Source organism: Streptomyces hygroscopicus, from assembly GCF_026168105.1.
Taxonomy (GTDB): domain Bacteria; phylum Actinomycetota; class Actinomycetes; order Streptomycetales; family Streptomycetaceae; genus Streptomyces; species Streptomyces hygroscopicus_D.
In genome coordinates, this window is sequence record NZ_LBMW01000001.1 from 54,880 (window position 1) to 111,640 (window position 56,761).

Genomic DNA, 56,761 nt, shown 5'->3' on the forward strand with positions numbered 1-56,761 from the left:
TGCTGCGGCGGCGACGCTGCGAGGAACTCGCCGGACGCCATCCCGGCGTCCGTACAAAAATGCTTCCCCGGCTCGACGAGATCGAGGACGGTCTGTTGGGCTGCCGCGCCCGCGCCGAACACGAGGCATGGCTCGGTGAGGTCGAGGGCATCGACCTCACCCTCACCTTCCTCCGGCAGAAACGCGAGGAGACCGAGCGCCTGGGCCGCATCGCGCCGGTCGACCTCGGCATTCCCCGTCATCACGGCACCGCGATGACCTGAGTGCCCGTGGGATCGTTCCCAGCACTCGGCGAGATCGAGGGTATCGACCTCACCCTGACCTTTCTGCGCGACAAGCGTGCCGAGGCGCACCGCATTCAACAGCGAGAGCCGACCCACCTCGGCCTACAGCCGTCGGCCCCCGGAACGGATCATGACACCAACACCAGCGGGACCTTCGCCGACGTCAATCTGGAGACGCGCCGCCCCGACCGGGCGGTACCGCCGCGGTCGGGGCGGTTGTGCATCTGCTGGCCACCGGCATCGAGGAAGGCCGGGACCTGTCCTCGATGAGCGGCGTCCTGGCCGACAGTTCCTATCGTCTGCTGCCGGCCTGACGGCCCGGCCTCACTTCAGGTGCCTGGCGAAAAACCGGTTCCCGTCGTCCCCCTCGAACTGTGGGACGCCGGTGTGCCCGCCCATATTGGCGTGCAGCGTCTTCTCCTTGGCGCCGAAGGCGTCGAACAGGTCCAGGGCCAGCTGCCGGTCATTTCCTTCGTCGTCCCACTGCAGCAGGACCTGCAGCGGAATGGTGATCTGCCGGGCCTCCTCGAACAGGGTGCGGGGCACGAAACTCCCGGCGAACAGAAGGGCGGCCGAGATGCGCGGCTCGACCACCGCCAGCCGGATGCCGATGGCGATCACCCCTCCGGCGTACCCGACGGGGCCGCCGATCTCGGGCAGCGAAAGGAGGGCGTCCAGGGCGGCCCGCCATTCCGGGACCGCCTTTTCGACCAGTGGGAGGACGAGCCGGTCGACGATCTCGTCGACCGGCTCGCCGGCCTCCAGCGCCCGGCGCAGGTCGGCGCGGGCCTCCTCGGCGGCGGCGGAACGGGGCCGGTCACCGCTCCCGGGGAGCTCGATGGTGGCCGCGGCGAAGCCCTCCGCCGCGGAGTGCCGGGCCCGGGCCACCAGCCGGGGGTACATCTTGTGCAGTCCGCCGGGGTGGCCGAGCAGGATCAGCGGGGCCGGTGCGGATGCGGATCCGGGCGTCCACAGGATGCCGGGGATCTCGCCGAGGGTGAATTCGCGCTCGAGGACACCGTCGTCGAGGCGCTGTTCAGAAGTGAATCGCATGGTCGTGCCTTTCGGGAGGGCTCTAGAACGGCGCTCCCGGACGACCTATCGCCCGACCGTGACCCCGGAGGAGAGCACCCATGTCGATACGTTCACGGGTACCACCTCCTCGTTCTCTCGCACGGCCTCCGGAAAAGTAGCAGTGGTCGCCGTGGTCCGCCAACAGGTTTTTGCGGAAGCTCCTTGGCCCGCCGGGAAAGCGGTCACGCTCAGCCAGCAGGATCCAACGGACTCACAGCCGCTCGCTTGACAAGTGCAGAGAAGGTTCCTGCAGGTAGTGGGCGTTGCTTGGGACCGAGCGAGCCGGGCGGAGGCCAGGGACTTCAGCCGCTGGATCAAGCTGACGGTCAAGCCAAGGCGAGCGAAGACTTCGACTCGGCGGTCGGTACAGCCGGCCGACGCCCCGAATCCTGTGACGGGGAAGCCGTCAGGCGGGCCCGGCTACGCCGCCGGAGTCCGTGCCTCGGAGCTGATCGGCATCCGGCAGCGCGATGTCGACCCCGGGCAGCAGTTGATCAGTGTGGTGCGCGAGGTGCGTCCATGAGCACGCCGGTGTCAGACGTTCACTCCTGCGACCAGATCCGGACCAACGGGCGCGGTTCGTCGACAGCCGCGACAACCTCGTCGACCGCATCGCCGAGGCCCAACGGGAAGGCTGGCTCGGCGAAGCCGAAGAACTCCAGGTCAGTCTCGCGGGCGCGGAACACAAGCTCGCCCAGCTCGACAAGATGGCCCGTCGAGCCGGCGGCGTCCACCTTGGCATCCCCGAGTTCCGCGACATCGCCAGCCGCACCGCGGAGCACCTGGGCGCCCGCCGATCCCCTCCGACCTCAAGTAGGGCCCTGTCACCGGCACCTGACAGCATGACCGCTCATGAATGCTGAACCGTCAGATCACTCCTGGCTCCGAGACTTCCACGGAGGCTTCCTGCTCGAGGGATACACCCTGACGCTCGTGCGTGGACTCTCGCCGCAAAGGTTCCTCGACCGCCTCGGCGCAGACCCGCAGGGAGACGTCGCCGACTTCGATGCGTTCGTTGCCCGAGACCGCGACTTCCAGGATGATCAGGATGAATGGGGCGACTACATGTTCGTCGGCGCCACCCTCGTCCAGGGCAAAAACGCCGACTGGGTCCTGGCCTTGGAGATCAACGGCGGCATCGAGATCCGGACCGACGCCATGATGCGCGCCACCCTCGGCACCAGGGGCGTCTCGCATTTCCGCAGCCCTAACGCCATGAGCCTGTTCTCCTGGTGGGAGGACGGCGAGCTGCGCACCCGGTTCGAAGGCCCACTCCACCGCGACGGCAGCACCCCCGACGAGCTCGTCGACCTCATGCACCAAGTGGGGTTCGACTTCGAGGACGGCAGCTGCGATCTTGAGGACTACATCGCACTTGCCGAAGAGCTCACCGGAGTCCAGGTGACCCCGGACATGCTGGAAAACAGCACCTACTCCACCGGCATCGTCGAGATTCCCACGGACGACTGGACGAGTGTCGTCATCGACGTCACCGATGCCCACGGCACGCGCGCCTACGTCGAACTCCCCAATCCCACCTGCGAACAGCACTAACAAGCGCAGGACCCTGCGTTGGTTCAGAGACGCCTGCGTCCGCTGTTCCATGCTGCGACCCGACCCCGCCCAAAGGCCCCGCCTCGTCGAGATCGTCGACAACCTCAGCACGCATCGTGGAAGCCCAACGCGAGGGCTGACTCGGCGAAGTCGAAGGACCTCCAAGTCAGCCTCGCCGGCGCCGAAGTCAAACTTGCCCAGATCGACCAGCGGTCCACCATCGCCCTCGGCATGCCCGAGCTCAGCCGAGTCACCGGACGCACCGTCACCACCAGCCGAAACCCCAGAGACTTCCATGGAAGTGATCAGCGACGACGACCAGTACTCGTGGAGACTGTTGAAATGGCGTCTGCAATCTTCGGCTTCGTGGGAGTCCTACTCGGTTCCCTGACCACGTCCGTCTTGACGATCTACAAGGAGGCAGCCGCTCGGTCCGTCGCCCGAACCTGCGGGTGAGACCGGGTACTTGCTCGGCGAAGGTCATGCGCCCAGCAGGATTCCTCCTCGCAGACGAACCTCCGCACCCGCAACGAACCCACGTCGAACTTGCCCGCCGTCGGCAAGTCACGAGGAAATCGCAGGCAGGAGCCGTGTGTTCGCCTCGACCAGCACCCGCGCGCCGGACAGGCCGCCCGTCCTGCGGTCGTACGGCCTCGACCCGGACGACCGTGTCGATCACCTCGACCGATTCCACCAACACGCCCTCGACCGAGGAAAACAGCAGCTCGTTCAACTGCGGCAGCACTTCGTTCACGGCGAAGGACTGTCGACCACACCACCATCCAGCCAGGCGATTTTCGGGCGAACTCTAGTGGTTGCAGGCGGTCGGTGCGCGCCCGGCTGGCTGGCCGCGCATGAACCTGGTCCACCATTCAGGTCCCCTTGGAATGGATCATCTAGGGAACCGGGAGGCGCTCTACCGGCGGACCGCCGAGATCAGTCCGCCGGGCCGCTCCTCGCGCTCCGGCGGGGTGCTGATCGGGCGGCCGTAGGCGGCAGCGCGCTCACGCAGGGTGTGGCTGCCGGCCTCCCAGCCGTGCCCGGCCAGCCAGCCCACCGGGTCGTCGGGCATCTCCGAGACCCACATGGACGCCGCCGATCCCGGCACGGCGTCCGCGCCGAAGCGCTCGATCACGCCGCGCGAGCCCAACGTCAGCCCCATCCAACTGCCTGCCGCCGACTGCGCGCCGATCCGGGCCAGCAGCAGCTCCACCGCGTCCTCGGGCAGATAGATCAGCAGTCCTTCGGCGATCCACACGGTCGGCACGGCCGGGTCGTGCCCTGCGGCGGTCAGCGCGCCTGGCCAGTCCTCACGCAGATCCACCGCGACGGTGATCCGCTCGCAGCGTGCGACGGCCCGCTCCTGGCGCAGCACCGAAGCCTTGAAGTCCAGTGGCGCGGCGGTGTCGACCTCGAACAGCCGGGTGCCCTCGGGCCAGTCCATCCGGAAGGCCCGGCTGTCCATGCCGGCGCCGAGCAGCACGACCTGCCGGACCCCGGACGCGGAGGCCTGCTGCAACAGGTCGTCGAGGAACTTCGTCCTGATGACGATGGAGAACGACACGGCCAGCCGGCGGCGTCGCGCGGCCTCGTCATCGGGCGGCGGCGAGGAGGGCCACAGGCCGTCGGCGGTGGCGAAGGCCCGTGCCAGTGGGTCGCGGAACAGTGCCTTCTCCCGCTCGGTCTCCAGCGCCCTCACCCTGGCCACCCCCACCGCCGTGGCCCACACTCCCGACGGCTGCACCCGCTCCTGCTCATCAGTCACCGCGCCAGCCTAGGTGATCAATTACAAGGGGCCTGATGAGGGGAGCCAGCTTCATTCGCGACCAGCCAGTCATGCGCGCACTGACCGCCTACGACCACTAAAACCACCATTACTGACCTTGAATGCGTGATGTCGTCATGGTGGTTTGCGCAGGCCGGTGCCGGTGAGGCAGCCGTCCAGGACGTCGTGTCTGTACTGGAGTTGGTGTAGGGCGCGCCGGACTGCGGTGATCAGGTCATCGGGGTCGGGCGCGTACTGAGTCGTGATCACCAGAGCCGTGACAGCCCGCTACGACAAGCACAGATACGTCTACCTCGGCACCGTCACCGCCGCTGTGACCGAAGCAGCGGATTTTTCCAACGGCGGCTCGACCTGCGGCCGGAGCACAGCCGAGGAACAGCGTTGCCCCAGCCTGCGATGGTCACTAAAGTCGGTCGGGTGACTGCCGGGTCGGCCATGGGCCATGCACGAGTGAGGTTCCCGGCCTCGGCGTGAGCGCGAGGCGGGCAAGAGGCCCGCCCCCTTCTCCGCGTCTTTGCTCCCGGCGCCCGTATGCGGCGCTTCACCACAGCGGATCCCAAGACCGGAGACACACCACTGATGTCCTATGACCAGCAGTACCCGCATGAATCCGAGCTGTCGGCGGCCGGTGTCCAGTTGAACCACACCGCCATCTACGCAAGCGACCGGCACCTATCTGCCGAGTTCATCGCCGCGATCCTGGGCCTGAAGGTCGGTGCCTCTTTTGGGCCGTTCCTGCCCGTCGACCTCGGCAACGGCGTGACGCTCGACTACTACGAGAAGAGGGACGAGCCGATCCAGTCACAGCACTACGCCTTCCTCGTGCCCGACGAGCAGTTCGACGCCATGATCGCCCGCCTGGAGGTGGTCGGGGTTACCTACTACGCCGACCCCAGCCACACCGAAGCCGGCCAGATCAACCGTCTATTCGGTGGTCGTGGCGCCTACTTCGACGACCCGGACGGCCACAACATGGAGATCATGACTCGGCCTTACGTCCGCCCCTAGAGCGGCGCATATCGGCTGTGCTCAAGAAACAGCCTGGTTGAGGTCTTTGACCCAGATCATCGAGGCGCGCAGATGGAGGCCGGCGAGGTAGCTGTCCGGGGTCTTGTCGTAGCGGCTGGCGATGCCTCGCCGGGCCTTGAGCTTGTTGATCAGGCGCTCGACGGTGTCCCTCTCTTTGTTGTCCGCGTATTGGCTGACGGGTCGGCCGCCCCTGGAGCCTTTCCTCTTCCGGTTGGCGGTCTGGTCCTTCCTCTCGGGGATGACCGCCTTGATGTGGCGTTTGCGCAGGTGGGCCCGGTTGCCGCGGGTCGAGTAAGCCCTGTCCCCGGCGACCGCGTCCGGCCGGGTGCGGGGGCGGCCGACGGGGCCGCGGACCCGGACCCTGTTGAGCACGGGCATGAACTGCGGGCTGTCCGCGGTCTGGCCGGCGGTCAGCACGAACGCCAGTGGGCGGCACTTGCGGTCGGCGGCGAGGTGGACCTTGCTGGTCTGCCCGCCCCTGGAGCGTCCCAGGCGGGCGGCCTTCAGCCGCAGTTCTCGCCGACGCCGGATGCGCCGTCGTTCTTCCCGCTCGGGATCTGCCTCGGCGTCCTGCCCACTTTGTTCTTCCGAGCCGCCGCCCTTGACCTGCACTTCTCCTCCTCGGCCGTGGCCTTCTCCAGGGCGGTGACAACGTCCTGGTCCAGGTGCATCCCGGCCGCGTCGTGGTGAGCACGCATGGTGGTGGAGTCGACGCTGACCAGGGACAGGTCCACCTCGCCCCGCTCCGCGGCTTCCGCGATCACGCCCTCCAGCCCGGCCGCGAACACGCCCGCGTCACGCCACTGCTGGAAGCGGTTGTGCACGGTCGACCAAGCGGTGAACTCCCCGGGCATCTCCCGCCACTGCCCGCCGGTCCTGAACCGCCAGATCACGCCCTCGCACTGCTGCCGCAGCCGCTCGGGGTACGGGCCGTACTCGCCGATCGGCGGGTACGGCTCGATGAACTCCCGCTCATCGTCACTCAGTTGCACTCGCGTCACGCAACACGAGCTACCGGTCCTGGCCCCGCCACGAGGGCTCTTCCCGCAGATTGATCGGAACCCGATACGCGCTCTAGGCGCGTTGACGATGTGCGACAACTCCCCCACGCTCCTTCACCAGCCGGACACCAAGCTCGGAGCGCCGCACGGCCCGCCCGGGACTTGTCCGGGCGGTCACGCGTCCGGTTGGGGTGATCGCGGCGGAAGGATCTGATGAGTGCAGTGGAGATGACCGCCCGGAGGCGGTCGCGTGGCAGCCCGCCGCGCCCCAACTGGTGTACCTACGCGCGAGCCTGGAACCCACCTCGGCACGCGCCGCCGCGCGCACAGCTTCCGTAAGCGAAGGTCAAAGGACAAGGCCTCCGCTGAATCCCGCCGTGCAGAAGGCCAGCGTTACGGAAGCGACCAGGACCTGGCCCCACATGGTCACCCGGTACCCCAACCGGTGCAGACCGATGGCCGTCACCAGTATCACGCCCGCGAAGACTGCCATGTAGGTAAATACGGGCGTCATGGACGCATGCGGATCCGGCTCGAACATGTTGAAGTTCGCCTCGCCAAGGCCCGCCATCAGGACCACAATTCCGCTGACCGCGTCAAGAACCCACAGCAGTATCGCAACCAACCAGTCCTCGCCGGCACCGCGACGCAAAGATGAACGATCACTCATGACGGCGATTTTCTCCGTTCAGAACAGGTGTGGCCTGAGTACGCATACTCAGACCGCACCGATCACCTGAGCCGGGACCAAACACAAATCGCCGGACCCCACGCTCAGTTACTGGGGCTACTGCGCTGAGCGCTTGTAGGTACCCGGAGTGATGCCGTACGTACGCTTGAACCAGCGGGTGAAATGGGCCTGATCCGAGAAACCTGACGCCGCCGCGGCATCCGTCGGCGACAGGCCGCTCGTCAGCAGACGCCGCGCCCGGCGAAGACGCAAAGGGCGCTGATAATCACTCGGTGCCATGCCGTACTCCGCTCGGAAGGCCCGGAGCCGTGAGCAGGGCGCGCAAGACCTGGGGCGACCAGGTTCAAAACCTCATGAACCGGCTGTCCTCGCTCGACGGGTTCTGACCGCCGCCGCACCACCGCCGGACTACGCCGTCGCATCACCCAACGGCGGGACGTGCACGGCATATCCATGGGGCAGAGCTGGACGGGCCTGAGCGCGGAAGCCGCCAGCAAGCGCTTCGACATCACGCTGAAAGAGTTTCGGAGGGCCCAGATCGAGGCGAAAGCCATCGCCTCCCTCCTCCGTGATGCGCACACGCAGTTTACGAGCCTGCGCGGCAAGCTCGAATCGACCCGCAAGGACGCTGTCGAAGCGGACATGAAGGTGTCCGACCAGGGACTGGTTTCCTTCGACACCGAGAAGCAGAGCCAGGCCGAGCCCACCGCCTGGGTCCACGACCCCGACTTTCAGGACAGCGTCCGCAAGTCCGTCAGCTCCTGGCAGCAGCTCATCGAACAGCGCGTGAAGGACGTGGGCGACGCCGACCAGAACGTCCAGACCGCGTTACAGGCCGTGGTGGTCGACGGAGACATCAACGACGGCACCCTCACCGGATTCAACGGCCAGGCCCAGGGCGAGATCGACAAGTACACGGCCCAGAAGTCCGTCGGCACGAAAACCGACGGATGGGACTCCGAGGGGAAGCTCAAGCTGACCGGGCCCGGTGCCGGCTTCTCCGTCACCACCGACCCCAAGTACGGCAAGGAGGGATCGGTCAAGGCGTACGCCGACCTCTTCCATGCGACCGCGACAGGGACGCTGACCAACGGAGACCGGAAACTCGCCGGGATAGCCGACGGCTATGGAGGAGCCAGGGCCACCGCGAACTACGGATTCAACAGCAAGGGCGTCGTCGGCAAGGCCGAGGCCTCCGCGGGACTACGGGCATTGACCGAAGGCCGGGCCGAGTACGGCCCCTACGCCGGTGTCTACGGGAGGGCCGACGGATTCGCCGGTGCCGAGGCGGGGGTCAACGCCAAGGCGACCAAAGACGAACTCACCGTCGGCGCGAAGGCGTTCGCCGGGGCGAAGGGCAGTGTCGCCGGAGGTGGGGAAGTCGCCGGCATCGGTTTCGGCGCGACGGCCGAGAGGTGGGCTGGTCCCGGGGCGGAGGCCTGGTGGGGCTACAAGAAAGACGACGACGGGAAGTTCCATCTCGATGGTAAGGCCGGCGTCTCCCCCAGGTCGGAGCTACGACTCGCGCAGGCTGTGCACTGACGGTAGGCCAGCCGCTCACTGACCAACCACGCAGCCGGATCCCGCGGTCCGTCGGCATCGGCCGGAACGGCCCGGCCTTCCGCTCCCAGCCCGTCCGCCGGTCGCGGTCGGGATCATAGTGATCGGAAACCACACAGCCGGTCCCCAGGACACCGCCGGCCACGCGCTCCATGTCGACCTCGCCCGGCTCGGCGTCCGCCATCTCACAGGGGAGTGCTGTACTTCGCCGCTGCGCAGCAGGAGGCCCGACCGAGTACAAGGAACGTCGGCCGATGGCCGTCGAAGATATTGTGACCAGCGCGTATTCGGTTTGAGATCAAGAACCCCATAGCCTTCCGGTCGGGGTCTGGCACAGGCCGACCTCGCCATGGCCGGACACCCGGGCGTGGCGCACCGTGAAACATTTTGGAGCCCGTGCGATGCGTCTCCTGCCGTCTACCGCCAAGTGGCTAGCCGCTGCGGCAGTCCCCCTGACTCTCGTGGGCTGTTCGTCAAGTGGTGCCGCGAACTCCGCGTCGAGTGCAACGCCATCCGCCGCACCCTCGACGAAGGCCGGCGCGGACCCCGACGCCAGGCTACTGACGGGTTCCCAGCTCAAGGCGGTGTTGGCACCGGCATCATTCTTCCCCTCCGGGTTCGCGATTGACTCCAGTGGGTCGCGTGATAGCGGACCTGGCTATGTCACGCAGGCCGTTGCTGACGTGCCCAAGCCGGACTGCACCAAGCTGCTGGGTACGTCCTGGAGCGGCGAGATCACCGGGATCACCGGGGTGTCGTTCGCACAGAACGACTACGTCAACAAGGACTCGTCCGCGACGATCAGCCAGGAGATCGACGTGTACCGGGGAACGACCGCCCGGACCATGATGGAGGCGCTGGGCAAAATATCCCTTGCGTGCCCATCCGTCGCCGACTCGCAGACCAGCAGCAAGGCGAAAGTCACCGAACACGCCACCGCCGGGCTGGGCAATGGTGCATACACCATCACCCTGACCGACTCGACCTGGCAGAACGGCCAGACGCTGGTGGCCGCACGAGTGGGAACCGCCGTCGTGACGGTGCTCTCCAGCGACGGCACCGACAACGGGGCCGCCACCGCGAAGAGACTCACCCGACAGGTCGTCGGGGCGCTCAAGGGCAAGGCGTAACTCTGCAAATCTCGTCGGCTTGCGCCCACGCAGGTTCGGACCCTGCCGCCCTTGTCCAGGGGGCGAAGGCACTTCACGCAGGTCAGACGAAATGATCCGCTGCCAGGCAAGTTTGGCAGGTAGAGCCCCCGGAAGCGTCTCGGTCGAAGCACTTCCTGGACTCCCGTGCAACTGGTGGCGGCGCCCCTATCGACCGTGGCAACGCCGCTGCCGAGCACAGCTGACTGGGGCCGAGCTGGAGGCCAGCAGCAACGGGGCGCTGAGCGGGCGGTGCCGCCGCGTGGCCGTCTGCGAGTGCTGAACCTTGTACGGACCCGTACAGGGCCGTCCCACTTCGTTTCGCACGAAACGAAGTGGGACGGCCATACGTCACACACATGCTGAACATGCCGGACAAACCCTCGGATATCTGTCAGGTATGTGGGTTCGAGGGGCACTTGCCAGACATGCCTTCTCTGAACTAAGTGATCAACGACCAGCATGGCCGGCGGCACTGTGGAGAGGCGCCGCAAGCCACCGGCGGGAGTGTCGATACGGCCCGATACCCTCCCGGCCATGAGGGACATCGCGAAGACCGTGGACATCCCGGAGTACCTGGACACCGAGTTGGTCGCGGGCGAACAGCTCGCCCGCGAACCGGCCTTCTGGCTTGCCCACCTGCTGGTGACGATGGGTGACCTCTCCGCCGATGCGGATGAGTACGACGTCCATCCGGCGGCCTTCGAGGCGATGCTGCAGCGCCTCAGTGATGCCGAGCAGCCGTGGCCCGTGTTCCGCGTGCCCTTCGGCGGCGGACATATGGCCTTCGCCGCCTACGCCAACTTCGAGGACGAGAACACCGTCGAATTCGCCGTACGCCACCCGGCATGGGGCCGCCTCGGGCATCTGGGGCAGTGCGGCCCCGAGTCGGCTGGCCCTGGCCTGTCCTGGGCGGAGTTGACCGCCATCGCCGCGAGCGTGCCGGAGAATGCGTCGGACACCGAGGGCCTCGTCGATCCGGCACAGCGCCTGCTGCTCCTGCTGCCCATGCTCGGGGACGCGGCCACGCCAGAGGAGGCGTGGGGTGTCGTGGCGCGGGCCCTCTCCCGTTGTGGAATACCCAAGGACGTGGCGCCCCGGTTCGCGCGGGAACTGCTCGGTACCGACGCGGATGACTGGCTTGTGGAACCTTCCTGGACTGTGGCCGAGGGCAATCCGGTGCCCGTCTGCTCCTCCCGCTACAGCCCGCGCCAGGTCCCGATCGCCCTTGGGATCACCCTCAATCAGGCCCAGGCGCTGGCCGACGCGCTCCGCGGCGACGGCCGGCACTGATCGGAAAGTGAGCGTGTCCGGGCCTGTTGCTATCGTCCGCGGCGTGATGGACGACGACATCCTGGACGCGATCCGGCATGACCCTGACCTCGCTGACCTGCTGTGGCAGGTCAGCGAGTTCGATCTCTCGCGTGGTGACCACGGAGAGCCAGTGCGACTGTCGTCCGGACTGGCTCTGGAAGGAGTTGCCGGTGACTTCACCGGCGGGACGTTCTTCCTGTGCGGTGATCCCAGGACGGCCCGCCCCGTGCTGTACGCCAGTTCCGAAGGACAGGCCGGGCTGATCGGCCTGAACCTCGCCGAAGCCCTGGAAATCATGATCGGACTGCCATCCTGGAGGGACTGCCTGAAGTTCTCCGGCATTGGTGACCTGGCCGTCATGCGGACGACTGCCGATCACCTGCGCCGCGACGAGCTCCGAAACGAACCGGAGGTCGACACTCAGCGCGCTCACCTGGCGGACACACTGGACTTGCAGCCGGCGGCCGTGCCGGTCCTGCTGGCTCGCCTCCAAGCTGCGGTTTCCGCCACCGCACCTGCCTTCGTGCTCACCGTCGAGACGGGTGAAGAGTACGAGACGCTGTTCGGGCCCTGGCTACCGAGCCGCAATCCCGCCTGGCGATGAGTCTCTTACTGCTGGTGCCACCTGTCGTACTGGTCGGAGGGGTCACAGGGCGTTGTTTGCACGAGGGTGCCGTTTCGCACGCTGGGCGTCGACAGGCAGAGCCCGCTCGACACGTTCTGCCAAACGTCGTACCAGCCTGAGGGCGGCCCGTTGGGGTTGTCCGCGAAGAAGACGCGCCACTGCTGGGTGGTTGCAGCGGCATTGCAGAACTCCATTGTGACCGTCCCCGACCCGGAGGCCGGCGCGGTGATGCATCGTCCCGTGTGCTGGTTGGTGAAGGTGAACAGGCCGGTCTGGGTGTTGTACCCCTCGAGCCATTTTTGCTCGGAACCACCGCTGCACGACCACATCTGGAGTTTCGAGTCGTTCTCGGTGGCATTGTCGAGACAGTGGCTCGAGTTCCAGACGTTGATCGGGCTGAAGCCTGCGGCCTGCGCGGGTGCGCTGATCACTGGGATGGTCAGCATCGCTAACGCCGCTATGACGAGCGCGAGCAGGCTGCGTCTCGGGGACATGGATCTCCTTCGGGTTTTTCACTGGAGACTGGTGGAGTGCCCGAACGCCATCCGATAGGCACAGTGGAAGGCGTCCGAGCGCTGCGAGCCATGAGGGTGCCTGCTGGAGATGTCGGCGAAATCCTCCAGTCAAGGGCAAGAGTCTCCTACTCAGCCCGTTACGGACAACGCTTTCGACACTCAATGTCCGAATTTCACAGGAGTTGATTGCCCAGAGCCAACCATCACTGGAGCCGGCGGTCGTGGTGAGGCTCTGGGCTACCACCGGGTCACCACAGCCAAGCTGGACTCCGCGGCTGGGGGCAGCTGGAGCCGATACGCCTCTGGAGACCACTGGCGGTCACCACCAGGCTGGACCCCGCGGAGAACTGATGACAGTTCAAGACACGAGCCCGCCGGCAGGCCGCCACACAGTCTTGTCGTTGGCTGATGCGCGCCCACCATACGCTCAAGGCATCAATCGACGCCTTCGCTGACACCGTGAGCGAGCTTGGGCCTGTCCTCGACGTCGGCTGCGGACCCGGAACGGTGACCGCCTACCTTGCCGAACGCGGACTCGGGAGCGGAACAGGGTCCGTGCCCGGCAAGGATGGTGTCCCCCGGCAACCTACCGACACCGCCGACATTCTTGGGGATCTCATCGGCCGGGAACTGACTCTTGTACGACTCCGGTCTTTGACGCCCAGCACCTTTTCGAGCTCCTTTTCCCGCCGCGGCGTGCTGCTCAGCAGAAATCTTGTCCAGCACTCTGAGGCAAGTAAATGCTGGAACAGGCAAAGCCAGGCCGATCAGCTCGGCGAAATCCCACCTGCTTCTCTACCGGGCACCGAAACCCTCCCGCCCCGGTCCGGGACGACCACCCGGCCGCAAGAACACCCGGCCCACCCCCGACACGACGTGCACACAGTCCGCAAACCAGATACCGAGAAACAGCGAACGAAGAAGTCAGTGACCCCACGGCCACGCCGCACAGGTTGAAGATCAAGTCAGGGTGTGCCCAGGTACCGGTGAACGACGGGCGCGAGGAAGTCCACGCGCGGTCCGGAAAGAGCCTTGAGGTCAGTCGGGTCGTACAGGAAATCGATCTCGTCGAATTCGGGGGCGCTGCCTGCTGCGTGTTCAGTAGCCGCCACCGTCGCGTACCGCTCGTGCAGAACGGCTCGGGGCTGGGGCGGGGCTTTGTAGAGGATGCCGATGTTCCCGTTCTTGCCGCGGCTGGCGGCCCAGAGCTCCAGGTCGTCGGGAACGGCGTCGACCCCGGTCTCCTCGGCAAGTTCCCGGGCGGCGTTCTTCCGCAGCGTTGCACTGCTGAGCTGTTCGCCGTCGTCGGGTGCGTCGACCGAGCCGCCGGGCAGCTGCCAGCGGCCGGGGGCGATGGTCGAGGACGACATGCGTCCGGCGAGGAGAGCTCCGTCCTCGGTGGGCTGCAGGATGGCGACGAAGAGGGCCGGCAAAGAGGCGGCGCCAGGGACCCAGCGCAGGGCGTAGTGGCGGTAGGTCACCCTGGTCCAGTGAAGGACCAGGGTGTCCGGGTCTTTCTGCTCAGCTCTGGCGCATGCGACGACCGGCCCGTCGAACAGTGCGGGATTCGCCTTGACCGCTTCTTCCCACAGCTCGTCCCTGGCCTGCTGGTGTGCGGCCGACAGCTGCGGCGGGGGCGCCTCGACGAGGCGCAGGTCGCGTGCGTCGAAGAAGTGCACGGAGCTGTGCAGTGCGGGCCGGGTCATCGGCTCATCTTGCCACCGGTGTCATTCCATCGTCTGGCAGTCGAGCCTTTCGGATCACTGATCGAATATGTGTACCTGTTCGGTGGGTGGGGGTGTCTTCGTTCAGAACTGGTCGGCAGCCGGGGCTCGTGGTCTGCGGTGCTGCGCACGAAAGTCTCGAGATCCTGAGCCGGGAATGGATCATTCCGAGGGTTCGGTGCCACGTGGCCTGGTTGTGCACGTGTGTTTGCAAGGGGGTCAGGGGCGTAGCCCGCCGAGGAGTCGGGCGACGGTGCGGCGACGCGGTTCGGGCGCCCATCCGGCAGCCAGTGCGCCGTGGCAGGCGGCGGTGAGCAGTGCGACGACTTCATCGAGTCGCACGTCAGCGCGGACAGCCCCTGTCTCCTGGGCTCGCGCAAGGAGGGCTTCGAGAGCTTCTTCAAGGCCCGCGACCTGGCGTTCGACGCCCACGTCCGTGCCACCGGCGGCGAGAAGGTGGACCACTGTGCGGGCGCCCGCCGCGCGCTCGACGACGTCGGCGAAGAACGTGAGCAGAGCAGTCGGGTCGCCCTCGGCGGCAAGCGCCGCGGCGTGCTGGCGGACGACGGCGTGGTCGAGATCCCGTTCGCCCCGCCCGGTGTGCCGCGACGGTTTGTGTGGCGCGAGTACCAGAACCCCGCGGCGATGGCCCTGGTCGCGGCGCAGTGACCCATCTGCCCCGGCCTCGTGACAACGCTTGCTGCACACGCGGGGATGGTCCCAGCGGTAACGCTCCGGGTCTTTCACGCCCCCAGAACGGCAGACGGCCAAGGCTCGTCCACCCGGCTCGTCGGCTCGCGGCCTACGCTGGGCTTGTGGGCGTGTGGATGTCGTGGGGGTGGGAGACGGACGGGATGGTGGGAAGCGATTTCGCGACCGTCGACGAGGCCGCAGCGGCCTTGGCTCAGAGTGTGGAGCAGGCCGCGTCCCGGTTCGGCAGGGCACGGCAGCAGGAGGTCGTGCAGTCGTGTGTGCTCCCGATGAGCGAGCGCATGCGGACCGAGGGGGCCCAGGCTCTCGCCCAGGGCCGCAGGTGGTCGAGCGACTGCGAAGGCCTGCACGTGCGGATGCACCCTGTGGAGCGGGAGTGCGACCCCACCCCCTAGAATCGAACAAGTGCGCGAACTGCTGGCTGATCTCGGCCGAGGGGGCCGGGGGCGAAGCTACGGCCGTCATGCTCCCCTCCGCCCTCACTGCGTCCGGCATTCCTCCATCTGCCGGTTTCTCGGGCGATCGAACCGAGGCCGCGAGAGATCTCAGGAGGTGCCCCTCGACGGCGAGTCAGCGTACGCGCATGCCGGGGAGGCGGTCCTCAGCGCCCGCTCAAGGACGTCAGGCGTGCGGCAGCCTGGGCTCGTGCCGCTTCCAGTACTGCGAGCAGGACGGCCTTGCTGGAGGCGCGGTTGCGTACGTCGCACAGGATGACGGGGGTCGAGGCGTCGAGGTCCAGGGCCGCCCGCACCTGTTCGGTCGTGCAGTCTTGCTGCCCGTCGAAGCAGTTGACCCCGACGGCAAAGGGAATGTCCCGCGCCTCGAAGAAGTCGATCGAGGCGAAGGAGGCGTCCAGTCGGCGGGTGTCCGCGAGGACGACGGCTGCCAGGGTGCCCGTGGCCAGGTCGTTCCACATGAACCAGAACCGGTCCTGACCGGGTGTGCCGAACAGGTAGAGCACCAGCTCCGGTGCGATGGTGATCCGGCCGAAGTCCATGGCGACGGTCGTCGACGCCTTCCCTTCCACCCCGGCCAGGTCGTCTACCCCGAGGCTCACCTCGGTCATGCGCTCCTCGGTCTCCAGCGGGGGTACCTCGCTCACCGAGCCCACCATGGTGGTCTTGCCAACGCCGAAGCCCCCAGCGATGAGGATCTTCAGCGCGGTCGGTATGACCGGATCAGAGCTGACGGATACCATCCATCACCCTTTCAATGAGGTCCACCGTCGGCTGTTCGTCCTGCCCAGGTGGCGATTGCACGATGATGAGCGAGGCGCTGAGCAGATCCCCACAGAGGATCTTCACCACGCTCACCGGCAGGTCCAGATGCGCAGCGATCTCCGCGAGGGCCACCGCGCGATCCCGGCAGAGGTCGAGGATCTGGGCGGACTCCGGCTCCAGATGCTCGTGACCGACCTCATGAACGGATCGCGAGACGACCAGCGTGATCAGTGTGAAGGTGTGCTGACTGTGGCGGGTGCGCCCGCCCGTGATGGCATACGGTCGTAAGTGACGTCCGGCCTCCGCACCGTCGAGCCATCGCGGTTCACGCATCCTGAATAGGACCGCCGACTGGGGTCTGTACTCGGGGTGCGGCAGTCATGTATTGGCCGACCTGTTTGACGAGCGTGCCCATTTCGTAGGCCATCATCCCGGCGTCCACTTCCTCGGTGGCGATCGCGGCCAGCCGGGCGCCGCTGCCCGCGGCCGTGACGAACAGAAACGCTCTTTCCATCTGGATGACTGTCTGCTGGACGTCACCGCCGTTGAAATGGCGTGCCGCGCCCCCGGCCAGGCTGTGCATGCCCGAACTCACTGCGGACAGGTGCTCCGCGTCGTCCCGGCTCAGCGTCTGCGACTTGCCGATGAGGAGGCCGTCTCCGGACAGCACGACGGCGCAGCGGATCTCAGGGATTCGGTCCACCAGGCCGTCGAGGAGCCAGTCCAGCTGCGGACCGGGGTGTACATGTTCAGTCATTGTGTACCGTTCCCTCACAGTTGGTTGCCGCCGCGGTCCCTGAAGTCCGGCGACTGGCCGTCTGCGTCGGCCGGCCCCGGTGTGTCGGACATCTGGGCCCGCTTCAGCCCCTGCTGAATGGCTCTCATCGCGCGTGCCGACGCATCTGGGGAGATGACGTCGTTGTCCTCCTTGCCCTCGGGCCGGCCCTGGTCCTGTGCCTCCCTGCGCAGCTGCTGCGCGAGGCTGGCTCCCCGGGTCCGTTGGGGCAGGGCCCGAGGAGTCGTCAACGGGAGTGCCGCATCTGGTCCAGGCGCTTGCCCGGAGGGCGCCGGGTTACCGGCGCCGGGCTCGTGGCCGCGTGGTGGCCCGGCCTGCGGTCCGGCGTGTCCAGCCCGAGATCGGGGAGATGCGGGCTGGAAGCCCGGCGCAGCCGCGTGCGCAGCTGTGTGCCGCGGCGGAGCCGCCGGCGTCTGACTGGCTGGGGTCCAAGCGTCCGGCTGGGGAGACGGTTGGGGATGTTCCGAAGCAGGCGGCAACAGGCCTGCTCCTCCGTACTCGGGGAAGCCGCTGTAGTCCGGCAGGCGGGAGTGGGTGAACACCTCTGCGCCGGAGCGCACCGGAGCGGCCTCACGGACGGCCGCTCCTGCGGCCGCGTCGGTGAGTACCTTGCCCTCGACGCGGGGGGTGTCTTGCCGGGCTTCGGTTTCCAGTGCGGGGTGGGCTGCTGCGGCCTGCGACGTGAGCTGATCGAGGACTGGCGACGCGTGCTCCTCCAGCAGGGCTGAGGGCAGCAGGACGACGACGAGTGTGCCGCCGTAGACGGAATCGCGCAGCTCCACCTTGATCTTGTGTCGTTCGGCGAGCCGGGCGACCACGAAGTGGCCAAGGCGCGGGTCTTCGCCCAGGGAGATCATGTCCAGTTTGGGCGGGTGGGCGAGCAGTTCGTTGGCGTGCGCCATCTTGTCGGTGGGCATGCCCAGACCGTGGTCCTCGACATGGATGGCCAGACCCTTGGCCACCTTCGTCGCGCTCACGGACACCTGGGTGTCCGGGGGCGAGAAGCTCGTGCCGTTCTCGATCAGCTCGGCGAGCAGATGCGTGACGTCCGCTACGGCCCGGCCTGCGACGGCGACGCGCCGGTCCGCGGGCAGGTTCTTCACCTTGACGCGGGTGTACTGCTCGGTCTCTGCGACGGCACTGCGCATCACGTCGGTGATCGCCAGGGGTGCGGTCATCCGGCGGCTGGGCGGGGATCCGCTGAGGATCACCAGGTTCTCGGCGTGGCGCCTCACACGGGTGGCGATGTGGTCGACCTTGAAGATGTCCTTCAGGAGGTCGGAGTCCTCGTGTTTGCGTTCCAGGTCGTCCAGGAGTGAAATGAGGCGGTGGATCAGGATCTGGGTGCGGCGAATGAGCTGGGCGAGGACCTTCTCTGTTCCCTCGCGGCCCCGGGACTGGCGCATCGCGGTGTCGGCCGCGACGCGGCCCAGCTGGTCGATGGCACCGGCCAGCCGTCCCAGCTCGTCCGTGGCCATGTGGCCCTGAGGCTGTGGTGCGCGTGCGGCCGTGTCCAGCCGCTCGCCTTGTTCTATTCGGGCCAGCAGCTGGGGCAGTGTGCGGGTCAGCTCCTCGGCCTGAGACTGCAGTTCGCAGACGCGGCCCAGCGTGACGCGGCGGGCGCGCAACGCCAGCACCGCGCCGCCGGCCAGCGCGGCCAGCGTTGCTGCGGTGCCCAGCAGCGTGCCCAGCAGCAGGTTGTCGGCCCGGCCCGATGCGTCGTCTGCCAGCCCTTGAAGGGAGTCCGCGCCCACCTGCTGTAATGCGCCGAGCACTCCGGTGGCGGCGTCCGGCCACGTCGACGCCGTCGGCGGTAGCGCGGTGCTCTTGGCCGCGGCGACGGAGTCGCCGACCGTGCCCAGCGTCGTCCACTGCGTGCCGTCGTTGATTTGCGTATAGGCGGCGGCTGCGCTTGCGGGGAGATCGCGGGTGGTCAGATCCGAGCGGAACTCGCGTTGGAGCGCCAGGTACTCCGCGAACTGGGTGCGGACCGTCGCGGGCATCGTGCGGGAGGGCATTGCGCCCGAGAGCAGGGCGTCCTGGCGCGAGAGCATCTCCGTGATCTGCAGCAGGGACGCGGTGGCGACACCGCCCTGTGCTTGGGGTCCATCGTCGCCGCGCACGGCGGCGGTCACCAGGGAGACACTCTGGGCGATCGTGTCCGTGAAGTATTGGAAGGCGTCGGGGGCGGACAGGATGCGTCCGTCGATCCCGTCGCGGCGGCCGGCGAGCGCAGCCAGCGCGTCGTCGAGCGACTTCGCCGGGCGGTGCAGGGCCGAGGTGTCCGGGCCCGGGGAGCGGCGGTAGGCCGTGAGGGCGGCGTCCGTCCTCTTGCGGGCGGTGTCGAGATCCGTGCGGGCGACGCTGGTGTGGCTTGCCTGCCAGACGGCGGTCTGTCGGCGCTCGTTCTGCAGGGCAGACAGCAGGGCCTGGGCCGGATGGGCGATGGACGCGTCGTGGTCGGCGTCGGCTTGCAGCTGGATGCGCTCGTCGACGAGGCCGGCCGCCGTGTACCCCCACAGTCCGGTGAGACAGACCGCAGGCACGACGAAGGGCAGGACGAACGAGAATCGCAGAGATCTGCGCGGAGCGGATCGATGTCGTGTCCGCCGATCGCGGTTGCCTGGCATCTGATTCCTCGTACGGCAGCGGAAGCACTGGTTCGGTCGGGGCGGTGCAGGTGCCGCATTTTTGGCCCGGCGCGGCGGCTTGACTCACCGTCATCAAGGTCGGCGATCAGGCTGCACCGTATCAGGATCATCGCGCAGCGTCAGCACCTGCCTGCTGCAACTGCCCTTAGAAGCAGAGGAGTTGGCTGGCCGTCGCCCGGATGAATTGCTGCCGTTACCCGAGGGTGGGAAAGCAGCTCACAGCAGGGCGAGCAGCTTGGGCGTGTAGAGAGCTTCTGCGGTCTGGATTCCGGCCACCATGTCGAAGTAGATCGCGGTCAGTTCGGCGTCCGTCTGCACGGCCCGCAGCAGGGAGAGCCGCTGTTCGTGCGGGGTGAGTCGGGCCACGCCGAGTGTGGACTCGTAACCGGGTCCGAGCGCCTCGTCGCGTTCCTTCTCGAACTTAGCCAGGGCGGCGTCGAGATGGCCCGGGTCCCCGCCGAGCCGCCCGGCCAGGTGGGTCACCAGGCTGTCTGCCTGAAGGAAGGCGTCACTGATCCCACGTGCGGTGATCGAGTCCTTGTGGTGGCCCGCGTCGCCCACCAGGGCCCATCCCGGGCCGGTCGCCCGCCGGAAGAAGTTCTGCTGATCACCGGTGCCGTACAGCCGCTCGGCCGGCTCCTTGCCGGCGAGATGCTCGTAGAGTCCGGGTGCGGTTGCGCGGATCTGCCGGCGGTAGGCGCGGTGCGCGTCGGTGCGGACCTCCGCGAAGCGGGACTGCGGGAAGTAGGCGAGCACGAGGGTCGCAGTGTCGTTCGTCGCCACGGCCGCCACCCAGCTGCCGGTGCTCTCATGCAGCTCGAGCGTCGCGGGGACGTCCGTCCAGTATGTGTAGTAGGCACAGGTCAGTCGGGGGTCTTCCACCGTGTGGGGCGCCTGCACCAGGTGGGCGACGGTGGAGCGCATCCCGTCGGCGCCGATCACCAGAGGTGCGCGTTCGGTGAAGGTTCGGCCGTCGTGTTTGCCTTCCACACCGACGACGCGTCCGCTTCCGTCGCGCAGCAGCCCGGTCACCCGGCAGCGGTCCCGTACGTCGACGCCGGCGGCGGCCGCCGCCTCCACGAGGACGGCGTCCAGGAGGTGTCGGCGCGGGGCGAAGGCGGCGCGCTGTCCTTCCACACCCCGGGCACACCCTTCGAGGCGGATGTCCGCGACCTCGTAGACCACCTGGTCCAGGGGCGGACACCCGGAGGCGCGTACCGCGTCCAGCAGTCCCCAGCGCGCGAGGGCAGCTACTCCGGGCTGGTGGATCAGGTGGGTGGAAAGTGTGTCGCTCCCAGAGGGTGTCTTGTCGAGCAGGAGTACCCGGTGTCCCGCACGGGCCAGCAGCATGGCCGTGGGTGCACCGGCGCAGCGCGCGCCGACCACGATGGCGTCGAACATGGGGTTTGCCTCACAACAGACGTCGGTGACTACAGGTGTTGTGGTGCCGTGACCCGGACGCACGTCGGTCAGCGGGAGCGTCCGAGTCTCTCTCGCAGGGCCCGTCTGTCGATCTTGCCATTGTTGTTCAGCGGCAGTTGATCGAGGACGGTGATCCGGCGGGGCAGCATGTACGGCGGCAGCCGCTCGTGCAGTGCCGAGTACAGGCCGTCTGACGTGCAGTCGGTGCCGCCGACCGCGGCATGAAGTTCTGGTTCGCCGTCGGCGGCGGGTACGGCGAGGACGATCGCCTCCCGCACTCCCGGCTGCTGCCGCAGCACCGCCTCGATCTCCCCGAGTTCGATCCGGTGCCCGCGAATCTTCACCTGGTGGTCGGTGCGCCCGAGGTGGATCAGGTGCCCGTCGCACAGGGCGACCCGGTCCCCGGTGCGATACCAGTGCCGGTCGGTCAGCGGCTCGCTGCCGCCGGGCCGCCCGTCGGGTGTGAGGAAGCGGCCCGTGTTGTTCGCCGGGTCGAGGTAGCCCGGGAATCGCAGGGGTCCGCGAACGCACAGTTCACCGCGGTCGGACGGCTGGCCGTCCTCGTCGAGCAGCAGCAGGTCGCAGACTGGGTATGCAGTGCCGATGGGGGCGCTTCCGTTGGGCGTGTGGGGCCACTGGTTCGGGTCGTCGGGGAACCGGTACGCGGTGCACGAGATGGTGAGTTCGGTGGGCCCGTAGAGGACTTCCAGCCGGCTTCCGGGCGCGGCGGCCCGCCACTCCCGGGCCGCGTCCAGGGTGAGCGGTTCGCCACCGAAGATGCTCCACCGCAGGGTGGGCATGCTGCCTGGCTTCAGGGTCGCGAGGCGGGAGGCGAAGGAGATCAGCGACGGCACCGAGAACCAGTGCGTGAGCCGCAGGTTGTTGATCGTCTTCACCGGCGACAGCAACTGGCTGCGCTGGGGCACCACGAGGGTGCCGCCACCCGCCCAGGCAACGAACAGGTCGTGCACCGAGCCGTCGAAGGTCAGCTCGAAGGACTGCGACAGCCGGCTGCCCGGCGCGATCTCGTACCGCGAGGCAACCTGGTCGAGGTAGGCGGAGATGTTGCGGTGCTGAACCGGTACTCCCTTGGGGGTGCCGGTCGATCCGGAGGTGAAGATGATGTACGCGAGGTCGTCCGGATCGTGCTTACCGTGCGGGAGATCGGGCTCGGGTCCCTCCGCGAGACGCGACAGCTCCTGCGGGCCCACCAACACGACGGGCACCCCCAGGTCGGTGTCCGCCCCGGAGGCGTCAGCCAGCACGAGGTCCACCTCGGCGGCCTTCATGATGTCGGCCGTTCGTGCCGAAGGGTGCTCGGGGTTGAGCGGGACGACGGCCGCGCCGGCCCGCAGGACGGCGAGGTAGCCCGCGTATGCGGTCACCGAACGACTTGCGAGCAGGCCCACGCGGCGAGGCCGGGTGCCTCCGGCCTCGGCGACCAGACGGGAGGCGAGCCGCTCCGCCAGGTCGCGCAGCCGGGCATAGGTGAGCCGGCCCTCGCCCACTACCTCCAGTGCCACGGCATCGTCGCCGTAGGCGTCGGCGGAGCGGGCGAACCAGTCGTAGACGGTCCGAGGCTGGATCATCGGGCGGCTGCCCCCAGAGCGTGCGTCCACCGGCGCAGTTCGCCGACGGTGCGCAGCTTGCCGAACTCCTCCGGGTCGACCTCCTGGCTGGACCGCTTGGTCAGCTCTACCACGATGCGCAGTTTGGCCAGCGAGTCTATGCCGATGTCGGTGAGGGTGGAGGTGTCGTCGAAGCCGGTTCGTGCGTGCTCGCGCAGTACCCAGGACGCCAGGTCGTCACCGTCATCCCGTTGTTCGCCGGTCCAGTACCGCTTGGTCTGCCAGGGGTAGGCAGGAAGCGGTACGTAGTGGCCCGCGCCCCCGAACACAGCAATCCAGTCCACGTCTTCGCCTCGGCGGTAGCGGTCGGCGACAGCAGACAGCGGCCTGCCGCCGAGTCCCGGGGGACCGGTGAGACTTGCCACCAGTTCCTCGTGGCTCGATCCGATGACCGCGAGCCGGTGGGCGTGGTGCTGGCGACGGGTGGCCGCGCTGAAGCAGATGTCGCGCACGCGGTACGCGGATCCCGCGCCGTCGGGCGAGAGATAGTCGGCGTAGGAGCGGGCGAGCGCCGCCAGGGCGGCAGGGCTGCGCGCGGAGAGGGCCAGGACGTGGGGTGTACGGGTCGCGGTCGGCGGGGCTGGCGTGTCGACCGGCTCGGGGCGGCGGATGACCACATGCGCGTTGAGCGCCGAGGAGCCCTGCCCGGAGATACCGGCGACGGTGGGCCTGCCCGCTTCCGGCAGGTCGGTGAGCGTGTGGGGCACCTTCACCGGCAGCTCGTCCCAGGGGACTGCCGGGTTCGGCATGGTCAGGTGCAGGCTGGCGGGGACCTGGCCGTGTTCGAGGCAGAGTACGGCCTTGATCAGCCCAGCCATTCCGCCGGCGGCCTCCGGGTGCCCGATGTTCGTCTTGACCGAGCCGACGAGCAGCGGATGGTCTGCGGGGCGGCCCTCGCCCAGGACCCGTCCGAGCGCCGTCAGTTCCATGGAGTCGAGTGCGGGTGCCCCGGAGCCGTGCGCCTCGACGTAGTCGACCTCTGCGGGATCGATGGCGGCGTCCTCGTAGGCCCAGCGCAGCACCTCGATCTGGCCTTCCAGGGAGGGGTTGAGCACGGAGTCACTCGTGCGGCCGTCGTTGCCGACGGCGCTGCCCCGGATGACGGCCCGGACGCGGTCGCCGTCGGCCAGTGCGTCCGTCAGCCGTTTGAGGACGACGACCGCCACCGCGTCGCTGGGGGCGTGGCCGTCGGCGTTTGCGTCGCCGAACTTGCTGCGGCCGTCGGCGGCCATGCCACCCGCCTGGGTCATCACCAGGGCCTCGTCGGGGCGGAGCTTGATGTTCACGCCCGCGGCCAGGGCCAGGGGACTCTCCCGGGCGCGCAGGCTCTGCACGGCCTGGTGGACGGCGACCAGGGAGGATGAGCACGCTGTATCCACGACAAGGCTGGGCCCGCGGAAGTCGAAGGTGTGGGAGATCCGGGCGGGCAGTAGTGAGCGGAAGTTGTTCAGCTGCGAGGCAGTGGCGCCCTCCGGTCCCTGCCGCAGGGACAGCTCGAGGTAGTCCGCGCGGGCGTTGCCCACGAACACGCCGGTGCGGGTTCCGGCCAGCAGGTCGGGACGCAGCCCCGCGTCCTCGAGCGCCTCCCAGGTGGTCATGAGCAACAGCCGCTGCTGCGGGTCGAGTTCCGCCGCCTCGGTGGCGGACATGCCAAAGAAATCGGCGTCGAACTCGGCGATCCGCTCCAAATGCCCGGCACGGGGGCTGGCTATGGGGAGCGCGTCCGTGTCGTAGCGTTCACGGGGGGTCTCGCTGGTGGCGTCGACGCCGTCCTTCAGGAGGGCCCACAGCTCGTCGGTGGTCGACGCGCCGGGGAGCCGGCAGGACATGCCGATCACCGCCACCGACCGGGCGTCCGCGTCCGACCTGTTCATGACGTCCACTCCTTCGATGCTTCGCCACGTCCGTACGAGATGGGGCGGTTGCCCTTGCCGCACGATCTTGAGAGGGCCGGCGCGGCTTCGCGGCGTTCCTGAGGTCGGCGTCGCGGGCGTGCGCGGCCTCCTTTCGGTCGCCGTACCGCCCGTCCCCCGGTTCCGGGCGGAAAGGACGGTTGCCTTCCGGCCCCGTCACGTCGCTGTGCCGGGTTCATCCGCCTGACAGGGGACTTCCCTGAACGGGTCGGCGAGCCCCTCATCCACGAAGGGAGGCCGAGCCGCCGGGAGCGGCGTGGATCTTGGCGTGAATGCGCGGGCGGCGCCCTGAGCGAATCGGCTCTGCCGCTGCCGCTCGCGGCGGGCAGATCGCAGGTCGAACCGTACTTGCCCCACCCCGCTGTGCCCTCTCTCGCAGGTGCATCGCACGACGTCGTTGGAAACGGACCACATCGGCAGAACGCGCCCCACCCGACGCACGCCAGCAATTCGAACCACCGTTCGGTTACTCGACGGAATGCCAGGCTCAACGCAGCAGCATCTAAAACCAGACCGCCGCACGATTGTCGTACGCATTGCGGTCTCCGCTCGAATGCCACCCGAGGATTGGCGGGAAGTGATCGCCGGAGGTTGAAACCTTCAAATTATTGGACAGGCTCTCGGGTTGGTCCCCACGAGGGGCCCACGGGCGATCAGCGAAGTCCGCGACCCTTCGGCGCGTTGAACACGAGACAAGTGATACGGAAATTAGCAGGCGTGGCGACCCACGGAAGCCGGGATTCTGATTTCATCTGACGTCATGTATCCCCTGTCATCTGAGCAGGCCCGGCTTGCGGGCGAGCAGCGCCGACGGCGACTGCAGATTCTCGGCCTCAACACCGTCGAGGCGGAGGACACTTTCGACCGGGTTGCGCGACTGGCGGCCAGCTTCACCCAGTCCCCGTTGGCCATGGTCAACTTCATCAACGACGAGCGACAGATGTTCCGCGGCATGTACGTGCCCACCTCCCCTCCCGATGACACGGCGAGCCCAGACCACGGCGGCATACCATTCGACCTGAGCAACCTCACCCGCGAGGCGCCCGGCGACTACGGCTTCTGCCCCCACGCGGTGGCACAGGGGTCCCAACTGGCCCTGGACGACGTCTTCGACTACCCGCGCTTCAAGGGCAACCCCCTCGTCAATGACCTGGGCGTGCGCTCCTACCTGGGCACCCCGCTGCGCGACAACACAGGCATGATCCTGGGTACGGTCTGCGTCGCCGACTTCAAGCCCCGGGCCTGGGACCGCACCCTGCGCGAGAGGATGCAGGAGCTCACCGAGACCCTGCTGTCCGACTTCAAGCTGCGCGACAGCCTGCTGGCTCAGCAGCAGGAGCTCTTCGCCGTCTTCGACGGCGCACCCTTCCCCATCATGCTCACCGAGGGCCCCAACCACCTGCTGCGCTACGCCAACGGCAAGCAGGGCTCGGCTTTCGGGATGGTTCCACAGTTCAGTCCGGGCCGGACGGTGCTGGGCGGACTGGAGTCCATCGGCGTCTTCAACGCCATGGACGACGCCTTCCGCACCGGCCGGCCCACCACGTTGCCCCGGGTATCGATCGCCACGTACGACTACCCCTCGCCGCAGGAGTTCAACTTCCTGTGCACGCCGGTACGTACGTCGCCCGGGGCGGCAATCAGCGGCGTCCTCACCGTGGCCATGAGCATCACCGGGCAGGCTTACCATAGCGCGGACCAGCAGGCTTTCGCGGCCAACGTCCAGGAGCGGTTCGAAAATCTGGGCGCCAGCGCCATGCCGGGCAGCCGGACGGAGAGCCGCGGATATCGTCCTTGATCTCCCCCGTAACCCGTCCGGCCGAGGCTCTGGTGCCCGCCCCCATACGTCGGTGCTCTTGGCGTTGCGCGCATGGCGCCGGCCGGCAACCGGTCTGCGGTGGTGACGTCCGGCTTGCCCGTTACGGATAGAGGGCTCGGACGCGCCACGGGAACAGGACGCACAGACGTGGAGCGGCCGTTATGACCCGATACTGGTGTCCTGGTGGGACGGCGTCATCGACACCGTCCCGCCCCAGCCCGGTCGCGTGGGGCGGTGGATGGCCAGGCACCGCGACCAGGGAGGGCCGCTGGCGAACAATCCGGGCCCTCACATGTACGCGCCCGCGAACCTGCGGGGCACGTTCAGCAGGAGGGGACTGTCAAGCGACGACGGCGGTCTCTCGGCACCTCACGCCGCCCAGGCCCGATGTGGACGAGCTCGCCACACGCTTCGCCGCGTACGCGGAGCTGACCGCCGAGGTTGCCGCCATCTACTGTGGCGGCGCCCGCCCACTCCCTGGGAGATGCGCAACCGCGTCCTACTGGTCCACCGGTGCGCCCTGCGGTACCCAGCCGCGCTTGCCGGCGCCCTGAAAAAGGCATACGCCGCAGCGCCGCTGCGCACCCATGACCTGTGCGACGCGGCGCAGGTGCCTACCCCGCCCCTGGCCCTCACGCATGCGCTGCACCGGCGCGTGCGGGGTCTGCCCTGAAGCTCGTTCATTGAACTGTTGTGTCACCCGCCACCCGGCAACGCCCCGAAGAGAGCAGTAAGCAGCCGTCCAGGATCGGCATGCGATCGGCCGGAGCGGGATGCGACAGCGGGGCCGGGCCGGACGAGACGGCGCCTCGTGACCTACTGCCGGCGTGCACGATCCAGTCACCGTCACAGGGCCCACCGCCGTCGCTGGTGTGAGCCGGGCCAACGACTACGGGCCGGCACCCCCGCGGGGTACCGACCCGGTCGAACCCAGGGCCTCCTGGTCAGGCGCCGCTTCCCCGGGACACAGATTCCCTTACAGAACGGCGGCGGCCGTCTGGTCGGCCAAGACGGACCCGTCCTTGCCGAAGTAGAAGACGGCGACCTTGACCTTGTCTCCCTTGGCGAAGTGCGTACCACTGGCCGTGTGCAAGGTCACCGTCGCGGTGTGATTGCCGTAGTCGCACACGAGCCTGTCCTTCTTGATGACGCCCGCAGCGCTGCCGGCGTCGGGGCTCATAGAGTCGATCGCCGTCGCGTTGGCCACGAGCTCCTGGCCCAGACCGGGGTCACAGGAGTAGATGACCTGCACCTGCACATCCGGTTTGTGGAACGACACGGTGCCGACGGCCACCTCGTTGGCCTTGGCCGCTGCCGAATGAGCGGTCACCAGAACACCCGCACCGACCACAAGGGCAGTGACCACGCTCCCGGCAAGACGCCGCCGCACACTGGTCGACTTCATCAACTTTCTTCCTTCCCCCCTGCGCGGTCACCCATGGTCTGAGACGTGGAGAAATCTCCAACAGGGCGGATGACCACAACAGTTGATCGAATTGAGAAACACTGAATCCTACGCGATCTCCGGCCGAGGTGGGTCACGAGCGGACTGCTGCCAAGACCCGGGCCAGAAGGTCGGGCGGGAGAGCGAACGGGTTGGCGGGACTGCGGCAGGAGTAGCGGCCGTCAAGAGAGCCGCTTCGGGCTGCAGCGGCCAGTCCGGCCCAGGGCAGCGCTGCGCCCGTCAAGTGCCCCTCGTGCTGGGCCAGGACCTCGGCCCGCTCCCCAACAGGGTGGTACGGAAGATAGTCGGCGCCAGGGTCGTCCTAGAACGTGAGGTAGACCACGTGGAGGCGGTGAGCGGAACCAACCTCCGGGCGAGGCGGGGCGACAGCGTGGAGGCATCGGCCTCGCATCAGACGACCGACGATCCAACTGCCTGGCGCTCGGACGGCTGCTCGGGTCCGGGACAGCCGGGCTCGGGCTCAGCTAAGGGCTGTCCCGTAATCCCCGGCGGGCGCACGACGACAGCTACGGCACCTCGCTGCGTTGTCGGATCGACCGAATACGCCCAGTACGAGGACGACCCTCCGCCTTGCGATGCACCGCATCTGACGCCGCGCGCTGATCCACCAGTGATTACGGGACAGCCCTTAGGCAGTCTGACGGGGAGTCGTCGGCAACCTACTGCCGAAAACAGAGGGGCGGCGCGACGCCTCAGCAGTACCCTTTGGACGCCCTGGCACCGCCGTACGGACGAAGACATACTCGCCGAAGCTGGGCGACGGGCCGAGCACTTTGGAGCGACCAGCACCCGACGGCAGCTGCCCGCACCGAGGATCTGCCGGCCGGGCTTCTTCGTGAACACCTGTATCTCGTCGCAGAGTTCGGGACAACGAGAAGGCGTACCCACACCCGGCGATCACTGAACGGGTGCCCTGCCGAACGTCGATAATCAAGTCGGGCATTACGGATCAAGCGGAGGAACGGTCCGAGGCACCGGCCACCGCGAAGGTACTGGCGCAGCGAGGCGAGTGTTCGTGGACGGCTGGCAGCTCTGAGGCTGGTCTGAGTAGATGGGTGTGCACGCTGAGGTAGTTGCTCGTCAAAGCACCGAAAATCGTCCAGGGCTGGGCTATGCAGCGGGATTTGGACCGAGGTATCGAGCGCTGCCGAAGCCCAGGATCGGGACGCTGATCCACGGAAGCAGCCACAAACCGACACCGAACGTGGTGCCCTTGCCGAACAACCTCGCCACATCAATCGACACAACGATGTGCACGATGATGTTGACTCCCGGGATGAGGTACAAAATCAGCCACCAACCCGGCCGTTTCGCCACCTTGAGCCACAGGTACAAGTTGTAGATCGGTATGATCGCACCCCAGCCGGGCCGGCCGGCCTTTGCCAACACCCTCCACAACGCCGCGGTCTCGAATACCAGCAGGAGGAGGGCGACGGCCAGCATGACAATGTGCACAGGGGCGGAGCCGGACTCAGTCATCCGAGCAGCTTCCCACTTGGGCTCTCGAAGCGCTGAGTGTGTGGCTCTTTTGTGATCATGCTGAGACCTGGTGTCTCCAGCCGCCAGTTACTGAGCTGTGATACGCGGATAAAGCGGCCGGTGGGACACCGAGTCGATCGCCGAGGGCGTCGAGATCCTGAAGCCGGGCGTCGCCCGCGACCGGCTGGGCGAGTCCCAGGCTCAGGCCGCCATCGCGGCAAATGAGGGCAGGGACGGGGTTGGTGCAGCGTGACGTTGGCGGATCTGGGCCACGCAGCGGATGTTCTCGAGGGGGCTGTCGGCGAGACAGCGGGACAGGAGCATCTGCACGGCCGGGCGGGCAGGTCCGCAGGTGCTGGCAGCGGGCGCGTTGCCGGTTGGCCGGGGGGTGAAGTGCCGGTGTCGATCAGTCGGCGGGTGCGGAGGGCGAGTTGGCGGCACGCCGCCTCACGGTGCCGATGCGGCCGATCTGCCGCCTCACGGTCTCACGCTGACGTACGCCCCACCCGACCCAAGGTCCACGTGCAGATCTATTCCACGATTGGCCCAGCTATTCACTCTTCAAATGGACCACATGTCCGGATCACCAGCTGCACAGGCTCGACACCAATGCGGCTGAGACCACAAGCGACATCTGTAAGGGATCCCGAGGTCGACACTGGTTGCCTGCTTTGGGTTTCCGGCCCGTACCTCCCGGTCGGCCGGACTGAGTGAGAGGACAATGATCTGCTGTGAAGGCGTGCGGAGTGTCCGGGGCCGAGAAGGAAGTCGCCCTGCTGGAGTTGCCCGAACCGTCATCTCCCGGGCCCGGTCAGATCCTGGTGGCGGTTGAGGCGGCCGGGGTCGGCCCGTGGGACCAACTGCTGAACGGCGCTGGCTGGGACGTGGGGCTGCGGCCCCCGGCGGCGCTGGGAGTGGAGGGCGCGGGCAAGGTGCTGGCCGTCGGCGCGGGTGTCACCGGGTTTGCCGTAGGCGACCGGGTGCTCTCGCACGAGGCGCCGCTGCCCGGGGGGAGCGGCTTCTGGGCCGAACGCGTTCTGATCAACGCGGATCACGCTGCAGCCTGCCCACCCGGGTTGGACGCCGTGCACGCGGCGGCGCTGCCGGTCAACGGACTCACCGCGTTGCAGGCCCTGGAGAGGCTGGACCTCAGCCGAGGACAGCGGCTCCTGATCACCAACGGAGGCGGGGCCACTGGAGCCCTGGCCATCCAGCTCGCCGCGGCCAAGGGCATCGAGGTGACCGCGACCGCGTCTACTGCCGCCGCAGAGCGCCTGCTCGGTCTGGGAGCGATGGAGGTCGTCGACTACCACGACCCGAACTGGTCGGCCAAGGTACGCGGCGGGTTCGACGCCGCCCTCATCATCGCCACCAGCACGGCGGACGCCGCCCTGCCTTTGGTGCGGGACGGCGGCCGACTGTGCTCCCTGACCTCGGACGCGCCTCCGGAGGAACGAGGCATCACGAGTTGGGACCTCTACGTCGAGCCCAACGCCACTCAGCTTGTCCAGCTGGCGGAGCAGGCCGCCGCGGGAACCTTGAAACTCGCACCGGAACCCCTGCTGCTGAGCGAAGGACCCGCTGCGTTCGCCCGGGTGGTCACCGGACGGACCGGCGGAAAGAAGCTCGTGCTCACCCGAGCATGACCCGACCGGGCGCCGCCCGATCCCGATGCTGGGCCACGGTGCCCGCCAGGCGCGATCGAGAAGTCGTCAGGCTGAGGGGGTGCGACCGAGGAGGTGCCGGCGAGGTTTGCCTACGCCGGGACCGCGCCGCGGCCGCCACGGCGGGACGCAACCCACACCGCTACTGACCTTTCCGTTGGGCTGTCGGGGTGACATCCCAACGGAAAGGTCAGTAGTACGTGGTGTCCTGCCCTACTTGTGGGTTCTCCCAGGGGTGCGGCGGGACTTCGCTGTGAGGAGAGGTGCACCCGCAGATGAACGCTCGTACCCGCGGACTCTGCCGTCCCCTGTGGCATCGGCGTCAGCGGTCGGTGGCCGGGCCCGGAACGACAGACGGCGGGACTGTCTCCTCTCATGCTCTCGCTCCGGCCGACCCACAGGCTCCGGCAGACGACGTGGAGGGCGACGTTTCAGGGCCACAGCGGTGGTGTGCACACTGCTGCCCAGTACGGCGCTGCTGCTCACGGCCGCCCCACCGGTGGACGCCGCTCCGGCGAGGGCGCGGGCAGCGGCGCTGACGTGAGCCGTCACGCCTGGGGAGGTCGAAGCGGCCCTCCCCTGCTCCTCGTCGGCTGGTCACCCGGCGTGACAGTGCTGAAATGGATGGTGGTGTCAGGCCGTGGCCGCCGTCGTGACCGTGCTCATCGGTTTCCGCCCTGGCCCCACAGTGGTCTCCGGGCCAGTGCCTGACTGCCGTGTCCTCGGCTCGCTCGTGGGAGGCGGGGGGACAGCCGGGCGCGGGACGTGGCGGGAAGAGCCGGGTTCGGCAACGCTCCAACCAGGGCAGTTGGCCCGGTACAGGCATGTCTGGTTCAGCCACCGAGCCGGGGAAGCCGCCCCTCGCAGTGGGTTGTCACATGCTGCCTCGTTCGCAGATGCGGCGAGCGACCTCACGAAGTTTGATGTTGTTCTCCTGGGAGTAGCGGCGCAGTACGTCGAACGCCTGCTCCTCGGTGAGGTGGCGGGCGCCCATGAGAATGCCCATGGCTTCGCCGATGATGTGGCGGGTGGCGACGGCCTGTTCCATCTGGGCGTGGGTGCGGGCGCTGGAGAAGGCGACCGCGGCGTGCGAGGCCAGCAGCCAGCCGGCCAGTTCGCTGGTCTCGGTGAACCCGCCGGGCTTGCGGGAGTAGAGGTTCAGGGCGCCGAGGTCCTCGTCCTCGGTGAACAGCAGGAAGCCCATCATGCTGCCCACGCCCAGGGCATGGGCCTGGGGGGCGTAGGCCGGCCACCGCTTCTGCTGCTCGCCGGTGAGGTCGGCGATGCGGAAAACCCGCTCGCCCTGCGAGCTGCGGGCGGCATCGAAGCACGGGCCTTCCCGCAGCCGGCCTTGGAGCCGGTCGCTGTCGATGACCAGTTGGTCAGTGGGGGCGAGGGTCTCCACCTGCGTGCCGTGCAGCACGAGGATTCCGGCCGCGTCGCAGCCGTCGACCAGCTCGGTGGCCGATGCGGTGATCCGCTCAAGTGTGGCGTTCACCGAATCCTGCGCCAGCAGATCACGCGCCATCGACGCCATCTGCTGCGCGAACTGGCTCCAGTCCACCCTGCCCTCCATTCCTCACCCCGCCCCGGACGAGCCTCATACCCAGCCTTCCACGAAACCGTGCAGTGACATCGCTGTCGGCTCAGGTCATGGCTGACTCCCGATACCGGGGTCCGGGCATCCCAGCGGCAGCAGCGAATGACAGCAGACTCAGCGTGATCGTCGGCACCCGCCTGCCTGAGCACTGAGACCAGCCCGCTCGCCAAACGCAACGACGTCTTAGGCAGCCGTCATGGGGCGAGCCTCGAAGATCGGCGCCCTGATCGGGCTATTGCGGGCAGGCGAAGAGCCAGCCCGGGTCCGCATAAGCGGACGGGCGCCGATCTCTCGCCCCATGCCGGCTTCTGCCCAGAGCCCCTCCGCACCGCCCACTTGATACCGCGCGGCACTCAACAAAAATACCAAGCAACATATAGGCTCGTCTCTCCTATCTACTCAGGACAGGAGGAAAATGGTGGAGGACGAGGATGAGATTCTGGCCCGCGCTCTCGGTGAGGTCGGTGCCGCTGGGGGTGCGCTGGGGAATGCAATTGGGGGTGGGTCTGGGGGAGGCTTCGGCGGCCGACTCGGGTCGCGGTTCACAGCCAGGTTCCTAAAAACAGTGTCCCAGGAGGCAGAACTCACCTTGCATCTGCCGCTGAGCGCGGCCGCCGAGCGAGTTCAAGATGTTCTTACTGAAATGCGGCATCCCATTGTTCAAAATTCACTCAAAGCCATGATTGGACAAAACAAGATCACAGCAATTGCAGGCGGCGGGGTCAGTAACCTGAATCCAGTTGTGATCACCGTCAAGCTGACCGCGTGTGGAGGACGTAGCACTGCACTCAAGATCCGAACCGCCGCCAAGGAAGGACTCATCAAGCAACGGTCCGCCGAGAAGGCCATGAAGAAGTTCGTCGGCCTGCTGGGAACTCCTGACATCACTGGAGACCTTTAACGGTGCGGGTTACGTCGGGGCGTGACGGCTGTCGTGGGCCGCGTTATACAGAGGGGTGAGGTATCCCGATCGTGCCGGGCTGACCGCGGAGGAACGGGTTCGGCGTAAGCGGATCCGTTTGGCGGCCGCTGGGTACCGCGGGCCGCTTCAAGGCGCTCTCGTACGCGGGCGCTCCAAGGACCCGGTCCCTCGCAAGTCCTTGTCGGATCCTGCATGTTGCACACTTTTCAGTTCGGTCGGCCACCTTGGGCAGGTCAGGCTGGCCAACCCCATGAATCAGCGGAGGGCCCCTTCAGGTCGGGCTCCCTGTGCGTCGATGCGGGTCACGGAGCCGCTGGGCCGATTCGCCAGGTCTTGCCGGCGGCCAGCAGGTGCTCGCGGACAAGGATCAGGTGTGGGTTGGTGGGGGTGCCCGGGCGTTGGACGAGGTAGGCGGTGTTGATGGGTGGGTCCTCCGGCTGGTGGAGCAGTTGCAGGGCGCCGGAGGCGATTTCGGTGCGGCACAGGTAGCTGGGCAGGACACTCCAGCCGGAGCCGGCGGTGACAGCGGTGAGGACGCCGCGCAGGTCGGGGATGGTGATCGCGGCCTGGGCGTGCAGGCGGCGGTCGAAGACATGGCGCCAGTAGCGGCGGGCGATGGGCAGGTCCTCGGCGTAGGCGATCAAGGGGAGGCCATCCAGGGCAGTGGCCAGCTCCTGCCCTTTGAGCCGTTCGGCCCATGCCGGGGCGGCGACCAGGACGAACTCCTCGTCCGCGAGGAGTTCGGCGTGCAGCGTCCGGCCACTGGGCCGGCGGGTGGCGACGACGAGGTCGTGGCGTCCTGCCCGCAGTTCTTCGAGCAGCGGCTCGGTCAGTCCGATGGCCATCCGCAGCCGGACTCCCTGCGCGATCAGCGGGGCCAGTACCTTGAGGCCGGCGCCGCCCAGGAACTCCGCGGGCCCAGCCAGGTGCACCGGCGCCGGGTGGTCGCTCGGCCCCTCCCGCCGGTGATGGCGGCCAGCTGGTCCAGGGGAACCGACAGCTGCGTGGCGAGCTCGTGGGCATGAGGCAGTGGGGTGACACCGCGCGCCCGGCGTTCGACCAGTTCACGGCTCAGGTGATTCTCCAGCACCCGGATCTGCGTGGTGACGGTGGACTGCGACAGTCCCAGCCGACGCGCGGCGGCGGTGAAGGATCCCAGGCGGTGTACTGCGAGGAAGGTGCGCAGCAGGTTGAGGTCCAGTGGACCGGACCCACGGGTGTCCTGATCGCTCACGGTGTCGAGCCCACGAGATCCGCATGGCACCCACCGGCCGTCCGTCCCCGTAACAGGCATCGGTTCATCGATGCCTGATACCGGTGTTTCCATTGGTGCGGATACGTCGGCGGTTTTAGATTCGAGGCAGAAAGCACTCAGCTACCCGACCTCACGCGCGGCAGTCATCCCCCTCGGCAGGGACGCGCCGACTGTCCGGAAAGCCACGGTTGAATCATGAAGGCCATTGCACTCGAACGGTACGGCTCGTCCGAAGACCTGCGGTTGATTGACCTGCCCGATCCCAAGGTGGCGCCCGGCGAGGTCCTCGTCCGTGTGAAGGCGGCGGGGGTCAATCCCGTCGACTGGAAACTTGCCGCCGGGTACCTGGATCCGATCATGGAGGTCCGGTTCCCGCTGATCTCCGGCTGGGACGTCGCGGGCGTCGTGGAACGGGTCGGCTTCGACGCCGGCGAGTTCGCCGTGGGGGACGAGGTCTTCGGCTACGTCCGCAAGGACTGGGCGCAGAACGGGACGTACGCCGAGCTTGTCTCCGCGCCCGTCCGGACCCTGGCCAGGAAGCCCGCCGCGCTCAGCTGGGAGCAGGCCGCTGGGGCGCCGCTGGCGGGGCTCACCGCCTACCAGAGCATTAAGCGGGTCGGCCTCGGCAAGGGCGAGACCGTGCTGATCCACGCCGCGGCGGGCGGTGTCGGCTCGCTCGGCGTCCAGATCGCCGTCGCGCTCGGCGCCCGGGTGATCGGCACCGCAAGCGAACGCAACCACGGCTTCCTCCGTGAGCTCGGCGCGGAGCCGGTCGCCTACGGGGACGGGCTCGCCGAGCGCGTACGGGAACTGGCGCCCCACGGCGTGGACGCGGCCCTCGACTTCGTCGGCGACGGAGCAGTGGATGTGTCGCAACAGCTGCTCACGAAGCGCGACCGGGTCGCGTCGATCACCGATGGCGAGGCGGGAGCGAAGGGCGGCCACTATGTGTGGGTCCGCCCGGACGCGGCCGACCTCGCGGCCCTCGCCGACCTCGCCGACGCGGGCAAGCTCACGGTGCCCGTGGAGCACGCACTGCCACTGGCCGAGGCGGCTCAGGCGTGGCGCCTGAGCCAGGCGGGCCACACGCGAGGAAAGATCGTCCTGACCGTCTGACATCGCCCGCGGTGATGGGCGCCGGACCGGTGCTCAACGCCACTGAGTAGCGCGGACCGAGAAGTGCCCGCAACGATTGAGTCCCGGCAGGTCGCGGATCGCGGTGTCCGCAGTAGGTGTCAAAGGCTCCGGACCATGATCGGTCCGGGGCCCCTTTTTGAGCCCAACGGTGCAGCCTGGTCTGGATCTTCAGTACCGGCGCTTCCGCCTCATACAAGGCGCGCTCCAGCTCGTCGGTATTCACCGGCGACGCTCCTGACATTCCAGCACTTCAGCCACTGACTTGCCGGCCTCTTGGTCCTGCGACCGGCTCTCCCGGCCTCCACGACGGGTCGTTACTCCCGCGACTACTACGGGCCCTCCGCCCCACCCACGGCCATCAGTCGGCAACGGACCTGCCCACCGCCGCCTCGGCTGCACGGCGGCTCGGGCGACCGCGGATGGTTCCCCGGTTCACCACGCAACCGATCGGTCAGGGGGTGCCCAGCTCTACTCCGGCAGCATCGCCACGCCTACGCCGCAGGCTTACAACGTGGCCTCCCCACCTGAACAGGAAATCCGGCTTCGGAGTTGACCCCAGCCGTCCGAGTACGGACGGGTCAGGCGCTGCCCACCGACCGCGCCACCGACGGTTGGTTGAGCGATACAGGGTGCGGCGCTGCTCACTCCTCAAGCCGAGAGCGCCGGTTCCTGCCAGTCCGGGTCGTGCGCGCACGCAGCCGCCAACTCGTCCAGAGACACGTGCAGCGCGGCGGCCAGGGCCGCGATGGTGAAGAAGGCGGGGGTCGGGGCCCGGCCGGTTTCGATCTTGCGCAGGGTCTCCGCGGAAACCCCCGCCGCGGCCGCCACCTCCGCCATGCTGCGGCTGCCGCGCGCTCGACGCAGCAGCGCGCCGAACCGCTCGCCGCGTTCCCGTTCCCACGGTGTCAAAGGAGTCCTCACCATGACCGTGATACTAATACCGGTATAAGTATTGGGTCGAGGGTGCTACGGGGAGACAAACACATGGTGGAGATCAAGACCGATGCCGCATTGGACGCGATGCGGGAAGCCGGACGTGTGGTGGCCCGCGCCCTGGCCGCAGTCCGAGAAGCAGCCGGCGTTGGGGTGTCCCTGCAAGAACTGGACGAAGCCGCCCGGTCAGTTCTGGCCGAGGCCGGAGCCGGCTCCCCATTCCTCGGATACCGGCCGTCCTTCGCCCCGGTCGCTTTCCCGGCTGTGATCTGCACGTCCGTCAACGACGCCGTGTCGCACGGCCTCCCCACCGGCTACCGGCTGCGCGACGGCGACCTGGTGAGCATCGACTGCGGCGCCCAGCTCGACGGCTGGACCGGCGACGCGGCCATCACCTTCACCGTCGGAACGCCACGCCCCGGCGACCTCGATCTGATCGACGCCACCCAGCAAGCCCTCGACGCCGGCATTGCCGCCGCCCAGGTGGGCAGTCGCATCGGCGACATCTCCCACGCCATCGACACGGTCGCCCGCAAGGCGGGCTGCGGCATGCCCGCCGACTTCGGCGGCCACGGCATCGGACGCCGCATGCACGAAGACCCTCATGTCCCCAACCGCGGCCGCCCCGGCCGCGGCTTCCCCCTCCGCCACGGCCTGGTCCTCGCCATCGAACCCATGCTCATGGCCGGCGGGCAGAACACCTACCGCACCGATATCGATGGCTGGACCCTGCGCACCACCGACGGCAGCCGGGCCGCCCACATCGAGCACACCGTCGCCATCACCGACCAGGGACCCCGCATCCTGACCCTGCCCTGACGTTCTCCCGGACGCTGCCGGATCCGGGACCGGAGCATTCGACGCCCGACGGCACGCCCCATCCGTTGCGCTCCCGTCGCGCACAGGTCGCATCCCGCCGGGCAGGCGGAGGCGGCAACACGGGTCCAGCGCGATGACGCGGCCGCGGACGGTGACCCGCGCCACTCAAACTCCGATGGCGCCCGGCCACCGCCCCGCACCCGGGCAGGGCGCTGGTGGTCGACGATCCCGGGGACCGCAAGGTCGGTAGTGCGACCGCGCACGTGGGATGCCGACGAAATGCGCCGACCAGGTGCTGCGCGAGGCTCGTGAAGATGGTTTCCTGCGTTGACGGAGGTCATTTCCAGCGCCGCAGAACAAGGCTCTTCCGTAAGGCTGCGGGACACGCCGGGGCCGGGTCGAAACCCGCACACCGCACCGAGGACGTCCGGAACCGTCCACAGCGGGCACGACGGCTCGCGTTGATTCTTCTGCGTCGCGACCGGCCTGCTTTCCGATTGCCCCAGGACGGCACCGTGGTTCAGCGCCCTGATGCAGTTCCCGGTTCGTCATCGGTGCCAGGGACGCGGAACCCGTCGTCCGCGTCCGGCGCCGTGATTGCCGTGGTCGCGGCGGCCGGGTATCCGAGGAGGACTGCGTACTCCGTCGTCGTGTAGACCGTCCGGCGGAGGTACGCGCGCGGGTGGACGGCGAGGGGGAAGCCTGTCGGCAGGAGGCAGCAGCCACCCGATGGGAGACGAACATGGGACCGGTGCGAAGGAGCGATTGGGCCGCCGCGGCCGGGGAGTGTTCGTCCGGCGCTCTGTGGCGCACTCGGTGCTCGCCTCGTCCCGCCGTGGCCTGTGGGAGACCAGAGGGGCAGCAGGCAGAGCCGTCGCGGGGACTGCCGTCTCCGGCCGCGCCGTGCCCGCAGTCCGCCGCCGGCCCGGCGCGACGCGCCCCGGGCTCGCCTTCGGTGTCAGCGGGGCACATCGAGGAGGTCGCGCTGGGCCTGAGGCAGAAGCGAGCGTCGCCGACCGCAGCAGCTCCGACCGCGACGGCTTTCCCCCGTCACGCGCCGAGCGTCGTCGGCCGATGCGGGGACGTCCGCCGTGCCTGAGCTGCCGGACGTCGAGGGTTTCCGCAAGGTGCTCGTGTCCTGCGCGAAGGGCAGGGCCATCCGTCGTGTCGACGTGCGCGACGCGGGTGTCCTGCACGGGGTGAGCGTGCGGCGGCTGCGCGACGCGCTGGAGGGCCGGCGGTTCACCGAGCCGGAACGGCACGGCAAGTGGCTGCTCGCCCGCACCGGCGGTCCCACCCTTCTGCTGCACTTCGGCATGACCGGCCGGCTGCTCTGCGCCCGTCCCGACGAGGCGCTCGAGGCCCACGACCGCGTCCTGTTCACCCTGAGCGGCGAACACCAGCTTCGCTACCGCGATCAGCGCAAGCTCCAGGGCCTCTGGTTGGCCGACGACGACTCCGGCGTTGCCCACCTCCTGGACCGTCAGGGACCCGACGCTCTGGCAGTGGACCGCGAGGACTTCGAGGACGCGCTCTCCTCACGCCGTGGCCACATCAAAACCGTGCTCACCGACCAGTCCGTCCTGGCCGGGCTCGGCAACCTACTCGCCGACGAGATCCTGTGGCGCGCCGGGCTGCACCCCCGCCTTCGGTCCGGCGATTTGACGGAGACCGAACGCCGCCGCCTCTACACCCACATGCGACGCACGCTGCGCTCCGCGGTCACCGCCGGCTGCGTGCCACCGCGCGACTCGTGGCTCACCGGCCACCGCGACGACCCCGACCCGATCTGCCCCCGCTGCGGCACCCACCTGCGCCGCTTTCGCCTGGCAGGCCGCGGCACGGTGTGGTGCCCACAGTGCCAGCCGGACGAGGCCTGAGCCCCGGACGAACGTAGGCACGTCCCACCTCCCCCGCCATTCGGTCGGGTTGGCAGGTCGGCGAGCCGCTGGTGAGCCCGAACGCGGCCCCACACCATCGGCCGCGGCATCCGCGGCGTCGCGGCATGCCCCCGAGCGCAGCACGACATCCCACAGGTGTACGGCTGCCCCCGTCCATGAGCTACGTCACGGACGGGGGCACCCAAAGCTCCAAACAATCCGAGGCGCCCGGACCAACACCGCATCGGCAGCTATCGCCGGTCGTGTCTTCTGGTTCACGGTGTGGGCGGAGCCGGTGGCGTGGTTGGGGCGGACGGCGAGGGGTACTCGCGCGGCCATGTGGGAGGGGAGTCCGCAATGCCTGCAGGATCGAGCCGCAAGCGCGAGCGGCAGTCCGAGCACATCAAGGAGAGCGCCGAGCAGCGCGGCGAAGCGCCCGGCAGGGCAAGGAGATCGCTGCCGGCACGGTGAACGAGGAGCGAGCGCGCTCCGGCGAATCGCGTACGTCGAGCACGACCCCGACGCGTGACTCCAAGTCCGCATCCCGGCGTGGCGGCGAGCGCTCCCACCGGGGCGCCAGGGGACCCACAAGGACCAGCTGTATGGGGTTGCCAAGAAGCGCAACCTCGACGGCCGCTCCTTGAGGAACAAACAGCAACTGCAAAGGACACCGGGCCGCTGACTCGCCCGCGTCCGCTATGTATCGGAGGTTGTGTCCATGGCTCTGGGGGCGTTTCTGCAGCGCACTTCTTGCTCATGGCGCCGCTGGCGTACGGGCGAGGCCCTGCGTGTCCCGCTGGACGACATCGGCGTCGAAGCCGCCAACCGGAGGTTCCTACTGTACGGGGTGCTGCCACTCTGGGTGGTGCCGGCAGTCGCGGACTGGTGGATGCACAAACGCACGCGCATCGAGGAAACGAGCGGTGTCCAGGAGTCTGCTGTGCACGCGCTGATGATGACCGAGGCGGGTATTCCCGTGGCCATGGGCATGCTGGCGCGGATCAACCCGCTGGTGCTCTCGGTCATGGGCGGCGCCGCGGTCGCCCATGGTGCCACCGCCCTCTACGACGTGAGCCTGGCGGTGCAGGAACGGCAGGTGAAACCGATCGAGCAGCACATCCACAGCTTCCTGGAGGTGCTGCCGTTGTCAGCGCTGGCCTTCGTTTCATGCCTGCACCCCGATCAGGTGCGCTCGTTGCTGCGCGGCGGCCCGGAGCCCGACGCATGGAAGCTCCAGCCCAAGAAGCATCCGCTGCCCGTCCGCTACCTCACCGGCCTCGCCGCTGTGATCGGCACCGGTGTGATCCTGCCCTACGCCGAGGAGATGGTGCGCTGCTTGCGGACACGCCCCGCGCCCGACGCCGTCGGGTGACATCGGCACTCCGCCATGGCGCCCTTGAGCCCGACGCTCTCACGACCGTCGGCGCCTCGTGGCCCGTCCTGATCTTCGAACGAGAGACGCCACCGTGAACGAGCAGCCCGCCCGCAAGGGCGGCATACCGCTGCCCTGATGGCCCGTAGATGAAGCTCTCTGGGCGAGCGTCGACGTCCTGGACCCGAAGAGCATCGTCCCCGAAGAGCATCGTCGGCGTCCTGCCCGGCCTCGACGTCCTGATCAGTGGACTCCAGCCTGGCAATGCCGCCATGGACTTCCATGGACTTCCATTGACTTCGCGACACAGTGCGGCGCGGGTCGTGGCAGGCGGACCGACCCGGCGGCGATGGGTTGGTGTCGCACCAGGGATAGTTGCGGCTGCGGCGGCAGGTGCGCACGGCCGCCACGAAGCGATCGGAGTTGGCGGTCACGCGGGATCTCTCAGTGAACGAGCGCCTTGCGCAGCTTGGGTTTCGAGGCATCGGCCCACGCAGTCGGCAGTTCCCGTTCGCTCGCTTCGGCCACGGCTTGCTCCTGACCGTACAACAGGCCCCAGGTGAAATTGGGCTCTCCCGCCGCGTGTGCCGCCCGGGCCAGGTTCCGCAGGGCGTCCCGTGCAACGACGCTGTCCTGATGATCCCCGAGCACCTTCTGTACGGCCTTGACGCGCTTGCCGAGCCGTTTGGCCGGTTTGCCGAGCGAGGCGCGCGCCGGTTCGGTGGCGTACCGCGTCTTCTTGGCCGCCTTGCGGGCTTGATGCAGGGCCGCGTCGCGTTCCGTCCCAGGGGACAGCTCCAGCGCGTGTGCCACCCGGCCAGCCAGCCGGTCGTACTCCTTGAGGGTTGCCTTGACCATCACTTTCTCCGGCTTGCGGGCGGCTTCACGACGCAGCGGGGGCTGTTCCGTGAGCGCGGCCAAGGAATTCAGAAGGGCCAGGTAACGGGGTGAGTGCAGGGCGTCGAGGGTGCGCTGCCGCGCCTCGGAGGCGCGGGCGACGTTCCACACCTGCAACCGGGCGTTGACGGGCCCGAGGACCAGTTCCCGGGGCGCGGCCCCGATGCGCGAGCCGAGCCGTTTCATGAGGACCTCCTGGTCGCGTTCCGCGCCCAGCTCGCCGCCGAGCCACTTGAGCTCCTCGCGGATCGGATCGGTGACCTCACGCGCCAGCACCGCGCGGTAAGACCGCAGGGTGCTGCGCAGTCGACGACAGGTGACGCGCAGCCTGTGCACCGAGTCGGGCAGGTCGCGGCGTACCGCGGGGTCGAGGCTCACCAGAGTGCGCACCTGCTCGTCCAGGTAGTTGAGGACCTCTTCACCGGCCGAGCCGGGTACGACGATCTCGGCACGTCCGTCCGGCGGGTGCGGCACGCCCGCTCCTGTCTCCTCCAGGGCCCGGGCCAGCTTGGACGGGTGGCCCGCACGGTCGATGCCGCTCTTGTGCAGCATCTTGTCGACGAGGTCCAGCAGCGAGGGATCGGCTTCCTCGGCGAGTTCGACCTCCACCTCGGTCCATGAGGCGCGTGTGGTCGTGTCGAGCAGGGACTCGGCGCGGACCCTGTCGAGGCTCAGCTCTGCGAGGACCGCGCCTTCTGAATCGAGGAGGTGCCGCGTGCTGCGGGTGGACCAGATACGGACAACGGGCCTCAGTTCCAACCCTCGGGTGCGGGAAAGGGCCAGGTCACGCAGGCTGTCCGGAACCGTGTCGGACAGCGGGGCCTGCACCTCTTCCCGGCTGTCCCCGGACATGGGCAGTTTGAGGTGCCAACCGGCATCAGCCCCGCCGGTCCTTCGCCGGAGCGTTGCCGAGGCGCCGACCAGGCGCAGGTCGTCTGTGTCGTAGTACACGGCGTCCAGTTCGTCGAGGCCCTTTTCCACGACCGACACGACGTCGTCCACACCTGTGAGGTCCGGCAGCCACGAGGCGGCATTGGCCGACGGGGCTTCGTACTTTCGCTCTGTCTCTCGCTTCGAAGAGGTCATACCGGGCGCGTACACACCTCAGCGCTGCTCAAACACTCGTGAGGCAACATTCAGGCCTGGTTGCCTCAGAGTGCGTTGGGGTGGGTGTACGAGCTGCCCCGGCTGCTTGCGTGGTGGCCCAAGGCGATGTTCCCACCCCGGACGAACATCAACTCCTGCGGACGTAAAGGATGATCGTCTCTCCTCGGACGGTGATCTCCGTCGCCGGGCTGTAGGCGTTCAGCAGGACCTCCCGCTTAGCGACGGTGGCGACGCTCTGGCTGGGCCTCACCGTCCTGTCCACCAGCCAGACGCGGCGGTGCGGCAGCAGCAACCGGCGGATGGCGGCCACGGGCTCCTCCTCGCCACCCAGCGTCCTGGACGCGGCGGGCGACCGAGTCATCAGGACATCGTCGGTGCGCGTGAAGTCGGCGGCGTAGACGTACTCGACATTGCGTTTGGTGCCTGGTACGAACACGATCGCGTCCCCTGTCCGGGCGCGCTGCCCGATGATCCTCGCGACGGCCGTCTGGTCGTCGTTGCGGGAAGCCGGCGTGCGCAGCCACTCCTGCGTCGGCCACTGCAGGACCAGAAGCAGACCGGCGAGCGCCACACCCAGCACTCGGGGGACCACGCGCCGCCCGCGAACGGGCGGTCCCCCGGGACGCGGCCGCACCGCCGCCCGTAACAGGCCATCCGCGCCCGCCGCGGTGATCAGCGACAGAGCGGGCAGCGAGTACAGGACATACCGCTGGTTGAAGGCGGGCTGGATGAGCGAACCAGCCAGCAGGACGCCCGCCGGGAGCACCAGCCACGGCAGCGCCAGCGTCCGCAGCGCCAGCGGTCCCTTCCCCCGGCGGGAGCGCAGCGCTCCGACGGCCGCGAGCGGGACGACGACCGCGACGGCTGGGAGCCCGGGACCGGTGAACTGCCGTACGAGACTGGCCGCCTGGCGCCAGCCGGGCCGAGGAAGCAGGCTCAGCTGCCCGATCTGGGTATGCGCGTACAGAGCGAACGGTGACAGGCATGCCGCGACGGCCAGCGCGGTGATCAGCCACCCGCGCAGCGTGCGCCGGGGGATCCGGCCGACCGCCAGGGCCAAGCCGTGGGCGGCGAGGATCAAGGCCGCGAACAGATGCAGCAGTGACGCGAGCAGTACTACCGAGCCATACGCGACCCAGCGCCGGACGGTGGGGCGTTCGACGGCGCGCAGCAACAACAGACAGCCCACGGTGACCAGGCCGGTGACCAGCCCGTAGGAACGGCCCTCCTGGGCGTAGTGCGAGGCCAGCGGGGTGACCGCCAGCAGCAGGCCCGCGCCGAACCCGACCGCCCGCCCCGCCAGCCTCCGTCCGACCGCCGCCGTGGCGCCCGCGGCCACCGCCATGCCCAGTACCGAGGGCAGCCGCAGCAGCACCGCGTCCCCGCTCCCCGCGGGCAGGAGCAGGTGCATCAGCAGGTAGTACAGCACGTGCACGACATCGACATGGTGCGCCAGCGCCCAGATGTCGGGCGCACTCCGGGTGGCGACCTCATACGTGGTGGTCTCGTCCCACCACATGGCGCGGTTCAGGCCCCACAGCCCGAGCGCGCCCATGACGGCAGCGGGCACCGCCCAGACCGCCGCCGTGTCCGCGCCTCCGGCGCATGACAGACGAGAAGAGACGACGGTTCTCAGTCCAAGGGCCGCCACTCGCGGCGGCGCGGACTTCAACTCTTCTGTCACTGCGCATCGACTCCAACTCACGGGCGTGGGACGGAAATCACGGCATCGGCCACGGGCGCCGCAAAGGACCGAACCCTCACGGGTTCAGCGCAGGCCGGCGCCCTGCAGCCGACGACCGAAACGGGGTGCACACCCTACGAGACCCACTGTGAAGGGCGCTGGATACCGACCATGAGTGATTGTCCGTCAAGAATTCATGACGTGTTGAGACACGCGGCCCCGGGGATCCCCACTCCCGTTCCATGCGGCCGCGCCACCATGGCGCCGGGTCCTCTCCCAATGGTCAGGGGCCCTCCTCGCCTCTGTAGAGGGCGATCTGCCACAGAACGAGGCCGGGCAGCATCACACCGACGACGCTCAGCCCGGTCAGCACCTGCACGCAGAAGGCGGCCGGCAGGTGCGGGCGCGTGCGCTGCCACAACTCGGCGGTCCCGAGACTTCCGCAATCGCCCGGGCTTCCGCGGTCTGCCAGTGCATGGGATACCGCCACGGATTACGCGGTGTGCAGCACGGCGAGGACGAGCCCGGTGAGGACCAGCAACAGGGCCGGGTACGGGAAGAGGTGAAGCTCCTGCTGGATGGGGCGCAAACGTGCGCCCCTGGAAGCCAAGCACTCTCGCGGTCGGCGTCCCGAACATCGGGCACGGCACCGCCTCCTGCCGAGTTCGCGCCGACACGCACAAGGCGATGGAGGGGCGGATCGCCCACACCGCGTCCCGGAACGGGCTGGACGTGCAGACCGCGGCTCCGTCCGAGGACGCACGGCTGACCACCGACGTGCTGGTGACCGCAGCCGGGGGCGCGTCGGGTGGGAGGCTCAGTACTCCCCCATCACCGCCGGCAGCGTACGCCGACGCTCCGCCAAGGCTCGCGCCCGCGACATCACATCCCTGTGGGTGACTGCAGACACCGGATGCGGCCAGCCGAGCCGGTTCGCTGACCGGCGGGCGGCTGAGGCGGGCGCAGCCAGTCGCCCGCATCTGCACCATCGGCACCGGCGAACCGAACGGGTGACCGGAGGGGAGCCGCGGGACGGACCGTAGAGTTTCCCTGACGGGTGTCTGGAGAAGGTCGTCATCGGCCCTGTGGGGCGTGGCCGGGCCCGGCCACGGGTTGCGGCGTTGATCCACCTCGTGGTGTCAGCCGTTGTAAGAGGGCACGTGGTCTCCCGGTTGCCAGCAGTTGGGGGTTGCTTCGATCTGTGAGGTGTCGCCCGTGCTGGGCTGGCAGGTGAGGCACAGTTCGTGGCGTCCATGGGAGGTGATCACGCTGCCCCAGCCGTTGCATGTGTCGCAGCCGGTAGCCAAAGCGGCGTTGGCCCGCGGGTTCGAAGCGGCAGCAGCGACGGTCGATCGGTAGACCATGTGGCTCTCCTGGTTCGAGGTTCGATTTGTCCGGGTGGTGCGCAGGTTCACCTGCGCGATGTCCAGTGGCCGAGGAAGCCGTTCAGTTGTTCCGGTCAGCTCGGTCGATGGTGGAGCAGAGTGGCCCGTAGGTCGTTCTCGGTGATCTGGTCGGTGGGGCGGCGGAGTGTCCAGCGGTGGGCCTCGCCGTCCATGGGCAGCACCGCGACGACGGTTTCCAGCGGTGGGTGGCCGGGTTCGCTGCAGCTGAGTTGGCGGATTATGACGGCGGTGTCGTCGTCCAGGCCGAGCAGGGCGCGCACGGCATCCTTCAGTTCGCGGAGGTGCGGGCTCGGTCCGGTGGTTCCTGGGCGGGGGTCCAGGTGCATGGGGGTACTCCTCGGTTCCGGGAAGGCGGGCATGCGGCGCAGGGAGCGCCGTGGGGTGGACGGTGTGTTCGACGGCGGCGAAGCCGATACCGCAGCCGCCGCGGCTGGGGCGCCTTCGGTGTCCGCGAGCCGGCCGCGGCTGCGGCTCCGGCACATCTGGGGGTGGCGGTGCGTGTCGGCGGGACGCAGACGGTACGGCCGCCCGCCCGTCTGGTCGCGTACGACGTCCGCACCGTCGTCCATCTGCGGCACACGCAGCGTGTGATGTGCGGTGGTCAGGCCGGGCGAGTGGGCACCGGCTACCAGCAGGGCGTGCAGTGCCTGGGCCGGCACGAAGTCCTGGCAGCCGGTGGCCACTTGCATGATCGCACCCGCTGGCATGTCGTCCTGTCGCGGTAGCACGTGGTGTGCGCGCGTGGGATCGGCGGGCCGTCGGATGGTCCTTTGTGCCGTGGTGCGCAGGGCGTGTGGCTTGCCGGTCCCCCGGCGCCCCGAGCCGGACGCTGCCGTCCGGGCGGATCGGCGGTGGTGGTTCAGTTGGGTGGTGTGCGGGTTGTGGCCCGGTCCCAGCTGGGTGTCCTGACGGGTGCTCGGGCCGCGCGGTGTTGTGTTGTCACGGTCATCTGCCAGATCGCGAGGAGCAGCAGCGTGCCGGTTTCGGTGAGGAGGCTGAGGAGGGCTTGTGGGGCGGGCTGCAGACCGTGTTCGGTGAATCCGAACACGCCTACGGTGCGTGAGGCGGTGAATCCGGCGAGGGCGCCGAGCGCAACGCCGGCTGCGGCGGCCCTCAGCAGCAGGGGTGGCGTCCCCATCAGCAGCAGGGCGGCGAGGGCGAAGGAGGCGCTGGCCTGGAGCAGGAACAGGGGGCCGATGATGTGGATGAAGCGGTACTGGTCGACGTAGAGCTGGGCGTGGATGTATCCGCTGGCGGCGAGGGTGGCGGCGCTCGCCGATCGCAGGGTGGGGACGAGGAGTCTTTGGGTGTTCATGCCAGCCTCTGATCCTTGATGGCCAGTTCGCGGTCGCCTTGGCGGTAGCCGACGGTGCGGATGCCGAGTGCGTCCTTGAGCTGCCGGGCGGGGACGACCTGCGGAGTGGGGGCGGGGGCACGGCCCGGTTTGGGCAGGGGGTAGGCGGTGGTGGTGGCGGAGTGGAAGGTGATGTTGCCCTCTGTCTTGGTGAACAGCTGGTGGACGTGCCCGTTGAGACAGGTGACGGAGGAGAAGCGGCGCAGTAGGGCGATGACCTTGAGGGCGTCATCGGTGCTCCAGCCCCACTGCGGGTACATGGCGAACAGCGGGATGTGGCTGAAGACCACGATGGGGGTGTCCGGCGGCAGTCCGGCGATGTCCTTGCGGACGAAGTCGATCTGGTCGTTGCCGAGATGGCCGAGCTTCTCCAGGCTCATCGTGTTGACCAAGGCGATGAGGTGCACGCCGTGGGTGTCGAAGCTGTACCAGCCGTCGCCCAGCGTGCCCCTGCCGAAGGTCTGCCGGTAGGCGCGGCCCGCATCGCCGATGGAGTCGTGCTCGCCCGGTACGGTGAAGACGCGGTCTGTCTGCATACCGGTCATCATCTGCTTGACCTGGTCGAACTGCCCGACCGTGGACAGGTGGGTCAGGTCGCCGCTGTGCATGACGAAGTCGGGTCTGAATCCGAGCGAGTTGACCTGGTTGATCGCTTCGGTGAATGAGCCGGCCACGTCCATGTTCGCAGGGCCCTGGAACCCGATATGGCTGTCGGAGACCTGCACGAACCGCAGCGCGCCGTTCGCTGCTGCGGCGCCGGCGGCGGCCCCGGAGTTGGTCTCCCGGGAGTCGGCGATGTGGCTGATCACCTCTCCACTGGCCACGGTCAGCACCACGGCGCCGCCGAACCACCCCGCGTGGCGGAGCAGTTGGCGCCGGGTCATACCGTGTTCTGTGGCGGGCTGCTCGGCATCGCCGGTCGGTGCACCGTCGTGATTGTCGTAGTAGCCGGTCATCAGGTCACCTCCACGGTGGCGGTCATGAAGGGATGAATGGTGCAGAGGTAGGAGTAGGTGCCGGGCTTGGTGAACGTGTAGCTGTAGGTTGCGTGGGTGTTCAGGGCTGCCGAATGCAACGGTCCGCCCGATCCCGCGCTGGTGACGGTGTGGGCGTCGGTGTCCTGATTGGTCCACGTCACCGTCGTGCCCGCTTTGACCTTGAGCGTGGCCGGGGAGAATGCGAAGTTCTTGATCGCCACGGCGTCCCCGGTCACTGGCGCGGCCGGCGCGCCTGTACTCGAGTGACTCGTGGGCATGGTCATGCCCGGCATCGGCGAGGCGCCGGGACCGGAGCCCGCCGCATTCCCCGGCCCCGTGGCACCGGGCATCCCGGCCGTCTGGTGCTGACCCGGACCGGGTGTGACGGCGCCGGCTCCGGTGGACGAGGAGTGCGACGACTGGCCGCATGAGCTGAGGAGCCCCAACGCGCCGACGGTGGCGACGGTGGCGACGGCCAGCCCGGCCGCGGCGCGCGATCGCCGGCCTGGTGTACGGAAGTTCAGGTACATGGTGTTCGTTCCTCACGGATCAGGCGGAGAAGAGGGACGTGCCGGGTGAGCGCACGCAACCGCGGTGATGTCTGGTGAATGCCGTGTCACGGCCGCGTGCCCCTGACGGAATCTGCGAACGAGCGCGTGGGCTGCCCTTGCGCTGGCCGGTCGCCTCGGCATGCCCCGCGCCGCGCATCCGCCCTGACGTGCCGCGAAGTTGCAGATGGGATGCGGCGGTTCCGCGTCCCGGGGCCGCGAGTGACGTACCGCAGGGAGGTGGTGCCTGTACGGGTGGTGCGCACACGGGGCGGGTGGAGTTCTGCCGTGGTGACTGCGCAGCCCTCGACCGCTGTATCGCTGTACCGCCGTACGCGCCGAGCGCTCCACAGGGCCGTCGCCGTGGTGTGCGCGGGGCCAGGCACGGTGGCTGCCCGGTGGCGCCGAGCTCGGTGCGCGGGGGCGGGGCGAGCGTGGTCGGCGCCATGACCGTGTGCGCCGCGTTGTGCATCTCGGTCACCTCTGATCCGTCCCTTGCCGTATGGGGAATACAGGAGGAATGCCGCGTAAATCGGCTCTTGTCTGGCTCCACGGGCGGCGGGGGGCGATCGGTTCGGAAGACATGCACTTTTTCTGATACTTCTTTGGTGATCGGCGCGGACCAGACGGCCTCCCAGTGCCCCGCTCGCATGGTCCTGGCGGTGACGTCGGACCCGGCAGGGGCGCGCCGCCCGCAGTGTGCACAGAGTGTCACCTGCACCACGCCGTGCGTTACACGACAAAGCAATACATATGCGCGATGATCGGCTTATGCCCTGGAGTTCCCGAAAACGTGGTACACGGACCGATCCAGATCGCTCCGCGCACCGTGTCTCTGGTAAAGGGACCCTTTCGACCGCAGACGAGGAACTGCTGCGCACTCTGTATGCGGAGCATGCAGGACCCCTGTTTCACTACGTGCTGCGACTGACCTCAGGAGACTGGCAATGGGCGGAGGATGTCGTGCAGGAAACGCTGCTGCGAGCGTGGCAGCATCCCGCCGCGTTCGACCCGGCACGCGGCCCGGCCCGAGCATGGCTGTGTACGGTCGCCCGGCACCTGGTGATCGACGCCCACCGGGCCCGGCAGGCCAGGCCGGCCGAGGCCGGCGGCGAGGCGCTGGAGCGAGCCGCCGAGCAGGCACCGGGCGAGGACGAGATCGAGCAGGCACTGCAGAGCTGGGCGGTGGCCGACGCCGTCCGGACGCTGTCCCCGGACCACCGAGCGGTCCTGCTGGAGACCTACTACCGGGGCCGGACCATGGCGGAGGCCGCACAGGTGCTGGGCATCCCGCTGGGCACCGTGAAGTCGCGGACGTACTACGCCCTGCACGCCCTGCGGCTGGCGCTGCAGGAACGGGGCATCGAGCCGTGACCGTGGCGTGCAGGAGGTGGCGACCATGAGTGCAGAGCACGACGCACTCCGGCTGGCGCTGGGAGGATACGTCCTGGGCACGCTGCCCCCGGCGGAAATGGAACAGGTGCGCGCCCACCTCGCGGGATGCGCCAAGTGCCGGGCAGAACACGCCCAGCTGGCGGGACTGCCCACCCTGCTGGCGACAGTGACCGCGGCCGAAGCTGCAGGCCAGACGGTGCCGGCGGCCGACGAGAACCTGGCCGACCGGCTGGTGGCGCGCGCAGCCGAGAGCACTCAGGGCTCCTCGCCCGCACAGCCCGCCATGCCTGCGGTGCCGCAGGTGCCGCAGGTGCCGCAGGTGCCGCAGGCAGGTGTGCTGGAGAGGCTGCTCCAGCAGGCCGCGGCCCGGCGCCGAAGGACCTGGCGTCTGCAACTGGCCGGCGCCGCCGCCTCCCTCACGTTCGTCGCGGCAGCGGCCGGCGGCACATGGCTGGCGGCTATCGGATCGGTGGGCAGTCAGGCGACGCCGCCCGGGCCGACCGCGCCGACAGCCTGGCGCACCTTCTCCGGAAGGGATCCCACCACCGGGGTCTCCGCCTCGGTGAAGGTCTCGCCCTCTGCATGGGGCAGTGTCCTGCAGGTCTCCGCCAAGGGGGCGCCCGCCGGAGTCACCTGCCGACTGCAGGCGGTCGGGCCAGGTGGCGCCAGGGCGGACGGCGCTACCTGGCGGGCAGGCGAGTACCCTTCCGGCACCACGATCCCAGGGGCGGTTGCCATGTCCCCGGGAGCCATCGAGCACTTCGAGATCCTCGCAGGCAACGGTCAGAAGCTGGTCACAATGCAGGCGTGAGGGGCCAGGAGCCCGCGCGACGCGGCGTCGGGCGGGCTCCTGGCGTATCCGGCCGGCTCCTCACGCCGCGCCCTGGAGGAAAGCCGCGCCGGTCGCCGAGAACGCGGCCCCTGCACGGCCCCTGCACGCAGGAGGAAAGGCGCACCGCTCGCGCCAGCGCGGTCCCTGCGCACTCCCGAGCGCGCGTCCGCCTGCGGTGACCGCAGAGCGGATCAGGACGCTTGAGACGCCGCCGCCACGCAGGGCCGCTCACCTCAGCCTCCGCCGGGAGAAAGCCAAAGCCGGCGCCCGGGTCCTTCTCAGGGCGCGCCCGACGACTCCCCGGAGCTCATCACGCTCCCCCTCGGCTCCCGCGAACCGAGCCGGTCCTCAGCCGCGCTTGATGCGTGAGTGCGCGGACAGGGCGCGCCCCCCACGGGCGGACGGTGACGGAGCCCTGGGCCTCAGGAAGGCCTGGCCAAGGTGCTCCTCGCCCCCTCGCGCGAGCAGAAGTACGGGGTTCACCGGACCGCCGTCGTCCTCGGCTCTCCCTCCCTTCCGAAGTCCGTGCAGCCCGGAGCGAGGAAGGAGATCCAGGGCATCTGCGCACCAAAGGCCGACGCGAGCGGGCCGGGCACAGGCAGGGACGTTCGTCCGGCTCAGCGGCGCGACGTTCCCTCAGGGCCGCCGAGAAGACCACTGGCACGTGGCCGAACTGCCGGTGCCCGGCTCGCCGGGTACGGCACCGAGCTCCGGCAGAGGCGAGTGATCCCGGCCTGGCCATCGGCATTGACCGGACCCACAAGAAGTTGAGCAAAAGGCGCGAATAACCCGAACCGTTCGGCCTGCGCCGCCCGTGGAACTGAATGAGCGCTCCCCTGCAGGATCCGGCAAACCGACCGCCCCTCGAAGTCGTTGGCGGTCCCCCACGTTCCGGTCTCCGCACATCCACAGAAGAGCCAGAAGACCATGTTTGTGACCGATTTCCCCCGCCCGAGCCCGCCGCTCTCCCGGCACTGCAGCCACCAGGCGCTGCTCACCCTGCCGGCGCAGGAGGCGCACGTCTCCGCCGCCCGTCACTTCGCGGCCGATCTGCTGGAGACCTGGAGTGTTCCCGCAGGCGAACGGGACTCCGCCGTTCTCATCGTCGACGAACTCGCCGCCAACGCCGCCCAGTACGGCCGCGAGCGCATGACCCTGCTACTCGTCCTCGACCACGGCACTTTGCACATAGTGGTCAGTGACTCCGGAGTGGCAGTGGAGCACCCTCGTCCCGACATCCCCCCGGACGAACACGGCCGCGGCACGGGCATCGTCCAGTACCTCGCGCAGTCGACCGAGGTCCACCAAACGCGCAGCGGCCGCGAAGTCCGCGCCTGCCTGAGGTGCTCGGCATGACCGGCCCGGGCGTTCCGCACGAGCTGCCGCCCCTGGCCAGGCCCGGCACCACAGCACGGCAACCGGCCAGCGGGGGTGGCTGCGGCGCCGCATCACCGGACGGCCCCATCGAGTGGGCCTTCGCGACCCACAGGCCGTGCCCCGTCGACGGCTGCCTGGGCCCGGCTCAGGTGCCCATGCGACCCCCGGCAGACCTGCCGGCCCACGACCGCGGCGGCCCCGACCACGACACGTCGCTCTGCAAGCGCTGCGGCGCCGACTCCGGCGTACCGGCGGAGGTGTGAGCGTGGAGGTCACCCCGAACACCGCCGAGGCCATGGCCGCCCCGAACACCGCCGAGGCCATGGCCGCCCCGACTCCGCGCGAGGCGTACGCGAACGCCCCCGACCTGCGCCGCGAGATGCACCAGGTGCTCGCCCTCGGGGCCGAACGTGACGGCCGCCAAGCCCGGACCGTCAACGGCCCGCCGGTCGATGCGACGGCCGCCGAACGCGCCTGGCTGCTGCGCAGGGCCGCTCTCATGGACCGGATGGCCCTGGACGACCCCGGCCCCGGCCCGTCCGGCGCCGCCGCACAAACCGCCGTACAACTCGTGCTGCACGACCGCCGCCATCCCGACCTGGTGGCCGGCCCACTCCACCCCGACGCGATCACGCTCGACGCCAGCCTCCGCCCCTACGTCCGCCAGGAATACGCCGCCTGGGCGGCCGCCGGGCGCCCGGGCACCTGAACCGACCCCGACCCCGACCCGACAGGAACAAGGGCACATGACCCGCAAGGACATCACATCCCCGCACGCCGTCGCGGCAGCCGGCCAACTGCACCCGCCCCGCGTTTCATGCTCGGCAACCGGCCGTGACCATCGCGCCGACCGGCCGCAGGAACGGTCACGCCAGGGAAAGCCGATGAACGCATCGTGGCGGAACGCGAAGACCCATCAGCCGCTCCAGGTGCCCGACGGCAGTCGCTTCCAGGGGCGGCGGCCGGGCGTCCATTGGGCCCAACTGCCCATGGACACCTCGCCGGCCGTGCTGCCGACGCTGGTGACCATGCAGGTGACAGGCAGCGAACTGCGCTCCGCTGTACGCCTGGTGCCCGTCGGGCCTTACGCGGATGTGGCCTCGCAGGGCCACGAATTCGCTTGTGAGGCCGGGTCGGACGACACCGCGGGCATCCCCCGGTGGCGCGTCCGGCGGATACCGGTGGCGCCATCGCGCCGAGCGCGACGGGAACCCGCCTCCCCGGCACCTGCGGACGAGACCGGCGACCCGGGCGCGGACGCCAGGATGTCCGGCCACCTCCTGTGGGTCGCTTTCTGCGACCACGAGTGCCGGACATCCGCCGGTGAAGAACCCTGCCGGGACGGGGACGTCGACTCCAAACAGCGGCGTGATGTCCCGGGCGAGTGCGGCCCGGACACGGAGGGGGACGTCTTCGCCTGTGGCGCCCACGCAGCAGCGGACATGGTGGTGCCGGCCGACTGCAGCGGCACGATGCTGCTTCCCGTCATCCCCGTAGGCGGCGGCCTCGGTGAGGTACTGAGGCACGGGCAGCCGTGCCGGACGTGCCCTCCGGCGGCGCCGGGCCGTCCTGTGCCCCCGAAGGACGGCGCCTCCCGCCGGGTCACGCTCCCGCAAGGCCCGGCCGCGGGCGGGACACTTCCCTGCGCAGTGGCCCAGGCTGGGCACGCGCCGGAAGAGCGACAGGAGGATGCCCGCGGCAGCAGGACACCAGGCGCGGCGGGCGCTCCCGCCCCCTCCGCCGTGGCGCAGGAGCAGGCGGCACGGATCGCCGAGGCGGGCATGAAGGCCGAGGCGGAGGCTTGGCGGGTCCTGGGCAACGGGCTCTTCGACAGGGCAGGCATCTGCGTGGCGGTCGCCCGTGCGATCCGCCAGGGCCACACCCCGTCAGGGCAGCGCAATTTCATCCGCGACCTCACGGAGGCGTTCGGGCCCAAGACGGCAGGCGACGTGCCTCAGGACCTCCGGCCCGCCCTGAGCGCCCTGAACCGGTGCCTGGACGCAGTGGCCGACGGGATCCAGGAACAGGCCGCCGATCCCGCCTGGCGGGCGCAGCAGACGGCACGGCTTGCCGGGTGCCTGGAGGCACTGGCCGAGCATCTGTCAGCCGCCCCCGCACGGCCCAGGCTCCTTCATCCGGCCCAGCCGCCCCGCCTGGGCGGTTCCGCTGCTGCGGTCGCCCGGACGCCCACCCTGACCGACCCGGCGGCGCCCCCCGCGCCCATGCCGATCACGCCCGATCACGGCACCGCGGCCCAGAACGTGCACCAGGACGAGCCGCACACCCCCGCCACGGACACCATGGACACCAGCGCCACCCCGCAGCCCTCGCCGCCCTCTGCACCCGTGTCCCCACCCGCCCCCTCGGCCGTGCCCGACTTCCTGTACCGGGCGGGCGTGTGAGTGCGACATCGCTCTGGGAACCCGGCTACACCTTCGGCCGCACGGACCATCCCGACGAGTTCGAACTCGAGCAGTTCATCCACCGCGGCGGCGAGGGGGAACTGTGGAAGGCCCGCCGTCAGGACCGCGACGGCAACCCCACCTGGCACGCGGTGAAGATTCTCCGCGCTGACGCCACGACGCCACCGCAGGAGCCGACCGCCTGGCGCAACCGCTGGATGGACAGCGTGCACGCAGCCAACGAGATCCACATCGCCGAACTGATCCGCTCCGCCTACCTCGAAGGCGTGCAGCCCCACGCCAAGTGCGCGCCGGGCGAGCCCGGCGGGGTGTACCTGATCGGACCCTGGATGAAGGACGCACGCCCCCTGGACCAGTGGGCCCGTGACAGCACAGCCCCACCCCATAAGAGACTGCGGGTGCTGGTGCGCCTCAGCCGGATCATCGACGCACTGCATCACGCCGGCTGGGCCCACCGCGACATCTCCGGTGACAACGTCCTCGTGGACACCGCGGGGAACTGCTTCGTGATCGACCTGACCTTCCTCAAGCGACTGGACCAGGACATCAGCGTCCTGGTGGGCACCGCAGGGTACGCCACGCTGGAGGAAGAGACATGCGGTCAACCCCCCAGCCTCTACAAGGACTGCCTCGCGGTCGGCGTCCTGGCCCGGGTACTGCTGCTGCCCCACCTGCCGCTGCACCCGAGCGCCGAGGCGCTCATGGCTGCGGCACCCGAACAACTCGCCGCGGCCGGCTACTCCACCGCGGTCACGGACTGCCTCATGCGAGCCCTCGACAGGGAACCACTTCGGCGACCCAGTCCGCTCCTGCCCTGGGCGCAGGAACTGCGCCGCCTCGTCGCGGCGGATCCAGACCCCGGACAGCTGTGTATGGCGCTGTCCACCGACGCCCTCAACCGTCCAGTGGCAGCCACCGGCGGCGATCGCGGCCTGCGCTGGTTCACCGCCCCCGTCCCCGGCACGGACCCCGCGGGCAACCAGCTTCCGTCACCCGACGGGCAGCCACTGGACCTGCGCGAACTGGCAACAGCCAACGACGCGCGGGGCCACCTCGTAGCAGCCGCCGTCGACGGCAGCGGCAACCTCTGGTACACCGGCCAAAACGGCGGCTGGACGGTACTGGCCGGACAGGCACGGGGCCTGGCGGTCCTCGTCTCGACACGAGGCGAGGTCCTGATCTGGACGGCCCAGCCCGAAGGCATCCTGCGAGTACGGCTGTCGCCCGACAGCACCCCACCCCAGCAAGAGGCCCTGCCGGCCGCCCCCGACTCCCGCGTCCTCGCCGCAACCTGGGACGCGGCCGGCCGTGCCGCCGTCCTGGTCGGCGAGCCCGGCCGTGTCACCCACTGCACCTGGCCCGCCCACCACGACGAACTCCCGCAATGGGCGGCAGTCTGCGCGGTCCCGGCAGTCCGCGCAACGATCGCACTGCATCGCGGCTGGGGCGAACTGGAAGCCGACCTGGTCGCAGCCGACGGCACCCGCCACAGCCTGAGCAGACACCACTCCGGAGCACCCTGGGAGAATACCGAAACCTCCCCCAGTCCGGGCACCTACACCGCATTGCGCAGCATCCGGCACGGCATCGCCCGCGCCACCGCCGGACCCGACGGGCTCACCGTCGTCACCGAGACGTCGACGACAGCCAAGAAACACATCCTCTACACCGGACCAGCCCGACTGGTCGCCCTGCACGCCGCACCCGACGGAAACCTCCACGTGGCGACCCTGGCCGACGGAGAAATCCGTTGCTGGTCGGAAACCTGGA

The 56,761-nt window shown here is 68.8% G+C and carries 48 protein-coding genes and 7 pseudogenes (2 of these 55 running past the window's edge); 26 read left to right on the forward strand and 29 right to left on the reverse strand.

Annotated features, from left to right (window positions below):
* Window positions 1-263, forward strand: partial view of a hypothetical protein gene (locus tag AAW14_RS00300; protein ID WP_265558533.1) — the 3' portion only. The gene continues 1 nt to the left of window position 1, outside the view; the window shows 263 of its 264 coding nt (coding positions 2-264); only part of the start codon is in view: it crosses the left edge, with 2 bases visible at window positions 1-2; the stop codon is at window positions 261-263.
* 345 nt (window positions 264-608) lie between these two features.
* Here the strand turns inward: AAW14_RS00300 and AAW14_RS00305 are convergent, their stop codons facing one another.
* Window positions 609-1,337, reverse strand: a complete 729-nt coding sequence (locus AAW14_RS00305; RefSeq protein WP_265558535.1) for an alpha/beta hydrolase — start codon at window positions 1,335-1,337, stop codon at window positions 609-611.
* 563 nt (window positions 1,338-1,900) lie between these two features.
* Window positions 1,901-2,092 carry a hypothetical protein gene (locus tag AAW14_RS00310; RefSeq protein WP_265558537.1) on the reverse strand — a complete coding sequence of 64 codons (192 nt, stop codon included), beginning with the start codon at window positions 2,090-2,092 and terminating at the stop codon, window positions 1,901-1,903.
* Window positions 2,093-2,210: 118 nt separating this feature from the next.
* Between AAW14_RS00310 and AAW14_RS00315 the strand changes: the two genes are divergently transcribed.
* Window positions 2,211-2,912, forward strand: a complete 702-nt coding sequence (locus tag AAW14_RS00315) for a DUF6461 domain-containing protein (protein ID WP_265558539.1) — start codon at window positions 2,211-2,213, stop codon at window positions 2,910-2,912.
* 916 nt (window positions 2,913-3,828) lie between these two features.
* On the opposite strand, the gene AAW14_RS00320 is transcribed toward AAW14_RS00315, so the two are convergent.
* Both AAW14_RS00320 and AAW14_RS00325 read right to left on the reverse strand, forming a co-directional pair.
* A complete protein-coding gene (locus tag AAW14_RS00320) occupies window positions 3,829-4,641 on the reverse strand; it encodes a class I SAM-dependent methyltransferase (RefSeq protein WP_265559239.1) in 813 nt (270 codons plus the stop codon).
* Between the two features lie 171 nt (window positions 4,642-4,812).
* A pseudogene (locus tag AAW14_RS00325) lies at window positions 4,813-4,923 on the reverse strand (DDE endonuclease); the annotation flags it as partial.
* A gap of 354 nt (window positions 4,924-5,277) precedes the next feature.
* Here AAW14_RS00325 and AAW14_RS00330 point away from each other — a divergent pair.
* Window positions 5,278-5,706, forward strand: a complete 429-nt coding sequence (locus tag AAW14_RS00330) for a VOC family protein (protein ID WP_265558544.1) — start codon at window positions 5,278-5,280, stop codon at window positions 5,704-5,706.
* Between the two features lie 21 nt (window positions 5,707-5,727).
* On the opposite strand, the pseudogene AAW14_RS00335 reads toward AAW14_RS00330, so the two are convergent.
* The 3 genes and pseudogenes from AAW14_RS00335 to AAW14_RS00345 form a co-directional block, all read right to left on the reverse strand.
* Window positions 5,728-6,728: pseudogene (locus AAW14_RS00335) on the reverse strand (IS5 family transposase).
* Window positions 6,729-7,074: 346 nt separating this feature from the next.
* Window positions 7,075-7,398, reverse strand: a complete 324-nt coding sequence (locus AAW14_RS00340) for a DUF6234 family protein (protein ID WP_265558546.1) — start codon at window positions 7,396-7,398, stop codon at window positions 7,075-7,077.
* A 117-nt stretch (window positions 7,399-7,515) separates the two neighbouring features.
* A pseudogene (locus tag AAW14_RS00345) lies at window positions 7,516-7,710 on the reverse strand (helix-turn-helix domain-containing protein); the annotation flags it as partial.
* 162 nt (window positions 7,711-7,872) lie between these two features.
* Here AAW14_RS00345 and AAW14_RS00350 point away from each other — a divergent pair.
* The 4 genes from AAW14_RS00350 to AAW14_RS00365 all read left to right on the forward strand — a co-directional run bounded on the left by AAW14_RS00350 (window position 7,873) and on the right by AAW14_RS00365 (window position 12,045).
* The gene (locus AAW14_RS00350; protein WP_265558548.1) at window positions 7,873-8,961 is read left to right on the forward strand and encodes a hypothetical protein; all 1,089 of its coding nucleotides are present in this window, start codon (window positions 7,873-7,875) and stop codon (window positions 8,959-8,961) included.
* A 701-nt stretch (window positions 8,962-9,662) separates the two neighbouring features.
* A complete protein-coding gene (locus AAW14_RS00355) occupies window positions 9,663-10,109 on the forward strand; it encodes a hypothetical protein (RefSeq protein ID WP_265558550.1) in 447 nt (148 codons plus the stop codon).
* 555 nt (window positions 10,110-10,664) lie between these two features.
* A complete protein-coding gene (locus AAW14_RS00360) occupies window positions 10,665-11,420 on the forward strand; it encodes a hypothetical protein (protein ID WP_265558552.1) in 756 nt (251 codons plus the stop codon).
* Between the two features lie 43 nt (window positions 11,421-11,463).
* A complete protein-coding gene (locus tag AAW14_RS00365) occupies window positions 11,464-12,045 on the forward strand; it encodes a hypothetical protein (protein WP_265558554.1) in 582 nt (193 codons plus the stop codon).
* A gap of 5 nt (window positions 12,046-12,050) precedes the next feature.
* Here AAW14_RS00365 and AAW14_RS00370 read toward each other — a convergent pair whose 3' ends face one another.
* Window positions 12,051-12,560, reverse strand: a complete 510-nt coding sequence (locus tag AAW14_RS00370) for an RICIN domain-containing protein (protein ID WP_265558556.1) — start codon at window positions 12,558-12,560, stop codon at window positions 12,051-12,053.
* Window positions 12,561-12,989: 429 nt separating this feature from the next.
* Between AAW14_RS00370 and AAW14_RS00375 the strand changes: the two are divergent.
* Window positions 12,990-13,145: pseudogene (locus AAW14_RS00375) on the forward strand (class I SAM-dependent methyltransferase); the annotation flags it as partial.
* A 401-nt stretch (window positions 13,146-13,546) separates the two neighbouring features.
* Here the strand turns inward: AAW14_RS00375 and AAW14_RS00380 are convergent.
* A complete protein-coding gene (locus AAW14_RS00380) occupies window positions 13,547-14,287 on the reverse strand; it encodes an NUDIX domain-containing protein (RefSeq protein WP_265558559.1) in 741 nt (246 codons plus the stop codon).
* A 237-nt stretch (window positions 14,288-14,524) separates the two neighbouring features.
* A complete protein-coding gene (locus AAW14_RS39650; RefSeq protein WP_416223223.1) occupies window positions 14,525-15,250 on the reverse strand; it encodes a hypothetical protein in 726 nt (241 codons plus the stop codon).
* Between AAW14_RS39650 and AAW14_RS00390 the strand changes: the two genes are divergently transcribed.
* A complete protein-coding gene (locus tag AAW14_RS00390) occupies window positions 15,160-15,411 on the forward strand; it encodes a hypothetical protein (protein WP_265558563.1) in 252 nt (83 codons plus the stop codon). The two genes, AAW14_RS39650 and AAW14_RS00390, sit on opposite strands and share 91 nt — an antisense overlap.
* Before the next feature lie 206 nt (window positions 15,412-15,617).
* On the opposite strand, the gene AAW14_RS00395 is transcribed toward AAW14_RS00390, so the two are convergent.
* The 7 genes from AAW14_RS00395 to AAW14_RS00425 all read right to left on the reverse strand — a co-directional run bounded on the left by AAW14_RS00395 (window position 15,618) and on the right by AAW14_RS00425 (window position 24,607).
* Window positions 15,618-16,214: a GTP-binding protein gene (locus AAW14_RS00395; RefSeq protein WP_265558565.1), complete on the reverse strand. Its 597-nt coding sequence runs from the start codon at window positions 16,212-16,214 to the stop codon at window positions 15,618-15,620.
* A complete protein-coding gene (locus AAW14_RS00400; RefSeq protein WP_265558566.1) occupies window positions 16,195-16,569 on the reverse strand; it encodes a DUF742 domain-containing protein in 375 nt (124 codons plus the stop codon). The genes AAW14_RS00395 and AAW14_RS00400 overlap by 20 nt, the downstream gene beginning before the upstream one ends.
* On the reverse strand, window positions 16,562-16,993 hold the full coding sequence (locus AAW14_RS00405) for a roadblock/LC7 domain-containing protein (RefSeq protein WP_265558568.1): 432 nt from the start codon (window positions 16,991-16,993) through the stop codon (window positions 16,562-16,564). The genes AAW14_RS00400 and AAW14_RS00405 overlap by 8 nt, the downstream gene beginning before the upstream one ends.
* A 14-nt stretch (window positions 16,994-17,007) precedes the next feature.
* The gene (locus tag AAW14_RS00410) at window positions 17,008-19,578 is read right to left on the reverse strand and encodes a nitrate- and nitrite sensing domain-containing protein (RefSeq protein WP_265558570.1); all 2,571 of its coding nucleotides are present in this window, start codon (window positions 19,576-19,578) and stop codon (window positions 17,008-17,010) included.
* Window positions 19,579-19,899: 321 nt separating this feature from the next.
* Window positions 19,900-21,084, reverse strand: a complete 1,185-nt coding sequence (locus tag AAW14_RS00415) for an FAD-dependent oxidoreductase (protein WP_265558572.1) — start codon at window positions 21,082-21,084, stop codon at window positions 19,900-19,902.
* 68 nt (window positions 21,085-21,152) lie between these two features.
* On the reverse strand, window positions 21,153-22,694 hold the full coding sequence (locus tag AAW14_RS00420) for an amino acid adenylation domain-containing protein (protein WP_265558575.1): 1,542 nt from the start codon (window positions 22,692-22,694) through the stop codon (window positions 21,153-21,155).
* Entirely contained in the window at window positions 22,691-24,607 is a 1,917-nt protein-coding gene (locus tag AAW14_RS00425) for a beta-ketoacyl synthase N-terminal-like domain-containing protein (protein WP_265558577.1), read from the reverse strand. Before AAW14_RS00425 ends, AAW14_RS00420 begins: the two co-directional genes overlap by 4 nt.
* A gap of 799 nt (window positions 24,608-25,406) precedes the next feature.
* On the opposite strand from AAW14_RS00425, the gene AAW14_RS00430 reads away from it, so the two are divergent.
* Together AAW14_RS00430 and AAW14_RS00435 are read left to right on the forward strand one after the other, a co-directional pair.
* Window positions 25,407-26,444 carry a GAF domain-containing protein gene (locus AAW14_RS00430; RefSeq protein ID WP_265558579.1) on the forward strand — a complete coding sequence of 346 codons (1,038 nt, stop codon included), beginning with the start codon at window positions 25,407-25,409 and terminating at the stop codon, window positions 26,442-26,444.
* A gap of 505 nt (window positions 26,445-26,949) precedes the next feature.
* Entirely contained in the window at window positions 26,950-27,138 is a 189-nt protein-coding gene (locus AAW14_RS00435) for a hypothetical protein (RefSeq protein ID WP_265558581.1), read from the forward strand.
* Between the two features lie 303 nt (window positions 27,139-27,441).
* On the opposite strand, the gene AAW14_RS00440 is transcribed toward AAW14_RS00435, so the two are convergent.
* Together AAW14_RS00440 and AAW14_RS00445 are read right to left on the reverse strand one after the other, a co-directional pair.
* Window positions 27,442-27,870 carry a hypothetical protein gene (locus AAW14_RS00440; RefSeq protein ID WP_265558583.1) on the reverse strand — a complete coding sequence of 143 codons (429 nt, stop codon included), beginning with the start codon at window positions 27,868-27,870 and terminating at the stop codon, window positions 27,442-27,444.
* Between the two features lie 1,170 nt (window positions 27,871-29,040).
* On the reverse strand, window positions 29,041-29,409 hold the full coding sequence (locus AAW14_RS00445) for a DUF5684 domain-containing protein (RefSeq protein WP_265558585.1): 369 nt from the start codon (window positions 29,407-29,409) through the stop codon (window positions 29,041-29,043).
* Between the two features lie 115 nt (window positions 29,410-29,524).
* On the opposite strand from AAW14_RS00445, the pseudogene AAW14_RS00450 reads away from it, so the two are divergent.
* Together AAW14_RS00450 and AAW14_RS00455 are read left to right on the forward strand one after the other, a co-directional pair.
* Window positions 29,525-29,629: pseudogene (locus AAW14_RS00450) on the forward strand (RNA polymerase subunit sigma); the annotation flags it as partial.
* A gap of 526 nt (window positions 29,630-30,155) precedes the next feature.
* Complete coding sequence (locus tag AAW14_RS00455; protein WP_265558587.1) at window positions 30,156-31,055, forward strand: NADP-dependent oxidoreductase; 900 nt, start codon at window positions 30,156-30,158, stop codon at window positions 31,053-31,055.
* 892 nt (window positions 31,056-31,947) lie between these two features.
* Here the strand turns inward: AAW14_RS00455 and AAW14_RS00460 are convergent.
* Window positions 31,948-32,649 (reverse strand): GAF and ANTAR domain-containing protein, encoded by a 702-nt coding sequence (locus AAW14_RS00460; RefSeq protein ID WP_265558589.1) that lies wholly within the window; start codon window positions 32,647-32,649, stop codon window positions 31,948-31,950.
* 439 nt (window positions 32,650-33,088) lie between these two features.
* On the opposite strand from AAW14_RS00460, the gene AAW14_RS00465 reads away from it, so the two are divergent.
* On the forward strand, window positions 33,089-33,574 hold the full coding sequence (locus tag AAW14_RS00465; RefSeq protein WP_265558591.1) for a hypothetical protein: 486 nt from the start codon (window positions 33,089-33,091) through the stop codon (window positions 33,572-33,574).
* A gap of 323 nt (window positions 33,575-33,897) precedes the next feature.
* Here AAW14_RS00465 and AAW14_RS00470 read toward each other — a convergent pair.
* Window positions 33,898-34,889: pseudogene (locus tag AAW14_RS00470) on the reverse strand (LysR family transcriptional regulator).
* A 156-nt stretch (window positions 34,890-35,045) separates the two neighbouring features.
* Between AAW14_RS00470 and AAW14_RS00475 the strand changes: the two are divergent.
* Window positions 35,046-35,966, forward strand: coding sequence for an NADP-dependent oxidoreductase (locus tag AAW14_RS00475; protein ID WP_265558592.1), 921 nt, complete (start codon window positions 35,046-35,048; stop codon window positions 35,964-35,966).
* Window positions 35,967-36,635: 669 nt separating this feature from the next.
* On the opposite strand, the gene AAW14_RS00480 is transcribed toward AAW14_RS00475, so the two are convergent.
* Window positions 36,636-36,911, reverse strand: coding sequence for a helix-turn-helix domain-containing protein (locus AAW14_RS00480; protein ID WP_265558595.1), 276 nt, complete (start codon window positions 36,909-36,911; stop codon window positions 36,636-36,638).
* Between the two features lie 60 nt (window positions 36,912-36,971).
* On the opposite strand from AAW14_RS00480, the gene map reads away from it, so the two are divergent.
* From map to AAW14_RS00500, 4 genes and pseudogenes are all read left to right on the forward strand, one after another.
* Window positions 36,972-37,739 (forward strand): type I methionyl aminopeptidase, encoded by a 768-nt coding sequence (gene map / locus AAW14_RS00485; protein ID WP_265558597.1) that lies wholly within the window; start codon window positions 36,972-36,974, stop codon window positions 37,737-37,739.
* Between the two features lie 1,091 nt (window positions 37,740-38,830).
* Window positions 38,831-39,619 carry an Fpg/Nei family DNA glycosylase gene (locus AAW14_RS00490; protein WP_265558599.1) on the forward strand — a complete coding sequence of 263 codons (789 nt, stop codon included), beginning with the start codon at window positions 38,831-38,833 and terminating at the stop codon, window positions 39,617-39,619.
* Between the two features lie 357 nt (window positions 39,620-39,976).
* A pseudogene (locus AAW14_RS00495) lies at window positions 39,977-40,301 on the forward strand (plasmid stabilization protein).
* A 36-nt stretch (window positions 40,302-40,337) separates the two neighbouring features.
* Complete coding sequence (locus AAW14_RS00500; RefSeq protein ID WP_265558601.1) at window positions 40,338-40,991, forward strand: diguanylate cyclase; 654 nt, start codon at window positions 40,338-40,340, stop codon at window positions 40,989-40,991.
* Window positions 40,992-41,435: 444 nt separating this feature from the next.
* Here AAW14_RS00500 and AAW14_RS00505 read toward each other — a convergent pair whose 3' ends face one another.
* The 7 genes from AAW14_RS00505 to AAW14_RS00535 all read right to left on the reverse strand — a co-directional run bounded on the left by AAW14_RS00505 (window position 41,436) and on the right by AAW14_RS00535 (window position 48,946).
* Window positions 41,436-42,974 carry a CYTH and CHAD domain-containing protein gene (locus AAW14_RS00505; RefSeq protein ID WP_265558603.1) on the reverse strand — a complete coding sequence of 513 codons (1,539 nt, stop codon included), beginning with the start codon at window positions 42,972-42,974 and terminating at the stop codon, window positions 41,436-41,438.
* 148 nt (window positions 42,975-43,122) lie between these two features.
* Window positions 43,123-44,565 (reverse strand): glycosyltransferase family 39 protein, encoded by a 1,443-nt coding sequence (locus tag AAW14_RS00510; RefSeq protein WP_265558605.1) that lies wholly within the window; start codon window positions 44,563-44,565, stop codon window positions 43,123-43,125.
* Between the two features lie 397 nt (window positions 44,566-44,962).
* Window positions 44,963-45,100: a hypothetical protein gene (locus tag AAW14_RS00515; protein ID WP_265558607.1), complete on the reverse strand. Its 138-nt coding sequence runs from the start codon at window positions 45,098-45,100 to the stop codon at window positions 44,963-44,965.
* Window positions 45,101-46,138: 1,038 nt separating this feature from the next.
* Window positions 46,139-46,774 carry a hypothetical protein gene (locus AAW14_RS00520; RefSeq protein WP_265558609.1) on the reverse strand — a complete coding sequence of 212 codons (636 nt, stop codon included), beginning with the start codon at window positions 46,772-46,774 and terminating at the stop codon, window positions 46,139-46,141.
* 170 nt (window positions 46,775-46,944) lie between these two features.
* A complete protein-coding gene (locus tag AAW14_RS00525) occupies window positions 46,945-47,400 on the reverse strand; it encodes a hypothetical protein (protein ID WP_265558611.1) in 456 nt (151 codons plus the stop codon).
* Complete coding sequence (locus AAW14_RS00530; RefSeq protein ID WP_265558613.1) at window positions 47,397-48,395, reverse strand: metallophosphoesterase family protein; 999 nt, start codon at window positions 48,393-48,395, stop codon at window positions 47,397-47,399. The genes AAW14_RS00525 and AAW14_RS00530 overlap by 4 nt, the downstream gene beginning before the upstream one ends.
* On the reverse strand, window positions 48,395-48,946 hold the full coding sequence (locus AAW14_RS00535) for a cupredoxin domain-containing protein (protein WP_265558615.1): 552 nt from the start codon (window positions 48,944-48,946) through the stop codon (window positions 48,395-48,397). The genes AAW14_RS00530 and AAW14_RS00535 overlap by 1 nt, the downstream gene beginning before the upstream one ends.
* Before the next feature lie 789 nt (window positions 48,947-49,735).
* Between AAW14_RS00535 and AAW14_RS00540 the strand changes: the two genes are divergently transcribed.
* The 7 genes from AAW14_RS00540 to AAW14_RS00570 form a co-directional block, all read left to right on the forward strand.
* Window positions 49,736-50,338, forward strand: a complete 603-nt coding sequence (locus tag AAW14_RS00540) for a sigma-70 family RNA polymerase sigma factor (protein ID WP_265558617.1) — start codon at window positions 49,736-49,738, stop codon at window positions 50,336-50,338.
* A 25-nt stretch (window positions 50,339-50,363) separates the two neighbouring features.
* Window positions 50,364-51,170: a zf-HC2 domain-containing protein gene (locus AAW14_RS00545; RefSeq protein WP_265558619.1), complete on the forward strand. Its 807-nt coding sequence runs from the start codon at window positions 50,364-50,366 to the stop codon at window positions 51,168-51,170.
* Window positions 51,171-52,118: 948 nt separating this feature from the next.
* Window positions 52,119-52,547, forward strand: a complete 429-nt coding sequence (locus tag AAW14_RS00550) for an ATP-binding protein (protein ID WP_265558621.1) — start codon at window positions 52,119-52,121, stop codon at window positions 52,545-52,547.
* Window positions 52,544-52,831 (forward strand): hypothetical protein, encoded by a 288-nt coding sequence (locus tag AAW14_RS00555; protein ID WP_265558623.1) that lies wholly within the window; start codon window positions 52,544-52,546, stop codon window positions 52,829-52,831. The genes AAW14_RS00550 and AAW14_RS00555 overlap by 4 nt, the downstream gene beginning before the upstream one ends.
* A gap of 2 nt (window positions 52,832-52,833) precedes the next feature.
* Window positions 52,834-53,277, forward strand: coding sequence for a hypothetical protein (locus tag AAW14_RS00560; protein WP_265558625.1), 444 nt, complete (start codon window positions 52,834-52,836; stop codon window positions 53,275-53,277).
* A gap of 175 nt (window positions 53,278-53,452) precedes the next feature.
* Window positions 53,453-54,970, forward strand: a complete 1,518-nt coding sequence (locus AAW14_RS00565; RefSeq protein ID WP_265558627.1) for a hypothetical protein — start codon at window positions 53,453-53,455, stop codon at window positions 54,968-54,970.
* Window positions 54,967-56,761, forward strand: partial view of a phosphotransferase gene (locus AAW14_RS00570; RefSeq protein ID WP_265558629.1) — the 5' portion only. It continues 98 nt past the right edge of the window; 1,795 of the gene's 1,893 nt are visible here — the first part of the coding sequence; its start codon is at window positions 54,967-54,969; the stop codon falls past the right edge of the window. The genes AAW14_RS00565 and AAW14_RS00570 overlap by 4 nt, the downstream gene beginning before the upstream one ends.

Excerpts from the sequence above, each read along its gene's own strand:
- AAW14_RS00315 (WP_265558539.1), top strand. The coding sequence starts at position 2,211 with ATGAATGCTGAACCGTCAGATCACTCCTGGCTCCGAGACTTCCACGGA.
- AAW14_RS00555 (WP_265558623.1), top strand. The coding sequence starts at position 52,544 with ATGACCGGCCCGGGCGTTCCGCACGAGCTGCCGCCCCTGGCCAGGCCC.
- AAW14_RS00430 (WP_265558579.1), top strand. The coding sequence starts at position 25,407 with ATGTATCCCCTGTCATCTGAGCAGGCCCGGCTTGCGGGCGAGCAGCGC.
- AAW14_RS00460 (WP_265558589.1), bottom strand. The coding sequence starts at position 32,649 with ATGGAGGGCAGGGTGGACTGGAGCCAGTTCGCGCAGCAGATGGCGTCG.
- AAW14_RS00480 (WP_265558595.1), bottom strand. The coding sequence starts at position 36,911 with ATGGTGAGGACTCCTTTGACACCGTGGGAACGGGAACGCGGCGAGCGG.
- AAW14_RS00565 (WP_265558627.1), top strand. The coding sequence starts at position 53,453 with ATGAACGCATCGTGGCGGAACGCGAAGACCCATCAGCCGCTCCAGGTG.
- AAW14_RS00340 (WP_265558546.1), bottom strand. The coding sequence starts at position 7,398 with ATGAGTGATCGTTCATCTTTGCGTCGCGGTGCCGGCGAGGACTGGTTG.
- AAW14_RS00535 (WP_265558615.1), bottom strand. The coding sequence starts at position 48,946 with ATGTACCTGAACTTCCGTACACCAGGCCGGCGATCGCGCGCCGCGGCC.
- AAW14_RS00330 (WP_265558544.1), top strand. The coding sequence starts at position 5,278 with ATGTCCTATGACCAGCAGTACCCGCATGAATCCGAGCTGTCGGCGGCC.
- AAW14_RS00400 (WP_265558566.1), bottom strand. The coding sequence starts at position 16,569 with ATGCGTGAACCGCGATGGCTCGACGGTGCGGAGGCCGGACGTCACTTA.
- AAW14_RS00305 (WP_265558535.1), bottom strand. The coding sequence starts at position 1,337 with ATGCGATTCACTTCTGAACAGCGCCTCGACGACGGTGTCCTCGAGCGC.
- AAW14_RS00395 (WP_265558565.1), bottom strand. The coding sequence starts at position 16,214 with ATGGTATCCGTCAGCTCTGATCCGGTCATACCGACCGCGCTGAAGATC.
- AAW14_RS00370 (WP_265558556.1), bottom strand. The coding sequence starts at position 12,560 with ATGTCCCCGAGACGCAGCCTGCTCGCGCTCGTCATAGCGGCGTTAGCG.
- AAW14_RS00550 (WP_265558621.1), top strand. The coding sequence starts at position 52,119 with ATGTTTGTGACCGATTTCCCCCGCCCGAGCCCGCCGCTCTCCCGGCAC.
- AAW14_RS00350 (WP_265558548.1), top strand. The coding sequence starts at position 7,873 with ATGGGGCAGAGCTGGACGGGCCTGAGCGCGGAAGCCGCCAGCAAGCGC.
- AAW14_RS00380 (WP_265558559.1), bottom strand. The coding sequence starts at position 14,287 with ATGACCCGGCCCGCACTGCACAGCTCCGTGCACTTCTTCGACGCACGC.
- AAW14_RS00435 (WP_265558581.1), top strand. The coding sequence starts at position 26,950 with ATGCGCAACCGCGTCCTACTGGTCCACCGGTGCGCCCTGCGGTACCCA.
- map (WP_265558597.1), top strand. The coding sequence starts at position 36,972 with ATGGTGGAGATCAAGACCGATGCCGCATTGGACGCGATGCGGGAAGCC.
- AAW14_RS00405 (WP_265558568.1), bottom strand. The coding sequence starts at position 16,993 with ATGACTGAACATGTACACCCCGGTCCGCAGCTGGACTGGCTCCTCGAC.
- AAW14_RS00465 (WP_265558591.1), top strand. The coding sequence starts at position 33,089 with ATGGTGGAGGACGAGGATGAGATTCTGGCCCGCGCTCTCGGTGAGGTC.
- AAW14_RS00425 (WP_265558577.1), bottom strand. The coding sequence starts at position 24,607 with ATGAACAGGTCGGACGCGGACGCCCGGTCGGTGGCGGTGATCGGCATG.
- AAW14_RS00530 (WP_265558613.1), bottom strand. The coding sequence starts at position 48,395 with ATGACCGGCTACTACGACAATCACGACGGTGCACCGACCGGCGATGCC.
- AAW14_RS00520 (WP_265558609.1), bottom strand. The coding sequence starts at position 46,774 with ATGCAAGTGGCCACCGGCTGCCAGGACTTCGTGCCGGCCCAGGCACTG.
- AAW14_RS00415 (WP_265558572.1), bottom strand. The coding sequence starts at position 21,084 with ATGTTCGACGCCATCGTGGTCGGCGCGCGCTGCGCCGGTGCACCCACG.
- AAW14_RS00545 (WP_265558619.1), top strand. The coding sequence starts at position 50,364 with ATGAGTGCAGAGCACGACGCACTCCGGCTGGCGCTGGGAGGATACGTC.
- AAW14_RS00445 (WP_265558585.1), bottom strand. The coding sequence starts at position 29,409 with ATGACTGAGTCCGGCTCCGCCCCTGTGCACATTGTCATGCTGGCCGTC.
- AAW14_RS00505 (WP_265558603.1), bottom strand. The coding sequence starts at position 42,974 with ATGACCTCTTCGAAGCGAGAGACAGAGCGAAAGTACGAAGCCCCGTCG.
- AAW14_RS00500 (WP_265558601.1), top strand. The coding sequence starts at position 40,338 with ATGGCTCTGGGGGCGTTTCTGCAGCGCACTTCTTGCTCATGGCGCCGC.
- AAW14_RS00360 (WP_265558552.1), top strand. The coding sequence starts at position 10,665 with ATGAGGGACATCGCGAAGACCGTGGACATCCCGGAGTACCTGGACACC.
- AAW14_RS00420 (WP_265558575.1), bottom strand. The coding sequence starts at position 22,694 with ATGATCCAGCCTCGGACCGTCTACGACTGGTTCGCCCGCTCCGCCGAC.
- AAW14_RS00440 (WP_265558583.1), bottom strand. The coding sequence starts at position 27,870 with ATGAAGTCGACCAGTGTGCGGCGGCGTCTTGCCGGGAGCGTGGTCACT.
- AAW14_RS00540 (WP_265558617.1), top strand. The coding sequence starts at position 49,736 with ATGCCCTGGAGTTCCCGAAAACGTGGTACACGGACCGATCCAGATCGC.
- AAW14_RS00525 (WP_265558611.1), bottom strand. The coding sequence starts at position 47,400 with ATGAACACCCAAAGACTCCTCGTCCCCACCCTGCGATCGGCGAGCGCC.
- AAW14_RS00390 (WP_265558563.1), top strand. The coding sequence starts at position 15,160 with ATGGTGGGAAGCGATTTCGCGACCGTCGACGAGGCCGCAGCGGCCTTG.
- AAW14_RS00475 (WP_265558592.1), top strand. The coding sequence starts at position 35,046 with ATGAAGGCCATTGCACTCGAACGGTACGGCTCGTCCGAAGACCTGCGG.